A 57,671-nucleotide genomic window follows, 5' to 3' on the forward strand; every position below is an offset into this window, starting at 1 on the left:
TCATTATAAAATTTCTGATTGGCAGTGCGGTACTGCGCCTCATCGACAAGGTCATGCTTTACGATATACTCGCCCCAGAGATAATCGCTATCGACATCAAGTAATGTATGATCTAAATCAAATAATGCCAGTTGTTTTTGTTTTGTTTGTGCTTGATTTGCCTGCATGGTGAGACCTTATCGTTGGTTGCGAAAAAATATGAATCGTTTAATAAAATTGGGTACAGTTATCTACTAAAGCTGAGCGTATCACTTAAACAGCATGTAAACGAAATAAGCCTGTACCTTGTAATCTATCCCTTTAGAATTGCTTAGACTATTTACCTTTAGTCAGGCATCGCTATTTCTGTTAAGCCTGTTTTAAATTTCTGGCAACGCTCAGCATAATGTAGCGCTGACATTTTTAGCATGGCGGCTTGCTCATCTGTTAGCGTTTTGACCACTTTTGCAGGCGCGCCCATCACTAGCGAGTTATCTGGAATAACCTGACCTTCAGTAATCAAGGCTTTCGCCCCTATCAGACAGTTTTTACCAATTTTGACATTGTTAAGTACCACAGCGCCAATACCTATTAGGCTGTTATCACCGACTTCACAGCCATGCAACATAGCCAAATGGCCGATAGTCACGTAATTACCGATTTTCACCTCAATACCTGCATCAGTATGAATCACACTGTTTTCTTGCACATTACTATAGTCACCGATATGGATACGATCGTTGTCACCGCGTATCACTGCACCGAACCAAATATTGGCTTGATGACCTAAATATACATCGCCCATCACTTGCGCTGAATCTGCTACCCAGCCATTGAACGGTGCAGCAAACTCAGGGGTTTTGTCTAAATACTGATAAATCATAACGACTCCTTGTCATCTTCATTATTGTTATAACAACCGATCATAAAAATTGGGTCTAGCGCTTCGCTGTCCATTGTGGCAAAGCCAACTGCGAAAATCCAGCGCTATTAATACACGCTGGATGTTGATTTTGATAAAAGAGAAAGGAGTCAGTGTCTGCTTAGGCTATTTTTATAGAATCAATATCTTTATAAAGACCTCATTATTAGCCATGAAATGACTATTAATCCAGTAAATCGGCTAGCTATAACCGTCTATTTTGTATATAATACGCAAAATCTGTGCCTAAGCGAGCGGACATGATGCAAGTTACCTATTCACTATCTAGTGGGTTTTGTAGTTTTCATCAATAATGTCTTCTCGCTTTTTTGTGGAAAATTTTTGTGTATCGCCCTTTTTTTACTTTTATATGACAACAGTCAAATGCCGTAAATAAAAGGATACGGAGCAATTTTAGTCTAACAAAACACGATGGCACTCACCAATAACAGCGGAGGCAATCCTTGAATTCATCGGCAGAAATACAAGCAATTTTGGCACTAGCAGACGGTACAATCTTTCGCGGTGTCAGTATCGGCAGCCTAGGTCATCGTATTGGTGAAGTGGTATTTAACACAGCAATGACAGGGTATCAAGAAATCCTAACCGACCCGAGTTATGCCCGCCAGCTGGTGACTTTGACTTACCCTCATATCGGTAATACAGGCACCAATAGCGAGGACACAGAATCTGGTAATGGCCACAAAGTATGGGCAGACGGTCTTATCATCCGTGATGCCACCATGGCAACTTCTAACTTCCGTAACTCTGAGTCACTCAGCGACTATTTACAGCGTAATGAGACAGTGGCTATCGCTGAAATTGATACGCGTCAGCTAACACGTCTATTACGTGATAAAGGTGCACAGAACGGCTGTATCATGACTGCCTCAAACGGCGAGACGATCAGTAGCGACGATGAGCAAAAAGCGATTGAGTTAGCAAAAGGCTTTGCAGGTCTAAAGGGTATGGACTTGGCAAAAGAATGCTGCACTACAGAGAACTTTGAGTGGACAGCGGGTACCTGGGATTTATCAGACACCCTACTCAACCGTGATATTCCTGGTAGTCATGATAGTGGTACTGGCGGCTTCTTTAAGCAACTCGGCACTCACATCGATTCTAAATACAACGTCGTCGCTTATGACTTCGGTAGCAAAACCAACATCCTACGCATGCTCGTCGACCGCGGTTGTCACGTGACGGTTGTACCAGCACAGACCCCTATCGCAGACGTGCTAGCAATGAACCCAGATGGCATCTTCTTATCAAACGGCCCTGGCGATCCTGCAGCCTGTGATTACGCAATCGATGCGGTACGTCACATCATTGAGCAAACTGACGTGCCAACGTTTGGCATCTGCTTAGGCCATCAGCTGATTGGTCTGGCTAGCGGTGCAAATACCATCAAAATGAAAACTGGCCATCATGGTGCCAACCATCCAGTACAAGACTTAGCGACTGGTACGGTTATGATCACCAGTCAGAACCATGGCTTTGCGGTTGATGAAGACACGCTACCTGACAACGTTAAATCTACTCATCGCTCACTGTTTGATGGTACTAACCAAGGTATCGAGCTGACCAATAAGCCAGTCTTTAGCTTCCAAGGTCACCCAGAAGCCAGCCCTGGTCCACATGACTGCGCGCCATTGTTTGATAAGTTTGCAGATATGATGGAAGCGTCTAAAGCTGCCCAAGCGTAAACGGTTGATTATAACTACATAATAAGTAAACGCTTGAATCGTCCATAGCGGTTCAAGCGGCACTAAATAAAGCACTGCAAGTATAAAACGCCTTGAGCGTTATCAAAAATAAAGATTACTCAAATTATCACCCAAACGAAGGTAGCTCTAACTATGCCAAAACGTACCGACATAAAAAGCATTCTTATCATTGGCGCAGGCCCTATCGTCATCGGCCAAGCATGTGAGTTTGACTATTCAGGCGCACAGGCGTGTAAAGCACTAAAAGAAGAAGGCTACCGCGTCATCTTGGTCAACTCAAACCCTGCAACCATCATGACCGACCCTGTCATGGCTGATGCGACTTATATCGAGCCAATCACGTGGCAGACGGTTGAGCAAATCATTGCCAAAGAGCGTCCTGATGCGATCTTGCCAACCATGGGCGGACAGACCGCGCTAAACTGTGCATTAGATTTAGACAAGCATGGCGTACTGACTAAATACGACTGCGAGCTAATTGGTGCCACAAAAGACTCAATTGAGATGGCAGAAGATCGCGACTTATTCGACAAGGCGATGAAACGTATTGGCCTTGAGTGCCCACGCGCTGAAACGGCTGAAACGATGGAAGAAGCCTTCGCAACCCAAGAAAAAATGGGCTATCCGTGTATCATTCGTCCTTCATTCACCATGGGCGGTTCAGGCGGCGGTATCGCTTATAACCGCGATGAGTTCATCGAGATTTGTGAGCGTGGTTTTGATCTATCACCAAACCATCAACTGCTTATCGATGAATCACTTATCGGTTGGAAAGAGTACGAGATGGAAGTGGTTCGTGACAAAAACGACAACTGCATCATCATCTGTGCGATTGAAAACTTTGACCCAATGGGCGTACATACAGGCGACTCAATCACTGTCGCGCCAGCGCAGACATTGACGGATAAAGAATACCAAATCATGCGTAACGCATCACTCGCGGTATTGCGTGAGATCGGTGTAGAAACGGGTGGCTCAAACGTACAGTTCGGTATCAATCCTGATACGGGCCGCATGGTTGTCATCGAGATGAACCCACGTGTATCGCGCTCGTCTGCCCTCGCCTCAAAAGCGACTGGTTTCCCGATTGCCAAAATCGCGGCAAAACTGGCGATTGGTTACACGCTAGATGAATTGCAAAATGATATCACGGGTGGCAAAACGCCAGCGAGCTTTGAGCCTGCACTTGATTATGTCGTCACTAAGATACCGCGTTTCAACTTTGAAAAATTCCCACAAGCGGACAACATCCTATCGACGCAGATGAAATCGGTCGGCGAAGTGATGGCGATTGGTCGTAATTTTCAAGAGTCTATGCAAAAAGCACTACGCGGTATGGAAACAGGCGCGGATGGTTTTGATGAGCAAATCGACTTATCAAAAGTCAGTGCTGAGAAGGCTCGTAGCGAGATTATCAATCGCTTAACCATTCCAACCCCTGATCGTATCTACTATATTGCTGATGCGTTCCGCGTTGGTATGAGTGTCGATGAGGTATTTAATTACACCAAGATTGACCCATGGTTCTTGGTACAAATCGAAGACATCGTGAAAACTGAAGACATCGTGAAATCACTTGGCTTTGCCGGTTTGACCGAAAAGAACTTGCGTAGCTTTAAGCGTAAAGGTTTATCAGATTTGCGTTTGGCTAAATTGCTTGGTATCTCACAAAAGCAGCTACGCAAAAAGCGTTGGGATCTAAACGTCTATCCAGTCTATAAGCGTGTCGATACCTGTGCCGCAGAGTTCGCTACTAGCACGGCTTATATGTACTCGACGTACGATAGCGAATGTGAAGCCAATCCAACAGACAAAAAGAAAATCATGGTTATCGGCGGTGGTCCTAACCGTATCGGCCAAGGTATCGAGTTTGATTACTGCTGTGTGCATGCAGCGCTTGCTATGCGTGAAGATGGTTACGAGACCATCATGGTTAACTGTAACCCTGAAACGGTTTCAACCGATTATGACACTTCTGACCGTCTATACTTTGAGCCAATCACATTAGAAGACGTGCTAGAAATCGTCCGTATCGAAAACCCTGATGGCGTGATTGTACAGTTCGGTGGTCAAACGCCATTGAAACTTGCTCGTGCACTAGAGTCAGCAGGCGTTAAAATCATCGGTACTAGCCCAGATGCAATCGACCGTGCCGAAGACCGTGAGCGCTTCCAGCACATGATTCAGCAGCTAAACCTAGTACAGCCATCAAACGCACTAGCAACCAGCTTAGAAGACGGCTTGGTTAAAGCCAAAGACGTAGGCTATCCATTGGTTGTACGTCCATCTTATGTATTAGGTGGCCGCGCGATGGAAATCGTCTACAACGAAGATGAGCTAAGACATTACCTACGTACCGCAGTTCAGGCTTCGAACGAAGCGCCTGTCCTACTAGATCGCTTCTTAGATGATGCTATCGAAGTTGACGTAGACTGTGTATGTGATGGTACTGATGTCGTCATCGGCGGTATCATGCAACATATCGAACAGGCTGGCGTTCACTCAGGTGACTCAGCATGCTCACTACCACCATACTCACTATCTAAAGAGCTATGTGATGTGATGCGCGCACAGACGGTCGCTATGGCAAAAGAGCTAGGCGTTATCGGTCTGATGAATGTACAGTTCGCAGTAAAAGGCGAAACGGTATACATCCTAGAAGTGAACCCACGTGCTGCGCGTACCGTACCGTTCGTCTCTAAGTGTATCGGTACTTCTTTAGCACAGGTTGCTGCTCGCTGTATGGCTGGTACTTCGCTTAAAGATCAAGGCTTTACCACTGAAATCGTTCCAGCATTCTATGCGGTCAAAGAAGCGGTATTCCCATTCGCTAAGTTCCCAGGTGTTGACCCAATCTTGAGTCCTGAGATGAAATCAACGGGCGAAGTTATGGGCGTGGGCAAAACCTTTGGCGAAGCATTTTACAAGGCCATTATCGGTAGTAACGAGCGTCTGCCAGGTCTACCGACTGAAGGCGAGACAAAAACCGTCTTTATCTCAGTTCGTGATAGTGACAAAGCGCAAATCGCTCCGATTGCTCGTCAGCTTGCAGACTTTGGCTTCAAAATCGTCTCAACCACTGGCACGCAAAAAGTACTGAGCGACGCTGGTATCGAAAGTCAGCAAATCAACAAGGTCACTGAAGGTCGTCCGCATATCGTTGATGCCTTGAAAAATGGCAAAATCGACCTTATCATCAATACAACTGAAGGTAAGCAAGCTCAAGAGGATTCGTTCTCTATTCGCCGTAGTGCGCTACAGGGCAAAGTATTCTACGTCACCACGTTAGGTGCCGCTGATGCCGTCTGCAAATCTTACGCGATTGACTTACCGTTTGATGTCTATAAGTTACAAGATTTACATGAGCAAGCAAAGTCTATTGACGTGGCTGAATAATTTCAGTAGATTAAGCATAACCGTTAGGCTTGCCTAAAAGCTCACTCAAGTATCGTTGTTTGCTTTAAATATAGCCAACCATGCTTGAGGAACGATACCTTTACCGTGATAGACCTAAAAAGCATAGTGGCTAAATTGCGACTATGCTTTTTATTACGTAAGCTTAAGTGCGCCTATGCTTGAATTGAGGTGAGATACACTCATAAATGATGGCCAACTTGTTCATTACATCGTCTTAATTATCACTCTTTTATATTTTATATCCATTGCAACAACACTGACACCATCTCATTATGAGGTGGTGTGGTGTTATTGGTTTAAGGAAAAAACATGCAACGTTACCCAATGACTCCGCAAGGACACGCGGCTCTAGAAGCCGAATTAAAACAGCTAAAAAGTGTCGACCGTCCACGCATCACAGCATCGATTGCTGAAGCACGCGAACACGGCGATTTGAAAGAAAATGCTGAATACCATGCTGCCCGCGAGCAACAAGGTTTTTGTGAAGCACGTATTCGTGACATCGAAGCCAAACTTGGTGGCGCTCAAGTCATCGATCCTTCGACTTTGCCAAAAGAAGGCCGTATCGTATTTGGCGTCAGCGTCGTGATCGAAAACATGGACACTGAAGAAGAAAAACAGTACAAAATCGTTGGCGACGATGAAGCTGACTTTAAAGCTGGCAAAATCTCAGTCAACTCGCCAATCGCTCGTGGTTTGATTGGTAAGTTCGAAGGCGACGAAGTACGCATCGAAACGCCAAAAGGCGTGGTTGAATATGAAGTCATGAAAGTTATATACGACTAATAGCGACACTTAATAGCTACACTGCGTTCTAATCTATAAATTTGATGTTCTCAAAGTTAGATAGTTTGAGAAATGACTTTTGGATAATAGTTTTTATGATGATGATTGCGCCTGATTACTTAGTTATGCAATTCCATAGATGAAAGCTGTACTACACATAGATAGCATCTATACCATTTCGGTTACACAATGCTGCTTTTATCCATGATTTGTTTTGGCGCATAATTATTTGAGTTTGAGTGCACAACAGCTTTAGTATTAAGTTTATTCAATAAGAAATAGTTAGGATTGAATAGATTTTATATAAGTTAGCACTGCTGCGCTCTTACTAAAAATAATGATGGTCTGATCGCATACATAGGCTAATATCAGCACTACTACCCTCGTTATTTGGCATATTTTTTGGTGTCATTTAGCGGGGGTTTTGTTTATCTAGGCATTATTTATTGTTGTATTACTTACTATTATTTTTGAGGAGTCTTTTATGATTATGAACGATGGTTTTCAAGCATCAACTGCTAAAACGATTATGGCAAAAAATACAGCTATGTCTGCAATGCTAGCAGGTATCATGTTGGCTACATCATCGGCCAATGCTGCCCCTGAGATTGCTATTAGCTCATCTGCGAGCGGTAGCACCACGGTGGTCGAGCAATACTCTGATGGCAAAACTGCTACGATTACGGCGACGCCAAACGGTATCACTATGCAAGACGGCATGCCTTACGCGGTAACTCAGGTAACCACTGTGCCACGCTACGTCGTGCGTCAGTCTCCTGTTGTCCAAGGTACGACGACCGTTACTAGCGTACCAGTGACTAACTCTATTACCAATAAGGTCACTAAAGTAGATGTGATTACCACGCCTGCCAACAGCGTGACGCAAGTACTACCTGTCGCAACCAACGTCACCCCGCCAGTGATTATGCAGCAGCCAGTGACCAATCAAGTAACGACAACGACGACAACTTTGGATACGTTGCAACTGACCCCTACCTTTAGCACGCCTGGCGTAGTCAATGCCAACACCAAAGTCATGAAAATTCTAAAAAATGCTGATGGTCGTGAAGTTGCCGTTCCTGCCAATCATATTGCCCCTGGCGATGTGATCGAGTATCACACCACTTATACCAACACTACAGCACAGCCGGTTAATGACATCAATGCCATGATCTCATTACCAAGTGGCGTCCAGTTAGTCTCGTTGAATAGTCCTCTGCCGACGCTTGCTACCACTGGCGGAGACAGCTATCAAACCATTCAGCAAGTTGGCAATACGGTGGTTGTCCAAGAAAACTACTCTGGTCTGAAATGGAACTTGGTGAACTTTGATGCCAATGCAGCCAAAACCGTCGTCATACGTGCCAAGGTTCAGTAAAAATAATTCTGAGTTTGAAACTTAAAAACTATTGAATTTAATAAAAGGTCTTATGGACTAAGTATGTAGTCCATAAGACCTTTTTTGTGTCGGTGGCTTGGTTTTGGGTGTGGTAAAGCACTGCTTTAAGCTTAGGATATAAATGCTTGATGCAGTGGCAGAAATAGCTGAGCTTCTAGAGAAGATCATTTTTCTTTATACAGAATAGGCCGATTAATTAGATTATTAAGTTTTGTCATAAAAAAGATAAAACCAAAACCAAAGATTGACGTAGTGAGCACTCTTATCATGTTTTGATCGAACATTAGGTTTTTGGTATCTTCGTAAGTTATTTGCAGATCCTCCTCTGATCCTCTAATGTCTAAGCTGACTAATTGCGGTAAATTATTCGATACGCCTAAAAAATTGGGCTGATAGTACCAACCAACTCTTGCGTACTTGCCAAGCCTAGGTTCAAGGTATGTAGGACCCATACATGACCCAGTATTAATAAAGCCAAATACATTATAGCTACAGCCGTAAAGCGTTATTTGTTTAGGATTTTCGATAGATTGCAAGGCTATACTAAATCCCGTATCAGTAATAATACCTTCACTGTATTGTAGCTCCGACTCCTGCGGAAAACCTCTACCCTGCCATTCCAAAAAATTGAGTGCAATGAAAAAAGATATAAACGAGACATTTAGAAACGTATCGAACTTTTGAGACGCTGATTTTTCTTTAAATTTTTTGAGCATAAAATCCCTCTAAAAGAGCCTTTCTTGGATGTTTGAAAAAATCTATATTCGCACTTAAAAGATAGATATATTAAGCTACAGAGTTTAGCCTTTAAATAAACCTCAAACTACTGTTTACTATATTAGACACGAATCATACGACACTATTTGTCGTGTTGTTTTTGGGATTCTCCTATAAATACAATGACTTAGCGATAATTTTGGTAAAATAGTCTTTCATCAATTAATTGGTAAAACGCGACTTATGGCAAACATCAATTATGAAAGATTACAGGGCAAACTCAATATTTTGGCCGATGCGGCAAAATACGATGTATCCTGCTCGTCCTCGGCTGGTACGCGCAAAAACCAAGGCGGTGGCTTAGGCGATGCCTCTGCAACAGGTATCTGTCACAGCTATACCGAAGATGGTCGCTGCGTCAGCCTGTTAAAGATTCTTTTGACTAATCACTGCATTTACGACTGTGCTTATTGCACCTCGCGCAAGAGCAATGACACGCCGCGCGCTGCTTTTAGTGTCGAAGAAGTCGTCGACTTAACCATGCAGTTTTATCGCCGTAACTATATCGAAGGGTTATTTCTTAGCTCTGGTATCTTTAAAAGTGGCGACTATACAATGGAGCGACTAGTCGAAGTCGCCAAACTCTTGCGTACTCGCGAGCGCTTTAATGGGTATATTCATCTAAAGACCATCCCTGGCGCGTCAAAGGAACTATTGCTCGAAGCAGGACTATATGCAGATCGCTTGAGTGTCAATATTGAAATCCCAACCAAATCAGGACTGGCTTTACTTGCACCAGAAAAATCACACGAGCAACTAAAAGCGCCGATGGAAACAGTAAAAGAAGAAATCATCACTATCCGTGAGAGTCGCAAAACCCACAAAAAAGCGCCTAAGTTCACGCCAGCAGGTCAAACCAGCCAAATGATCGTCGGTGCGAGTAACGAGACTGACTTGCAGGTGATTCAACTATCGAGTCATTTTTACAAAACGTATGATCTCAAGCGGGTCTATTACTCAGGTTATGTACCTATGCTCTCTGACAATCGTTTGCCTGCGATTGGAACGCCTGTACCGATGGTACGGGAGAATCGACTATATCAAGCAGATTGGTTAATGCGCTTTTATGGTTTTGGTGCGCACGAGATTGTGGAGCCAGAGTCGCCATTTTTAGATTTGGACTGCGATCCTAAGCTTGCTTGGGCAATACGCCATCGCGAGCATTTCCCAGTCAATATCCAGACAGCGACTTATGAGATGATTGTGCGTATCCCAGGTATCGGTACAAAAACTGCTAAAAAAATCGTCAAAGCACGTAAGTTCAATCAATTGACGCTATACCATCTAAAAAAGATGGGCGCTGCGGTCAACCGTGCTAAATACTTCATCGCGACCACTGGTAAAAACGAACACCTTGCTCATTTAACGCGCGATAATTTTCGTCAGTATGTATTGGCTCAAACACAGACCAAGTTTAACGATCAACGTACTGGACAGTTGGCTTTATTTTAGAATGGCTCTAGATAGCATGTGTTAAAAAACCTGCTATCTCGCTACTGTATTTATGATAGAAATGTAGGATAAAACATGTCAGCACTTATGCAAAACGACTCTTACGCTATCGGTCAATTGACGCCTAGCATTGTACTGTATGAGCCTAGCTTTGAAGGTTGGCTGAGTGCTGTGTTTTATGTCTATGCCAATCGTCTGCAAAATGATATGTCACTGAAACTAACTGCGCAAGATTGCTATGTGCCATCACTCATCGCTCAGGCGACTAGCGTGGCAACTGATGAGGATAGAGCCGAGCGTGTGTTGGTCAAATTAAATACCCTATTAGGTCGCTCAGGCATGCGAAATATCTTATGGGGTTTTTTATCAGAAAAGGATGATATCGGTACGACATTGTTTCGCGTGGTCAAATACGCCATCGACTACCCTAACCGTCAAATCATGCAGGATTTGGGTAATTTGGACGTGCTTGAACTGGTGCAGACAGTCAAATCGGTTGGCCGTGAGAAACATCGTATGGAGGCGTTTGTACGTTTTGAGCATACAACCGATGATATTTATTTTGCACGTGTAGAGCCTGATTTTAACGTATTGCCACTCATCGGAGAGCACTTTCGTCAGCGCTATCAAGATCAGCACTGGGCAATCTATGATCTGACTCGGGGCTATGGCATCTATTACGATAAAAGTAATAGCACACCATCACGTCCAGCAAAGCTACAAACCATCACTAATCTTGATGATGCGGTACTACGCAACCCTGCTAGCATCCATAGCCCTGATGAACAGCGCTATCAGAAATTTTGGCAAGGTTACTTTACCAACGTCAATATCAAAGAGCGCAAAAACCCTAAGCTGCATAAGCAATATCTCCCGCAGCGTTACTGGAAATACTTGAGTGAAAAACAAGTACTGCCCAATGCTGAGCATCTACAAAAACGACGCTAATAGCTTTTGGTATTTATTAATCCACATCTTACGCTCATATAGTCTAAAAACTACCTATCTGAACTTATCTTTTTATCTTGATGGTTGAGTTTTAATCGCTTTTAACTGACAATAGCAAATTGATATTACTAACCGGTGACCAACGCTATTATGAAAGTTATGCGCTTACTGTCGTCTCTAAAGCATGATGAATCCGAGCGCGGCATTTTTCATCTTGGGCGGGCATTGGTCAAAAATGAGCATACCTCTATCATTGTCTCTAGTGCCGATGAAGACAATGACTTGGTCAGACGTCTCAAACGTGATGGCAATATATACCATCAGCTACATGTGAATAAAAAGTCCTGGCTATCGCTATTGCAAGTCTCTGCCCTACGGCATTTGATAGAAAAGTACGAGCCTGATGTCATTCATGTGCACTCTCGTACCCCTGCATGGATATTGCATTTGGCACTGCGCCGCGCACGTGTAAGACGTTTTCCCAAACTGGTCTCGACCATGTATGGTTTTTATCCTATTAATAAGTACTCTCAGGCTCTACTCAATGTTGATACGATAATCACCGTATCTGATAGTGTCACTCAATACTTAAAAAAAGGACTGCGCATCGAAGACGTAGATCCTAAGGTCATCACGCGTATCTATCGTGGTATCGATACTCGGCGTTACCCTTATCGTCATAATCCGTCGGTCTATTGGTTACGTCATACCTTTGCCGAGTACCCTGAGCTTGAGCACAAAAAATGGCTCGTATTCCCAACGGTCATCGGCAATGAGTACGGGCAAGAGTGGCTGATAGATATCTTGGGTAACCTGCAAGAGCAATTCCCAAATATTCATGTCATTATTATGGATGAAGACTATAAAGACGGCGATGTCGCTCATGAGGATTTTCGCCAACGTACCAACAGCTTAGGCTTAGCTGAACGCATTACCTATGTGGGTAGCAAGCGTAATGATATGCGGGAATGGCTATCGGCGGCCAATATTGTCATGGCACTTGCCAATGAGCCCGAGTCAATCGGTATCAATGCCCTACAAGCCATACATCTAGGTACGCCCGTTATTGGCTGGGATCAAGCCGCCTTTAGCGAGATTTTACAACCGCTCTACCCGCAAGGACTGGTAAAGAAGTACAATGCCAATGCGCTTTGTAAAGCAGTTAGAAACCAGCTAGAAAGTGTGACGCGTCCTGAAATGACCAACAAATTCACCATGCGTGAGATGATTGAAAAAACGCTTGAAGTATATCAAAGCTTACATGATACGGCGCTTGCCGAAGAACAAGCCGAAGCAGATGCTATCGCAGTTCGACGCATCAAACGCAGTCTAAAGAAAGCATCTAAACCCGCCTTAAATGTCGCTGTAAAAAATATCGAACCTGTTGCTAAAAATCCAAAAATAAAGCTAACCAAAGAAAAATCGAAGGCAACGGATAATGTCGATACGACAGAAACAACTGAATACAATCAACAGCTATAAGCTAAGCGTTTTCATTCGATAGGTAATTTTATAATTAAAAAAAGGCTACTTCTAAAATGGAAGTAGCCTTTTTTGTTCAATCATTACTGGGCAATATCAAACCTAACGAAATTTAGCTTAGGTTTAATAAGTCGTCGGTGTATGGGCACTTACGATACGGGTGACGCTATCAGTAGGATTAATAAAAGTATGCGGCTGAATGGTATCAATCACATAGCTATCACCTTGATTTAACAAGTAAGTACTGTCTTCGATACGGATAATAATCTTACCTTCGATGACCGTACCAATCTCCTCGCCTTCGTGAGCGATTTTTTCTTCTGTTGAGCTATTTGGCTGATAGGTCTCTATCAAGAACCCTAAGTTTCTTGTCCTGCTGCAGTTATAGACCTGCTTTAGCGACACTTTGCTATTGGGTTCATTGAGCTCTAATAGATCCTTTGGCGTTACAATCACTCTAGCCTTTGGCTCTTTCCACTCGTCACTAAAAAACGTAGTCAGATCAGAACCTAACACTGTCAAAATCGCCTTTAACGTATTGACCGCTGGACTGACCTTGTTGCGCTCAATCGAGCTGATAGACGTGTTTGTCAACCCTGACAGTTTTGCCAATTTACGTTGCGAGTAACCTTTTGCTAGACGCAGCTGGTTAATCTTTTTGCCAATGTCTTCCTTCAACGACTCATCTGCTTCAGAATCATTCAGTTCATCATCATCGATATCATCTATTTCAATATCAGCTGCATCTTTGTCATCAACACTATCGACATCGTTCTCAATGTTATCACTATCAGTGACAGCAGTTTCTGCCTTACTTTTAGTCGTGCTATTCGGTTTGTGGTTCTCTGGCATGGTGAATAAATTCCGTGAATAGAAATTTGGACAAGCTATCTTGCGCATAATTTAACTCAGGATGCCATTGTACACCAATCATAAATGGATGTTGTAACAAGCTGATAGCCTCTACCAGACCATCAGGCGCTAACGCTTCGACGAATAAACGCTCGCCTACCTTATTGATGGCTTGTTTGTGCAATGAGTTGACGTGCCACTTTTCACCGAATGCTGCCAGCCTTCCTTGAGGTTGAATGATGACGTCATGTATGGGCTGATACTGCACTTCAAGCGGTTGGGTATTGTCTTCTAAATGCTGCTCATAAAACCCATCAATATCACGCCAGTCAGAATATAGCGTGCCACCAAAATGAACATTCATCTCTTGCAAACCTCGGCACACTGCAAATAGCGGAATGTTTTTTTCGTCTGCATAAGCCAATAACTTGAAGCTCAGCTCATCACGACCTAGATCTTGTTTGGCTTCGGTATGCGTCGCGCCATAACGAGTTGGGGCAACATTGCTATAACTACCGGTCAATAAAATGCCATCTGCTATTTCGAGCAGGGCATCGAAGTTTTCGCTGTCAGCAGCTGTATTTGGCAGCAGTATAGGATTGCCACCATAAAAGTTTACTGCATCGATGTATTTTTGATATACCGCCTGTGCTGGCTGTCCGTCAACCATCTTATGACAAGACACAATAGCAATAATAGGTCTGAAATTTTTCATATTATTTTCCCTCGTTATAACAACTAGACCTAGGCTGTCTATGTTGTCTAATCCCTTATTTAGCTAAAATTTAACACAACGCCTCGTAAAATGTAAACTATAAACTTCATTAATATCGATATTTGTACTATAAACCCGCATTTGAGTTATTTTAAGATAATTTTAAATAAAAATTGACAATTATAGTTTTCATCCATATATTAAAAGTCAGCAGCAATGATAACCAACATAGTTTAACTTTTAAACTGAATAAAAATGCCTAAGAGCACAGTCTATAAGTCACTAATATCATTGATAAAAAATTTAGCAGTAGTATAAACACCTCATATTCAACCCGTCATTTATCAAATACTTATTTATTAAGTGTTCGTTATAAATGCCACTAGCAGAGAATTTAGACACCACAGCCAAAACGTAGTAGCAGTAACAAACCCAGTAATTCTACAAATTCATAGGAAGAACAGACATGATGACAACCAATGGAATGGTCAAATCTGCAAACAGCACAGAGTACGTGTATGTTGCCGCAGGAGATATCAATGGCTTACTTCGTGGTAAGCGCATCCCTTTTGATCAAATGGAAAAAGCAGAAAACGGCGCAATCCGATTACCTCTGTCAATCTTAGGTGTCGATATATGGGGCGCTGATGTCATCGAGTCTTCGCAGTGCAATGGTGATATCGATGCCATTGCCCGTCCAACTGGCCGTGCTGCTTATCCGCTTCTCAATACCAGTGCCCCTTCATCGCTACTACCGATTTGGCTATATACCGAAGACAATGAACCTTACTACGGTGATGCCCGCCATGTTTTGGACTACATCAGTAAAAAGTTCAAAGCACTGGGACTGACGCCAGTGATGGCAACCGAACTAGAGTTTTATTTGGTTGACTATACCGAGGGAGAGACACCCAAGCCGCCTATCCGTCCCAAGAGCGGCCTAAGACTAAATAAGACGTCCATCTTAAGTATCAATGACCTATTACAATTTGATGAATTTTTAGATGAAGTCTACGAGCAGTGTGAAAAGCTCGATATCCCTGTTGATGCGGCGCTGGCTGAAAATGGTTGTGGGCAGTTTGAAATCAATTTATTACACGTAGATGACCCATTAAAAGCTGCTGACGACGCGATTTTGTTTAAACAAGTGGTCAAAGCCGTGGCAGCTCGTCGTAAGCTTACCGCGACCTTTATGGCGAAACCGTTTGGCCTACAGTCTGGTAATGGCTTTCATGTGCACTGCAGTTTGTTAGATAAAGATGGCAACAACGTCTTCGATGATGGGTCAGATGAAGGCTCAGATATGTTGCGTCACGCAGTAGCTGGACTGCTAAAGACCATGTCAGATTGCACCTTATTGTTTGCACCGCATGTCAACTCTTACCGCCGCTTTACCCCTGGTACATTGGCCCCAAACAACGTGTCATGGGGTTATGAAAACCGCACTGCAGCTGTACGTATCCCCGGCGGTGACACAAAAGCACGCCGTATCGAGCACCGTGTATCTGGCGCAGATGCCAACCCTTATCTAGTTTGTAGCGCAGTACTAGCAGGTATGCTGTATGGTATCGAAAACAAGCTTGAAGCACCTGAGCCGATTAATAGCATTACTTATGATGCAGCAGAACTAAAAACCTTACCGTTGGATTGGCTCTCAGCCATTCGTCAATTTGAGAGCAGCGATGTGGTTGACTCACTATTCCCAAGCGAGATGATTGAGCTATTGATTGCAGTCAAAAAGCAAGAGGCCAAACGCTTTGCTCAGCAAGTGACCAACCTTGAATACCTCACCTATTTACAGGATGTTTGATATGTCAAATAGTAGCCCAAATAGCAACCAAAGTAGCAATATGGCAACGAACCAAAACCCACCTTCTAATAACACGCGCAATATCCCGCATTACTCAGATAAGGGTCAATACCCTGATAGCTATTATGCAGCCAGTCGCAACCCTAAGCCTGACAGACCAACGCTTAAAAACGATATTCAAGTAGAAATCTGCGTGGTCGGTGGTGGTTACAGCGGCTTATCAACTGCCCTACATCTTATCGAAACAGATCATGAGGTTGTCGTGCTTGAAGGCGCACAGATTGGTTGGGGCGCATCAGGTCGTAACGGCGGTCAAATCGTCAACGGTCTAAATGCCAGCCTGCAAAAAATCAAAAAATCTTATGGTCAACAAAGTGCAGACTTCGTCGGTCAGCTCGTGACTCGCGGTGGCAAAATTATTCGCCGTTTTGTCAGTGACTACGATATCAGTTGCGATCTGAAAGAAAAAAACATCTTTGCAGCATTGAATAACGGACAGCTAAAAGACTTGCAAGAGACACATGCACTGTGGGAAAGCCACGGTATGCACGACCGAGAAATGCTAGACAAAAACGGCATTCAAGAGCATATCAAATCAGATGCTTATGTAGGCGGCGTCATCGACCATTCAGGTGGACATTTTCATCCATTAAACCTTGCACTGGGTGAAGCGGCAGCTATCGAAAAAAATGGCGGCACGATTTATGAAAACACCTTAGTCGTAGATATTGAATACGCTGACGATTCTATCAAAGTTATTACTGAGTTTGGCACGGTGACTTGTAAGCAAGCCGTTCTATGCGGTAACGCTTATCTCAATAAAGTCATTCCTAAGCTGACTGATCGCGTAATGCCAGTATCGACGCAGATTATCGCGACCGAACCATTGGGTGATTTGGCCGATCAATTACTCCCTACTGATGTCTGTGTCGAAGATGTGCGCTACATTCTTGACTACTATCGCCTCTCAGCAGACAAACGCATGTTGTTTGGCGGCGGTACGGTGTATGGCGGTCAAGATCCTGCTGATATCACCGCCAAAATCAGACCCAATATGAATAAGATTTTCCCAGAGCTGCGCGATGTGAAAATCGACTACGCGTGGAGTGGTAACTTTGCCCTGTCTTTCTCTCGTGTACCGCAAATGGGCAAGCTACATGAACGCGTATATTTCGCCCACGGCTATAGTGGTCATGGGGTAACAGGCTCTCATCTGTTCGGGCAAATCTTGGCTGATGCCATCAATGGCAAAACCAAAGAGTTTGACACCTTTGCACAGATTCCTTGGATTCCGTTCCCAGGTGGGAGGGCTCTACGCGTGCCTTACTCGGTCATGGGCTCATGGTGGTATGCACTAAAAGACACCACCGGCCTGTAAATACATGACCAACCGTGCATAAGAGCGGTCGACATAGACAACGCTTTTATCATAAAAACTACTGTTGCCTTGACCTATCACAGTAATGGATTGCTGTGATAGGAAGCTCGATAGAAAGTTGATTCGCTACTGGCTGTCGAGCATCAACCACCGAATAGAGTTTGTTTTAAAAAATGAGGTTCTACAGGGAGCGTAAGTATGAACATGAAACTCAATGATGCTGTCGAAGGGCACTATCATAACAAGCGAGTCTTTCTCACCGTAATAGTAGCCGTCGTCATCTATCTGGCCTTTGCTTGGCTATCCATGAGCCGTGGTCCAGATGAATCTTGGGGTGCTTTATCTTTATTACCCACATTATTAGTATTAGTCACCGCCATTGTCTCTAGGCGACCGTTTGAATCTATGATCGCAGGCTGCGTCGCTGGCCTTGTGATGCTCAACCCCTTTGATCTGGTTTCCCCCTTTGCAGACAATATGTCGATGGTTTTGGGCAACGAGACCATTATCTGGATTGTCCTCGTCTGTGGTCTGATGGGCGGGTTAATTCAACTTCTTGAAATCAGTGGCTGCCTCGATGGTTTTAGTGAATGGCTACAAAAAATCATCAAGTCGCGTCGTCAGTCATTGTTGGCCACTTTTGCTTTGGGTGTTGTGGTCTTTATCGATGATTATTTGAACTGCTTGGCCGTATCCACCTCCGTCAAAAAACTCACTGACGTCTATAACGTCTCCCGTGAAAAGCTCGCCTATATCGTCGATTCAACCGCTGCCCCTATGTGTATTATCGTGCCTATCTCGACTTGGGCCGTTTACTTTGCAGGTCTGCTAGAAGAAAACGGCGTAGCAGCAGATGGCGAAGGCATTGGGCTTTATATCAGCGCTATCCCTTATATGGCCTATGCTTGGTTTGCTTTACTGATTGTATTCTTGGTTGCTTATGGCATATTGGGCGATTGGGGACCGATGAAAAAAGCAGAGAAACGCGCCAAGGCTGGCAACCCTGTTCCTGAAGCATTTGTCGAAGAACAACTGATATCAAACGTCAAAGCCAAGCGTAAGCTGTCGTTCAAAGCCAACATCGCTAACTTTGCTTTTCCAATGATTCTATTGATTGTCTCAACCGTTTACTTTGAAATCGATCTGTTACGCGGGGCGTTATTAACCTGTTTTGTGACTGTCGTTGTCTACTGGATGCAAGGTATCTTGAGCTTTGAGACACAAGTTGAAGCCATTTTTAAAGGCTTTAAAGTCATGCTCTATCCACTCTCGACCGTTATTGGTGGCTTTTTCTTAAAAGCAATCAACGATGAGCTTGGTATGACTATGTATGTGATTGAGGCTATCACGCCTTATATGACCATTATTATCTTCCCTGCGGTTATCTTTGCGGTCATGGCATTCTTGACCTTTGCCACTTCATCAAGCTGGGGCCTATACGTGTTGGCGATGCCTATCGTGTTCCCAATATCGCTCGCCCTTGGCGTGAGCACACCACTTATGATTGGCGCATTGTTATCGGCCTCATCATTCGGTAGTCATGCGTGTTTCTTTAGTGATTCATCATTACTTGCCGCGCAAGGTGCTGGCTGCTCACCCATGCAGCATGCCTTTACCCAGTTCCCGTATGCGATGTTAGGTGCAGGACTGTCCGTCGTGACCTTCTTAGGATTGGGCTATATGATGGCTTAAGCCGATAAAACTTAACCAATATGGACTTAACTATTGTCGCTATACACTAACGAATGATAAGAAATTGTTCGTTAGTAAATACGAATTATCATCTATATATAGTATTACTTATCTATCAATAAAAGGATTGAGATCATGCGAAACGTTACTGTGGCGACCACGCAAATGACATGCGGCTGGGATATCCAGAAAAACATTGCGACCGCGACTGACTTGGTCAAAAAAGCGGCCAACGATGGTGCCAATATTATCTTGCTACAAGAATTGTTTGAGACGCCCTACTTCTGCCAAGTTCATGACTTTGATTATTTTAAACTGGCAACTTCAGTCGAAGACAATGCAGCTATCAATCACTTCAAACAACTAGCGAAAGAGTTAGAAGTGGTACTGCCGATTAGCTTTTATGAAAAATCAGGCAATACATTCTTTAATAGCATCACTGTGATCGATACCGATGGCGAGATACTGGGCACTTATCGCAAAACTCACATACCAGACGGCATTCCTTATGCCGAAAAGTTTTACTTTACCCCTGGTGATACAGGGTTTAAGGTTTGGCAAACCAAATACGCTAAGATTGGTGTCGGTATCTGCTGGGATCAATGGTTCCCTGAATGCGCTCGTAGCATGGCATTGATGGGTGCCGAATTACTGTTTTACCCGACTGCCATTGGTGATGAGCCAACACTTGGTATCGACTCAAAAGGCCATTGGCAGCGCTGTATGCAAGGCCATTCTGCCGCCAACCTGATGCCAGTTATCGCAGCCAATCGCATTGGCACAGAAACCATCAGCCAAAATGGCAATGACAGCACGATGCAGTTTTATGGTAGCTCGTTCATTACCGATGGCCGCGGCGACATCATAAGAGAAGCGTCAGCAGATACTAGCGAAGTGATTAGTACGACCTTTGACTTAGATCAACTGGCTATCGATCGTCAGCAATGGGGTGTGTTCCGTGACCGTCGCCCATCGATGTATGGCACGCTGCTCACTCACGGTTAATTTGATTTCCGTCTCTTTAGTTTACTCTCACTATTTTTATAGTCGCTCGTGTACGATAAGGTGATTTTATGTCTATATTACTGACAGACTCAACCCCGCAGCAAGATGGCTTTTACATGCCAGCAGAGTTTGAGCCAATACAAAAGGTATGGATGGTCTGGCCATACCGTGCTGATAACTGGCGACAACAAGCTATCCCTGCCAAGAGGGCTTATGCTGATGTTGCACTGGCAATTAACAATTTTTGTGACGTTGGCGTACTGGTCAATCCTGACGATTATCAGCAGTGCCGCGATGGCTTACCTGATGATATCGACGTTATCTCTATGCCGAGCAACGATGCGTGGGCGCGTGATACTGTGCCGACATTCTTAATCAATGACGCAGGCGAGCTACGCGCTTGTGATTGGACATTCAATGCGTGGGGCGGAGACTATGATGGCCTCTACTCGCCATGGGATGACGATGATAAACTCGCAGAACGCTTGTGTGAGCAGCTAGATATTCCGCGTTATCGAACGGATGACTTTGTCATGGAAGGCGGCGCGTTTCATGTCGATGGTGAAGGCACGGTTTTGACCACGCGCATGTGCCTGCTAAGCCCAGGACGCAATCCACATCTGAACGAGCAGCAAATCGAGGACAAGCTAAAAGCCTATCTCAATGTTCAAAAAGTGCTCTGGATTGATGATGGTATCGATCCTGATGAGACTACAGGTCACATCGACGATATCGCCTGCTTTGCGCGCCCTGATGAAGTGGTTTGCTTATTCACGGATGATCCTGAAAACCCGTTCTATGAAGCAACGCAAAAAGCCTATAAACAGCTCTCAAATATGACTGACGCAAAAGGCAGACGACTAACAGTCCATAAGCTGTGCTGTACTCAGCAGCCAGTGACCTTGCCCGACGATTATGACATTGTACAGTCTCATGATGCCAAACCTCGCCTAACGGGTGATGTTTGTATCGCCTCCTATGCCAACTTTTTGATTTGTAATGACGCGGTCATCGTACCGCAATATGATGATATAAATGATGCACTCGCCATCGAGCAGCTTGAAAAAATCTTTCCGCAGCATCAAGTAGTGGGAGTACGCACAAAAGAGATTGTCTATGGCGGCGGTAATATTCATTGTATTACCCAGCAACAACCTGTAACCAAAGCGTCACTCTAAAACACGCCGCTTGGTATAGAGTGAACCATAATAAATCGCACTTATTAGCAACTGAAAGTATAAGCATAAACCCAAAAATGGATTTTAAACCCAAAAACACGCTAAAAATAAGGAAAAAGTATGAGCGATTATCAAATCAACAATCCAGCCACTGGCGAACTAGAAGCCACTTACCCTACCGCCACTGAACAAGATATCCAACAAGTCATTGAGCAAGCAGATACCGCTTATCAAGACTGGCGTAAAGTGCCATTAAATGAGCGCAGTGCATTACTGCATAAAATCGCTGATATCTATCTTGAGCGTCAAGACGAGCTATCACGTATCGTTGCAAATGAGATGGGCAAACCTGTTGCCCAAGCAAAAGGCGAAATTGGTCTGGTGGCTGATATATATCGCTACTATGCAGATAACGCTGAGCAGCTACTGGCAACCAGTACCATTGAAGTTGATTCAGGATCAGCATCGGTAGAAAAACACCCTGTAGGCGCGCTATTAGGTATCATGCCGTGGAACTATCCACATTACCAAGTCGCCCGTTTTGTCGCGCCAAACTTTATGGCGGGTAATACAATTATTCTAAAACACGCACCGCAGTGTCCAAACACCGCAGAAGTCATCGTCGATATCTTCAAAGATGCAGGCGTACCTGAAGGCGTTTATAACAATATCTTTGCAACCAATGATCAATCAGCGACCATTATCAATGACACACGCGTACAAGGTGTCTCGCTAACAGGTTCTGAACGCGCTGGACAAGCCGTGGCAAAAGAAGCTGGCGGCGCACTCAAAAAAGTCGTTTTAGAATTGGGTGGTTCAGATGCCTTTATCGTCGCAGCCGATGCCGATATCGAACAAGCGATACAAGGCGCTATCTCTGGTCGTTTTGGTAATACTGGACAAGCCTGTAACGCAGCCAAGCGTTTGATCGTCATTGAATCAGTCTATGACAAATTCGTCGAAGGCTTTACCAATGCGGTCAGCAACATGACTTTGGCCGACCCGCTTAAAGAAGATACGTTTATTGGCCCAATGTCATCAAAAGCCGCTGCGGTCAACTTGCAAGCGCAGTTAGACAGTGCTATCCAAGCAGGTGCGACAGTATTAGTAGAAGGCGGCATGGACAAAGACAAGCCTGGTGCTTGGTTTAAGCCTGCGGTACTGACAGATGTAACTGAATCCATGGATGTATATCGTGAAGAGCTGTTTGGTCCTGTAGCAGTCGTCTATAAAGCAAATGATATCGACCATGCTATCAAGATTGCCAACGATGTGCCTTTCGGTCTTGGTGCCTCTATCCAAACGCAAGATGCTGCCCTAGCTGCTGACATTGCTGACAAATTGGAAGTGGGCATGGTCACGATCAACGCACCTTCTGGTACGGAAGCAAACACACCATTTGGCGGCGTTAAACGTTCAGGATTTGGTCGCGAGCTTGGCACTCTTGGTATCACTGAATTCTTAAACTATAAGCTGATCCGTGATAAGTCTTAATAGATTAAAATCTTAGTTAAATAAAAAAAGCCTAACGTTTGACGTTAGGCTTTTTTATGAAAGGTAATTTAAGTAAGTCTACTTTTTATATGGATTTTCTTTTAACCATTGCTGGTTAGCCGTTTTTAGCTCATGCAGCTCGTGATCCATAATATCTTTACTCTTACCAGGATTCTTCATCGTAGCATAACCGTACAATACCCCACCAAGTACGATCCAGCCAAGGAAAATCCACCACTCAATAGCGACAAGTGCTGATGGCATACCTGGTAGATATAGTGCCAACATACCGAGACTTAAGATAATGGTGATAATGCCAACCAATTTACCTGCTGGTACTCTAAACGGACGTACCATATCAGGCTCACGGTAGCGCAGCACTAAGAATGAAAGAGCCACACAAGTATAAGCAATAACAATACCGAACCCGCCAGCATCTACAATCCATACCAGCATTTTGCGACCAAATAATGGCGCAAGTGTCGCGAGACCACCGATTAATAAAATCGCATTGACGGGCGTATTATATTTCGGATGCAGTTTGCACAAAAACTGCGGCAACATGTGCGTTTTGCCCATAGCATATAGCAGACGACTACCACCGATAAGAAACGCATTCCAGCTCGATAAAATACCTAGCACGCCGCCAATAACCAGTAACGTACCAGCCCATTTACCATTCCAAGCATTGGTCATCGCATCAGCCGTTGCCAATGTTGAGTCTTGCGCCTGTAATAGCGGTAAAGTCTTGCCCACACTCCAGGCGACTGCTACATACCACAGTACAGCGATAATAATAGAGACGATCAAAAACTTACCGATGTTCGGACGAGATAGATTGATTTCTTCTGCCGCTTGGGGAATGACATCGAAGCCAACGAACAAGAACGGTACCATTACCATCACCGTCATGATGCCACCCATACCGCCAATAAAGTTAGGCGCTTGTACGGTATTAGAAGTTTCAGGACTGAACAGTAACGCCCCTACGAACAGTAATATACCAACTAGAAAGATACCGACGACTGCTGTTTTTTGGAACCACGCGCTGACTTCCATACCGCGTATGTTCAGCCAAGTAACAATCACTGAACCGAGCATCCCGACGCCTACCCAAGTGGCGTAAACATCCCAGCCAGCAACATTCCAAAGATACCCTTGGCTATAATTGGGAATAATGTATTCGACGACGGTGGGCAGCGCCACGGCCTCGAACGCGACGACTGAGAAGTAACCGAACAAAATACTCCATGAGCAAATAAAGGAGACATTGACCCCTAGTGCTCGGTGAGTATAAGTATGCTCACCGCCAGTAATTGGCATAGAGGCTGCAAGTTCAGCATATGTCACACCAATCAATACAACTACCAGACCGCCTATCAAAAAGGCGCTAATTGCGCCCCATATACCTGCCGAGATGATCCAACTACCTGCCAGTACAACCCAGCCCCAACCGACCATTGCACCGAATGCCAGTGCAATGATATCGAACACCCCTAGCGACTTTTTTAATTCAGACATAACCTACTCCTTGTCTGTGTTTCATCCGTGTGAGCCTGTTACAGCTACACTATTTTTGTTTCATGGGATCATACCCATCATGTTTGTTGTGTCTGTCGCGTCGCCGCAAAGTTTAGCTTTGCCGTCGGTATAGTATTCAAACAGCAAATACAAAAACGGCGTCTTGACTTGCAAGGCGCCGTTAAAAAACTCACTCAAAGCGAGCGTCATAAGGGCAACCTTGCCGTTATCTTTCATACAATCTTTTAACCAATATAGGTACTTGAACTAGCTGTACTTGGTTAAAAGCGCTCCATCGCTAAAGTAAATAACACTCAGTATTGCTTATGCCGTTAGAATACCTTTGATAATATCAAGGCCTTCTTGTAGCACTTCATCTTCAACCGTCAGTGGCACCATCACACGAATGGCATTGCCATACATACCACAAGACGCTAGTAGCAAACCTTGCTCAAATGATTTTGCTTTTAGATTGGCTGCGGCGGCTGCATCAGGTTTGCCTTCGCTATCAATCAATTCAAACGCTAGCATAGCGCCCTTATGACGGATATGACCGATACTGCTAAGGTTCAAGCCTTTTAAGAATGAAGCAATGGTATCGCCAATCTCGATACTACGCTCAAGTAAGTTTTCTTCTTCGATCACTTCCATAACAGCAAGCGCCGCCACACAAGCAAGTGGGTTACCAGAGTAAGTACCGCCCAAGCCGCCTACTTGCGGCGCATCCATGATGTCAGCACGACCGATGACCGCAGAGATAGGATAACCACCCGCCAAACTCTTCGCAGCAGTCATTAGATCAGGCTCAACGCCTAGCTGTTCAGTGGCGAACAACGTACCGGTTCTGGCGAAACCACACTGTACTTCGTCAAAAATAAGCACGATGCCATGCTCATCACAAATCTCGCGCAAGGCTTTGGCAAATGACGGCGTTACTTGATGGAAACCACCCTCACCTTGGACTGGCTCGATAATCATTGCCGCCACTTCACTAGGATCGATGTCTGCTTGGAAGATCATGTCAAGGCTGTGCAGTGCTTGCGCTTCTGTTACGTTCAGCTCTTCTGCAGGGAACAATGCATGGAATACAGGTCCTGGCATCGGGCCAAAGTTCTTTTTGTATGGCAATACTTTGCCAGTTAGGCTCATACACATCATGGTACGACCATGCCAGCCACCAACAAAAGAAATCACGCCTGGACGACGGGTTTTAGCACGAGCAATCTTGATGCAGTTTTCAACCGCTTCTGCGCCAGTGGTCAAAAAGAATGCTTTGGTATCGCCACTGATAGGCGCTTTTTCACACAGCTTTTCAGCCAGATCCACGTAGCATTCGTAGTTAATCATTTGCGCTGCAGTGTGCGTAAATTTGTCTAGCTGCTCATGGACACGTTGGGTAATTTTTGGATGGCTATGACCCGTGTTCAATACTGAGATACCACCGACAAAGTCGATATAGCGCTTGCCTTCGATGTCCCAGATTTCTGAGTTCTTTGCTTTTTCTGCAAAGATAGGAAAGGCAACCCCAAGTCCTGTTGGTAAAACAGCTTTGCGGCGCTCAAGTAATGATTGATTGGTAGTCGTCATGGGAATGTCCTTTTCTTTGTTCGTAACATAAGTGCCATCTAGAGATTGGCGGTTTATTTGATGTCTGTCTTTGTACTCAGTAGATATCAAATGGTGTTTATTTGACCCAAAACACCATAGATATCTAAAAATTTACGCTAGTTTTTTCTTTTTTAATTGCTACTTTCCTAACCATTAAGCCAACTCATTAGGTTATGGCTATTAGGTGATATCAGAGCACCAGTATTTGGTTGTGATATAGTCTTCGATACCGTATTTTGAACCTTCACGGCCAAAGCCAGATTGCTTCACGCCGCCAAATGGGGCAACTTCTGTAGAAATTAGACCAGTATTATGACCGATAATGCCGTACTCCAACCCTTCAGTAACACGCCATGAGCGTGCATAGTCGCTACTATAGAAGTAAGCGGCCAAGCCATAGATAGTATCGTTAGCAGCACGGATAACTTCTGCTTCGTCTTTGAAAGTAAAAATGGTTGCAATTGGTCCAAAAATTTCTTCAGAGGCGATGTCCATATCACTGCTAATATCGGTGATAACCGTTGGGTTATAAGTCAGTTCTGAAGCATCATTGATACTACCGCCAGTGACCAGCTTTGCGCCTTTATCTAGCGCGTCTTTTAGCAAGGCTTGGACTTTATCTAACGCTTTTTTGTTGATAAGAGGACCAATATCGACGCCCTCTTCTAGGCCGTTACCTACTTTTAATTCAGCGACTTTTTTGACAAATACGTCTAAGAATTTATCTTTGATGCTGTCTTGCACGTATACGCGGTTGGCACAGACACAGGTCTGACCAGCATTACGATATTTAGAAGCGATTAAACCAGCAGCGGCTTTCTCTAGATCGGCATCATCAAAGACGATAAATGGCGCATTGCCACCCAACTCTAACGATAGCTTCTTAATAGTTGGCGCGCATTGTGCCATCAGCGTACGGCCTACTTCTGTAGAGCCTGTAAATGATAGTTTATGGATGCGTGCATCACCCGTTAGGATGTCGCCGATGACAGAAGACTTACCGGTTACGACCTGAATGACGCCAGCAGGAATACCCGCTTGCTCTGCCAATACACCTAGTGCCAATGCAGAGTAAGGTGTCTCGGTAGCAGGTTTGACGATAATCGTACAGCCTGCTGCTAGTGCAGGAGCAACTTTGCGCGTGATCATCGCAGCTGGGAAGTTCCAAGGCGTGATAGCAGCACAAACACCGACTGGCTGCTTAAGAACGACATGACGTAGCTGTGTGCTATTAGCAGGAATCACATCACCATAGACGCGCTTGCCTTCTTCGGCAAACCAACGGATAAAGCTGTTGGCATAACCCACTTCACCACGTGACTCAGTCAGCGGCTTACCTTGCTCAGCAGTCATAATGATGGCCAAATCTTCTTTATTGGCATCGATTAGATCAGCCCATTTTTGCAATAACTCTGCACGCTCTTTGGCTGTTTTTGCTGCCCAGTCTGCTTGGACATCATGAGCATAAGCAACGGCTTCGTTGACATCTTCTGTGGTGAGGCTTGGTACAGTACCAATGAGATCGCCATTAAAAGGATTGTTGACATCAAGTACAGCTTCATCACTAGCAGCATGCCAGCCGTCTTTGATGAAGCAAGATTGTTTGAGTAAATCTGGATTTGATAACTGCAGCGCGTGTGACATGTTGACGCTCCTTGTCATATAGGGTGTATTTATAATAATGGATACAATGGTAAGTCGTAAATAATTATTGATAATTCATTATTTGTTCAATATACTGAACACGTATTCTATATACGAGACGTCATTATAAGAACGATATGACGCGATTTGCAACCCTTAATCTCATTATTTTAAAAATTATCTTGTACTTCTTTCTTTTATTTCACTTTATAGGTTATTTATGAGCTCGACTGCCGTGCCTGCGCTAGACAAAACGTTTCAGATTTTGGACTTGATTACCGATAGCTCACAGCCTCTGACAGCGGCTCATATCGCAAAAGAGCTTGGGCTACCGCGTAGCTCCACTCACAATATTTTGCAGAGTCTATTGACCAAACATGTCATTTACAAAGACCCTGAAAGCCGTTTTTATTTGGGTTCATATTTGATGTACTGGGCAGGCAAGTACGAGCAGCAGCAAGGCGTGGTGCAGTTGTTTAAAGATTTGATTGTGCAGTATCCGGTACTTCTTCAGCACACGGTTACCTTATCAAAACTGGACTTGGGCGAAGTGGTATTTTTGGCTTGTCATGAGTCCCCTGCACCGCTTGGCTTTACTTTTCGAGCAGGCGTTCGCGTACCTGCCGTATTTTCTGCGACAGGCAAAGCCATGCTATCCACGTTGTCGATGGACAGCATCAAATCATTGTATAAAGATACGTTTCCAATGCCGATGACCCAGCATGGGGTCAAGAATTTTACCGATTTGGCAACTGAGCTTGCGGCGATACAGGAGAGTCGCGTGTCTCTCGATGATGGACAATTGCGTGATGGAATGTACTGCTTGGGCACTTATATTCGTAATGCGTCAGGCAATGCGGTCGCTGGTATGGCAGTGAGTTTTTTACAAGGAGAGTATGAGTCTAAACGGGCTGAGGTCAGTGCAGTATTGATTGAATTGGCGGAGCAAATTGAGCAGCATTTAGGCTTTACGGCAAATTGATAGGAATCTATAAAAAATAGGTCGCAGTGTTTACTCCTACACTCTGCGACCTATTTTATTACTTTCAATTTTATTTAAATATTACTGCCACTATTGCTGTTCTCGTCCATCAGTCCTAATAGGAATGCTTGCAGGTTGTCATTGAGCTTTTGAATATAATAGCCACCTTCAACCAAGACAATCAATGGCTTGTTTAGCTCTTTCATCTTTTGCGCCAATACTTTAAACCCTTCCGTACTGACGGCGCATCTCGCTTCTGGGTCGTTTTCATAAACATCAAACCCCAAGACATGAACGATAACATCAGGGTCAAATAGGGTCATTGTCTCGATAGACTTATCAATATACTCAAAAAATCCCACTTCATCGGTACCATGTGGCATCGGGAAATTGATGTTGTAACCTTCGCCCTCGCCTATGCCTTTTTCAAACGCGTGCCCTGCTACTGCTGGGTAGAAGTTAACGGGGTCGCCATGTACTGAAGTATAAAGCACGTCTTTACGGTCATAGAATATTTCTTGAATACCCTGTCCATGGTGCATATCCGTATCGATAATGGCAATTTTTGCATATTTCTGGCGTAGATGTTCAGCGATGATGGCAGCGTTATTCAGATAACAAAATCCACCCGCGGCGCTTTTGCGAGCATGATGACCAGGCGGCCGTGAAAAGCAAAGCTGTATATGACTGTCAGCACGCTCGGTGTCTGTTGCCTTATCATTTAGCAGTGCTTCGGCTGCGTTAAGTGCTGTTTGCGCCGACCAATAGATAGATGTCCAAGAATGCTCGCTGATGGGCGCACTGTCATCCGCTTGATACTTAGCTGCTTTTGCCATGATGCCAATACCCGGATTGTCATACGGCATAAAAATTCCTGTCTGCACCTGTGCGCCCAAATCTTCCTCAACCGCCATCCACTCATCATAGCCATGTTTGAGAAACTCAACATAACCAAAGTCATGAACCGCCAATATTGGTGCGATGCCAACATCGGTAGCAGTAGTGACTTCTAGACCCAAAGCCACTGGTGCTTTCAACAGCTCAACCATACGCTCTGGTATTTCTAACGGTTCGTGCATTTTCCCATAAGAAAAATAAGGTAACGGTCTATGCAGACTTAGATTTTCATGGCTGTATATTTTCATGCTCAACATTCCTTGTTTGACACTACTTGGTTTTACATTATTGATTGGGATACTGCTTTATTTAACATTGTTTTTTTTAAGAAGTTCCATTTTCTAGCTTGTGTGTTTAGTCTCTATCGCTGTAAATATACGGCTGCCGACGCTACTTTAAACAATTCCATCGGCTTTTAGCTTTGCGATCATCTCGCTGTCATAGCCCAGTTTAGCAAGTGTGCTATCAGTATGCTCGCTCAACTGCGGTGGCGGCGTGCGATAGCTGACTGGTGATGCGGATAACTTGATAGGGTTACCAAGTGCGCGTACTGGACTGCCTTGCTCGGTGAAATTAACAATCATATTCCTTGCTTGCGCTTGCGGCATGGCCAGGGCTTCAGCCACGTTATGAATCGCACCGCATGGAATACCTGCTTGGTCTAAAACCTCTAGCCAATAGGCGCGTGGCTGATTAGTAAAATGCTTAGTCAGCTCACCGCACAGCAGTTCGCGATTGGCAACGCGTTGTGGATTGGTCGCAAAGCGCTCATCGGTATGCCAATCAACTGCTAGCACCTCACACAGTTTGGCAAACTGACTGTCATTACCACAGGCTAAAATAAAGTGCTGCTCGCCCTCGCCCGCAAATACTTGATACGGCACGATATTAGGATGCTGATTGCCCAACCTTGGCGGTATCTTATCGGATGCCAAATGATTCATGCCGACATTGGCTAGCATGGCAAGCGCACTATCAAGCAACGCCACATCAACGTGTTGACCAACACCAGTATTTTGACGCGCCAATAGTGCCGCCTGAATACCAATCGTTAGCTGCAAACCTGCAAATAAATCGACCACTGCCACGCCGACCTTATGCGGTTCGCCATCGCTTGGACCTGTGATACTCATCAGACCTGACAATCCTTGGATAATATAATCATAACCAGGGCGCGCGGCATCTGGACCTGTCTGCCCAAACCCTGTCAATGACGCATAAATCAGCCGCGGATTGGACTGTTTTAGACTGTCATAATCCAAGCCGTATTTTTTCAGACCACCAACTTTGAAGTTTTCGACCAAGATATCACTCTCAGCGATTAGCTGTTTAATGATGGTTTGCCCTGTCGGCATAGTGATATCTACCGTCAGCGATTTTTTATTGCGGTTAATGGTAGCGTAATAAGCAGAGGTATCATCGCTGAATGTTGGCGGTGCCCAATGACGCGTCTCATCACCGATATGAGGACGCTCAACCTTGATGACTTCGGCACCCAGATCAGCAAGTACTTGTGTGCAAGAAGGGCCAGCCAGCACTCTCGATAAATCGAGCACCTTGATACCATACAATGCGCCCTTTGCCAAGTCATTGCTGTTACTATCGACAGTCATAATAATCCCTTATTGTGTGGCGTATTTTTTGACTTTTTAATCATAAAATTGTTATTCATGATTTAGCTATTTAACCGTTACATCATGAAGAACAACTGAAAAACGTACGCTACTGTTAATGCTCTTTTAATAAAAAGCTAAGCAGTAACGTACGCCATAAAATACAGTTGTACCAAAAACTATTAGCTAAAAACGTTTAAAAGAACGCTTGAATGCCTGTCTGTGCACGGCCTAGGATAAGCGCATGAATATCATGTGTACCCTCGTAAGTATTGACGGCTTCCAAGTTCATCACGTGACGGATAATATGGAACTCATCAGAGATACCGTTACCGCCATGCATGTCACGAGCGATGCGAGCGATATCAAGCGCCTTGCCGCAGTTATTACGCTTAATAAGTGAGATCATTTCAGGTGCTGCATTGTCTTCATCCATCAAACGACCCACGCGTAGCGCCGCTTGTAGACCTAAGGTGATTTCTGTCTGCATATTGGCAAGCTTTAGCTGTACCAACTGCGTTGCCGCTAGCGGACGACCAAACTGCTTACGATCGAGCGTGTACTGACGAGCCGCTTTCCAGCAGAATTCAGCCGCTCCCATCGAACCCCAAGCGATACCATAACGGGCTTTGTTCAAGCAGCCAAAGGGCCCTTTTAGACCACGGATATCTGGGAAAGCATTGGCTTCAGGAACGAACACTTTGTCCATGACAATCTCACCAGTGACTGATGCACGTAATGAGAACTTGCCCTCGATTTTCGGCGCAGATAAGCCTTTCATACCTTTGTCTAAAATAAAACCACGAATCTCGCCAGCATCGTCTTTTGCCCACACGACAAACACGTCAGCGATAGGACTGTTGGTAATCCACATTTTATTACCCGTCAGCTCATAACCACCCTCCACAGCGCGTGCACGAGTCGACATCGACGAAGGATCTGATCCTGAATCTGGCTCAGTCAGACCGAAGCAGCCGACATACTCACCTGTGGCAAGCTTTGGCAAATACTTTTCTCTTTGCTCTTCTGTACCATACGCCCAAATAGGATGCATAACCAAGCTTGACTGCACGCTCATCGCTGAACGGTAGCCCGAATCAACGGCTTCCACTTCCTTGGCAATCAGACCGTAAGCAACACTCGATAAGCCAGCACAGCCATAACCTTCAATCGTGACACCAAGTAAGCCCATCTCACCCATTTGACGCATGATATTACGATCGAAATTCTCGTTGCGATTAGCCTCGATAATGCCAGGCATCAGCTCTTTTTGAAAAAACTGACGGGCGCTGTCGGTGACCATGCGTTCTTCTTCAGTGAGCTGGTCACGTAATAAGAAAGGATCTTCCCAATCAAAGCGTGGGCTAGTAGATGTTGCCATGTGGATCTCCTTGGTATCAGTCATCCTGACTGACGAATAGTGATTGATACATCATTTAGTCTAACAAGTCATTGACTTCGTTATTCCGCTGTGTGAAACTTAGTTTCATAATTTAAAACCATTTAACCAAACTTTCGCTGCCCTGTAAACCTTTATCAAAAAAATATGAGTATAAAATGACGAAACCCTTATCAACAGCTACTCCGCTACTCGAACGTATACATGGAATTATGAGCCAGAGCAAGGAAGATAACGACCGACAGTTCGTCACAGCACTGGGTCGTGGACTGATCATACTGGCGGCTTTTGAGCATAATGAGCGGCTCACCCATCAACAGCTATGTCAAATGACCGAACTACCAAAAGCAACCATTACTCGCCTTATCCATACTTTGACCACGCTTGGTTTTTTACGAACGAGTGATTATGGTCAGTATCAATTGGGCAGTAGTGCGGTACGTCTCAGTGCGACTGCGTGGAGTCGTCATGACATGGTGGCAGCGGCTGAGCCACTATTACGTCAGTTCGCCAGTGAGAATGAAGTATCTGTAAATTTGGCAACCGAAGTCGAGGGAGAAATGCGCTATCACGCCTGCTGCCGTAGTCCTGCTCGCCTATCAGTCAACTTACAGGTTGGCTCCGCCGTACCTGTGGCACGCACTGCCATTGGACGTGCCTTTTATGCGGCAAGCTCGCAAGCGAGACAGGCTGTCGTTATTAGCAATCTCCAAGAGAATTTACCTGTTGAAGAATATAACGATGCGCAAACCGCCCTAGCCAGCGCGGCAGAGCATTATGAAAAGTATGGCTATACCGTCTCTGATGGGGAGTTTTCTACTGATATTTTGGCAGTCGCGGTTGGGGTATATGATGTCGCAACAGGACAATACGCGTATTCGCTGAATGCCAGTGTACCAAGCGCTAATTGGGAAGCGGACGATTATGCGGAAATGATAGTGCCGAAATTGCAAACGTTGGCGGAGCGGATTGGTGGTGGGGTTTAAAACAGTAATATGGTGAAGATATAAGCCTTCCAGCCAGTCATAATTTTTCTATTGATATAAACTAAAGAGCTGGTTAATTGGCTGGCTCTTTAGCGTCCAGTACCCACACCGCATCATGCCCGACGAAATACGTATGATGGTCCGCAACTTCTATGTTATAGACATGGTCTTCATAAGGATTGGGGCAGACATCGTTATAGCGTCGCATCTGCTCGTGAATACTATCTTCTGATAATCCTGTTGCATCACCATATTTATCAATAGTATATAGCGCTATTTCATGAGACTTTTTATTGGTAATCTTATTTTCTCTTACTATCCTACCTTCATACATTAACGGAGCGTTTACAAACTCAATATAACGCTCTAAAGAATGAGCGGACGGAGTCATATCTTGAACTAAGCGGACATTCAATGTTTTATAAAGATCAGAGTCTATAATAAAGGGTGCCTTTTCATTGATGAGCAACTTGGCATCAGAAGTTTGCAGATTGACAGTTTTGATTTCTTCTTTGAACGCTTCTTCTGTATCCGCTAAACTGACATACTGATAGCCATTATCCGTAAATTTCACAAATTGAACCAGACCGTCCGTTTCCCATAAGTCATGTTCCTCAATACTCTGAGTATACGCTGTACCTTCAGGGAAGTTCGGTAAGGTGCGTACAGGGATAAATGAATAATCGTCTAAGGCAATCGTATCACCATGAGCAGACGTTAGATATCCAGCTAGTAAACGCTCCGCCGATAACCATTCACCCTCTAAATCTTCAGGCTGGCGAGTTACCCAAAATGGGTGGTTGCTGGTACATAAGATATAGTTTCTACCTTTTTCACCTTGTTTGGCTACCGTCTCATTAAAGTATTCAACTTTAAAGATTCTTTCCTTTTTCGGGGATGTAAACGTACTTATGACAGGCTTATATTCTATGTCACCGCTACCATCTTCAGGCTTGGAGAGTACAGGCTTTGATAAAATTAAGTCACCTACTTTAATATCTTGAATCGGTACTAACCCTTTATCCGTATGAATGAGCGCTCCCGCGACAAATCCTTTGTTATTCATTAATTTTCCTTTTATTTTTTATTATCGATTTGGCTGATTGTTCAAACTGGCGTCATGCACCCATAGTCCTGCTCAACCAATGAAGTAGGTATGGTTGTCTGCCACCTCAAAATTATAGACAGTTGCCTGATATAAAATATGTTCACCTTGCGCGTTGGTCAATTGATTGAACATACGCATGGTGCCTCCATTATCTTCAATATGTTGACCCAAATAGCCTTTCTCCTGATAAAAGCTAATGTCATCAACATATCCCATACCCTTATATTCTACTTCGCTGTAGTCGAGCATATGCGCTTCGGCATCTTGTACATAATCATCGTAGTAGTCTTCATGATAGTGCTCTTGATACCAGTAATAATTTGGATTGAATTCTAAATTATCATTAGCGACTTGATAGGTAGGTTGTACACGCTCAACGGTATACATTACGCCATCAGTATTCACAGCAATTTCATACTGCTGTAGTTCATCCACACGTTTAAAGTGAAGCTGGTCATAGAACTCAATGTCCGCCTGTGGGTTTTCCATGGCACCAACGATCCAAACAGGGTGATTGGGCGTCGCTAGAAAACTACTAAAGCGGCTAGCTGCTTGAATTTTTTCATCGACAAGCAGATAGTTGTGAATATCAAAATTTTCATCATCTGGTTTTAATCTATAAGGCGAAGTATTATTTTTCTCTAAACGCACGATCCACATCTCTTTGTCTTTATGCACAAAGGTCTTGAGCACTGGCTTATACTCTATGTCACCGCTACCATCTTCAGGCTTGGAGAGTACAGGCTTTGATAAAACTAAGTCGCCCACTTTGATATCTTGAATTGGCACTAAACCTTTGTCTGTAAGAATCAAAGTCCCTGCCACAAATCCTGTGTTGTTCATGTCTTATCCTTTTTAATATTATCGTTTTAACCCATCAAACCTCAGCCCAAACTTTAGCAGATACTTACGCAGTCGGTCGCTGTCGTTATTGCTTTTTAGCTGATTTCTGGAGTTGGCATACAGGTAGCGCCCTGCTGCCGCTTGGTTTTTATGGTTGATACAAACCTCAATCACATATGCCAATTGCACCGCATCAAATGGATCAATAGTTGTCAGCATGTCTTCATCTAGATATTTTATTAAAATATTATGGCTACCCTGCTCGATGGTTTTGCTGTTTAAAGTAACATATGGGCTATTTTTAATCACTTTATTGCATATACTGTCATTACTTATTTGTGCAATCGAACTAATGCCGCTCCTAATGAAAGTGATTTTGGCAAGCTGTTACCCATTGATACCGACGTAATGACGTCATGCGTGTATGATGTACGCGACAAATGTAAGCATCTTATCTATATCAATCATTACTATTGAGCCTCGCTATGCCTGAATCTCGTACCAATCTAAACCCTGAACCCAAAACCAGCTCGCCGTATTTTATCGGATTATTACTTCGCTATAGCACGTTTAGCGCGGCGATTTTAATTCTGTTAGCGGGCTTATTATTGGTAAGTTGGTGGCTGATTGTGATCGGTGGTTTGGCTGTGGCACTTGGTATCTATGATTTGATTCAGTCTAAGCACGCCATATTGAGCAACTACCCTATCGCTGGACATATTCGCTATGTATTAGAGGATTTTCGCCCTGAGATTCGCCAGTACCTGCTTGAGGACGATAAAGAACAAGTACCGTTTTCACGCCAGCAGCGCGCGCTAGTCTATCAACGTGCTAAGAATGTCAGTGATACCAATGCCTTTGGTACGTTGGACAATTTATATACTCATGGTAAAGAATGGTTTTTGCAATCTACCATCAGTGCACCACTAGAGAACAAAGACTTTCGAATTATGGTCGGCGGTGAGCGTTGTCAGCAACCACACGATATGTCGGTATTCAATATCTCCGCGATGAGCTTTGGTAGTCTGTCAGCTAATGCCATCATGGCGCTCAATCAAGGCGCAAAATTGGGCAGATTTACTCATGACACGGGCGAAGGCGCTATCAGTCCTTATCATCGCAAGTTCGGTGGTGACTTGATTTGGGAGTTGGGTACGGGTTATTTTGGTTGCCGTGATAATGATGGTAACTTTGATCCACAGTCTTTTTCTGAAAAAGCCGTCGATCCCCAAGTTAAAATGATTGAAATCAAGCTTTCACAAGGTGCCAAGCCTGGTAAAGGTGGTGTCCTACCCTCTAGCAAGATCACGCAAGAGATTGCGGACACACGTCAAGTGCCTACGGGTCAAGACTGTATCTCGCCCTCTTCGCATAGCGCATTTAGCACCCCGCGCGAGCTGGTCGCCTTTTGGCAGCAGCTACGTGATTTATCAGGCGGCAAGCCAGTTGGCTTTAAGCTATGTATTGGTCAACCATGGCAGTTTATGGCGATTGTCAAAGCGATGATAGAGGCGGATAACTATCCTGATTTTATCGTTATTGATGGTGCAGAAGGCGGCACAGGTGCAGCGCCTGTCGAGTTTATGGACAATGTCGGCATGCCAATGGTTGAAGGGTTTTTGCTCGTACATAATACCTTAGTCGGTGCAGGTATTCGTGACAAAATTAAGCTTGGTGTTAGTGGAAAAATCGTATCAGGCTTTGATATCGCTCGCATGATTGCGCTAGGTGCCGATTGGTGCAACTCAGCACGTGGCTTTATGTTTGCAGTCGGCTGTATTCAGTCACGCTCTTGTCATACCAACACTTGCCCGACGGGTGTGGCAACCCAAGATCCATATCGTCAAAAGGCGCTCGACGTCCCTAGTAAGGCTGAGCGTGTTGCAAGTTTCCACAAAAACACGCTAAAATCGCTTGCCAGTATCGTAGGCGCGGTCGGTTTACAGCATCCTAGCCAATTACAGCCGTACCATATCGCACACCGTCTAGATGATGGACAAATTAAACTGTTATCCAAGTTTTTCTATTTTGCCGATAAAGGCGCACTGCTAGATCATAGCGCTCGTGCCGACGTATTCAACCAAATGTGGGTCATGGCAAACCCTGATAGCTTCTTAGCCAATAATGACGCACTCATTGCTTATAACAAAGACTCACGCGATAAAGGCAAAGAAACTGGTGCGCCAACAGAACACAGCGCTGGATATAATTCTGAGCATTTGACCAATCTCACCGATGGTGGACGATTAATTGGTAATGTGAATAATACAATCCGCGACTTCCCGCCTACTCGCGACTGAATCAGCGCCTAAATCGTTGTATTTAAAAAGTAGTAATGAATGTGTAATTAAGCAGTAGATAGCAACCAAACTTAAATAATTAGTACATTAAAAGATGCGTGATTGATGCCAAGTTCTATTTTTACCTTACCCCTATCAACGATAGTGCTCGCGCTAGGCCTGAGTGCCTGCCAGCAATCAAATACTGACACGGCTAGCAGCGATACAGACAGCTGGTCATGTCAGACTGAAGACACACCTTTTACTTATAGCGTTTGCCGTGTCGATGCTACCGCGTTAGCGAGCGAGCGTTATTCATTACAACTGTTTTGGCAATCCTCTGATAACAACGAGCCTCTGCTAACCTTTGATGCGTTATTGGCCACATTACCGAACAATGAGAGTCTCAACTTTGCGATGAATGCAGGCATGTATAATGAAAACTATGCACCGATTGGCTATACCGTCATCGAAGGCAAAGAACTCAAATCGCTAAATACAAAAGAAGGTGGCGGTAATTTTCATCTATTACCTAATGGGGTTATGTGGTGGGACAAAGCTGGCAACGTGCAAATCACTGAGAGTAATGCGTTAAATGAGCAGATAAGCAATGGTGATGTGCAGCCTTGGTATGCGACGCAATCGGGTCCTATGCTAGTCATCAATGACGAGATACACCCACAGTTCAACCCTGATAGCAGCTCAATCAAACTGCGTAATGGTGCAGGCGTTTGCCGTGACGGCAGTATACAATTCATTAATAGCAACAAGCCTGTTACCTTCTATCAGTTTGGAGAACTATTCAAGGATGAGCTAGGTTGTCCAAATGCACTATTTTTTGATGGTGGTATTGCCTCAGCGTTGTATGCACCTAGTATCGATAAGCAAGACAAAAAAGAGATGGGTGTGATGATTGGATTGGTTGAAAATAAAGAGTAATACGCATCTATATTTCAATGTTAATATCTAACTCCTATTGCTTCTTATATTGCGTTCAATAAAAAGCACTTGAAATGACGTTGTCATTCAAGTGCTTTTTTTGTTATTGGTAATAATTAATGGCTAACAATCGCTAAAAACTAACCACCCAAGCTCATCTTAGGGCCAAACGGTTCGTAGTGGACACTATCGACCCCATGATCTAATGCTACTAACCCATCAATCATGCTTTCCATAAACGGCATCGAGCCGCATACATAGATATCAGCAGGCTTAGGCAAGGTAGCAAGCCATGTCTCATCTAATAACTGCCCAGACTCAAAGTAAAATATATGCTTTTCTACACTCTCAGCCTGTTCGAGTAATTTATTAACTTGATCAGAAAAAGCATGATGAGCGATATTTTGACATGCATAAACCCAAATAATAGGTCGTTTAGGATTGGCTAATACTTGCGCCTCTAGCATAGACAGTACAGGCGTCACCCCGACTCCTGCACTCATCAATACCAATGGAATATCATTTTGCTGTACCAAATCTTGATTGAGCGCGAAGTCACCAGCTGGTGCCGATAATAAAACCGTGTCACCGACTTCTAGTTGATCATGCATATAGTTAGAAACCAACCCATGATGCTCATTACGGTTATCACGTCGAACAGCAAACCGAATGCCTGCATCAGTACTGGCAGAGTATAAAGAATAATGACGTAAGGCTATATGGTCGCTGTCTTTTGGGTCTGTTTTCACCGTGATGTATTGACCAGCGGTTAAGTTCAATTTACTCAGGTCAATATCTTGATTACTATCTTCATTATCGTTCACTAGCACTACTGTAAAGGCTGCGATATCTGTAGCGACCACTTCCTTTTTAACTACCTTAAACGGTGCAAACCCCTGCCACATTGCTTCTTCATACATACCATGTTCAATCTGGATAAATACTGAGGCAATTTCATCATAGGCTTCTGTCCAAGCGTCAATAATGTCATCAGTAGCCGCCTCACCTAATACTTCTTTTATCGCCCCAATTAGATGCTTACCAACGATAGGATAATGCTCAGGCAATATCTGTAACGCTCTATGCTTATGGCTAATCTGGGTCACTTGTGGCAATAGCGTAGCCAGTTTGTCCAAGTGCTTGGCAGCGGCTAATACTGTCGTTGCTAGCGCCGTCTGCTGTCTTCCCAATTTTTGATTGGTTTCATTAAAAATATCTAACAGCTCAGGATGCTGATTAAACATATTTTTATAAAACACAGTGGTAATCGCAACGCCATGCTCTTCAAGTACAGGAACAGTTGCGGTGACGATTTCTAACGTTTTTGGTGAGGCCATGTTGTTTCTCTTAGTCATTAACTTCATTGATAAATTGAGATGTTAAACATAATCCGTCTAAACTAGCAATAATGAGTAGACCTTTTTACAGTAGTCATCAAAATTTTTAACCGCCCAATTCAGAATATTTATAACATTCATTTTAAATGAATTTTATCACACTTTACTAAGCATACTAATATACAATCAATATCGAGCTTATTTGCATCGATAAAAAAACAGCCGCTATGTTGTCATAACGGCTGTTGTTATAATGATTTACTCTGTGTTAACAGGCTTTATTTATTCATCAATCGGGCTGAATATCAAAATTACCGTGCCATATATTGAGTCATTTCTTCAACACCATGTAGCGTCATCGGATACATTTTATTTTCAAACAGCTTTTTAATCTCAACGATGGTTTGCGTATATTGCCAATATGACGGGTTTTCAGGATTGAGCCAAGTTACTTTATCAAAATGCTCCAGTACGCGCTTCAACCATACGATGCCCGCTTCATTATTCATATACTCTACGCTACCACCGACTGTCATCAGCTCATAAGGTGACATCGATGCATCACCAACGAAGATGACACGATACTCTCGGCCATATTTATTGAGTAGCTCAAACGTTGGCATCGGTGCACTATGGCGACGATTGTTGTCCTTCCACACATAGTCATACAGGCAGTTATGAAAATAAAAGAACTCTAAGGTTTTAAATTCATTTTTTGCCGCAGAAAACAGTTTTTCGAGCGCTTCGACATGGATATCCATACTGCCGCCCACATCAAACAACATCAGCACTTTGACACGGTTTCGGCGCTCTGCCTGCATATGTATATCAAGCACCCCCTTTTTTGCCGTACGCTTAATCGTCTCATGAATATCGAGCTCATCAGCACTACCGGTCCGTGCAAACTGACGCAGATTGCGTAGCGCCATTTGAATTTGGCGAGTACCGAGCTGATTGTCGTCATCGAGATTGCGATATTTACGCTGCTCCCAGACTTTTGCGGCGCTACGTTTTCGAGACTCACCACCGACACGTACGCCTTCTGGATGATCGCCATAGGCACCAAATGGCGAAGTACCGCCCGTGCCTACCCATTTACTACCACCTTGATGACGCTCTTTTTGCTCTTTTAACCGTTCTTCTAACGCCTTCATCAGCTCTTCAAGCGAGCCGTACTTTTTCAGTAGGCGTCTTTGCTCTTCGGTCAGATTCTTTGGATCGAGCTTTAAATCTAGCCACTCTTTGGGCACGTCCGTTAGCTTGGCTAATAGCTCATCCATATCGAGACTATCGACACCTTCAAAATAATCTGCCATTGCCCGATCGAACTTATCAAAATGGCGCTCATCTTTGACCATGCACAGTCGAATCAGCCGATACATATCTTCGCGGCTAGCAAAAGTAGTCAGTGCTGGATCTTCAGGATGCGACTGCATCATCAGCCCTTTATCTAACGCGGCATTGAGATCGAGCAGCTCGCGCGTACTAACTGGCACGCCGTAAGTACGCAAGGTATAGAATAGTTTGATAAACATAAGAGTCGTATCACTTATTGGCTGATATTATTATCTGGTGATATTGCTGATATCATTAATTGGTACAGGTTGAGCGCTTGCGTTGACTTTTACATCAGACATTCGATATTGGATATAAAAGGTTAAAGCCAATGCAAGCGGCAAACATTAACGACGCATCATATTGGCAAAACGCTGTAATAAACTCACGTCTGCTTCGTTTTTCAATAACGCACCATATAACGGTGGGATAGATTTCTCGCCTCGCAGATTTTCTTCTAGCTCGTCCTGAGCCATATCATCAGCAAGTAACAAAGTTAACCAATCGACCAATTCAGACGTTGATGGCGGCTTTTTAAGACCTTGAATACCACGCAGTTTATAGAAGATATCCAATGCATCATTGACCAGTTTTTCTTGAATATCTGGAAAATGTACTTCGATGATTTGGCGCATGGTTTCTTCTTCTGGGAAGTCAATATAATGAAAGAAACAACGACGTAAAAACGCATCTGGCAGCTCTTTTTCATTGTTTGAGGTAATAATAACTACTGGACGCTGCGCCGCTGTAATAGTTTCGCCCGTCTCATAAACATAAAAAGACATCTTATCAAGCTCATGTAGCAAATCATTTGGGAACTCGATATCGGCTTTATCGATCTCATCAATCAGCAGTACGCTACGCTCTGTACTGGTAAAAGCATCCCACAGCTTGCCCGGCTTGATATAGTTGGCAATGTCATAAACCTTGTCATCACCCAACTGTGAATCCCGCAGGCGTGATACTGCATCATACTCGTACAGTCCTTGCTCAGCCTTAGTCGTCGATTTGACGTGCCAAGTAATCAGTGGCATGCCCAAACTTTCAGCAACTTCTTCGGCAAGCAATGTCTTACCTGTGCCAGGCTCGCCTTTGATCAGCAATGGCTTTTGTAAGGTCATAGCGGCATTTACGGCCAGTTGCAAATCATCGGTAGCAATATAACTACTCGTACCAGTAAAGTTTTGCTTAGTATTGTCAGCTGTGGTCATAATCAGATCTCGATTGTTGTTATAGATGAGTTGTTATAAATGGATAAGTCTAAAACATAAATGAATAATAACGAATAAATTAGATTAGCACAGCCTGATGCATTGCCAAAATACTCATGCGTTCGCATTTATTAACAATTGTTATGTGCAGTTCATAGTGAGCTATTATTTATATGCCTAATAAACAGTCGAGCACAAAAAAAGACACGCAATGGTGTCTTTTTATTCAGGTATCAAATAACTTTTAAGACAGTAATTTTGTCTCAACGCCTAGCCTATTTTTATTACTTGTCAGATGTATCGTTAGCCGTTTTTTTAGCCAATGTACTGTCTTTTTTTAAGTTTACATTGGTGTCAGGCTGTTCAGTTACGGTAGCGCCTTCTGGCAAATAACTGCCTGTGGTCATTTGTAACGTTGCCTGTGTATCTTCTGCGCTGCGGCTACGGGCTTTGTCCAAGCTTGATGCAAATGCGCTGCGTATCAGTTGCCATACAAAACCAACAAACAACCCTGCGACCAGTATCACCAATATCGGCAACATATTAGCAACCGCGCCTGCGTAATCTTTCATCATCACAGCATAGACGACGCTAATGCTGGCTGGTGCAAGCTCGCTCGGATCGCCAAGTGCAGTACCTGGTGCTAATAATACTGCAAACAGAACCATCCAGCTCATACCGCCCAATGGTTTTGGCAGTACACGAGCAACGAGTATCCATAGCACTAGTACCAAAACAGCACCGCCCAGATAAGCATACATCGGCAAATCAGCGGGTGGGACATCCTTTACCATTTGGCCCCACCAAATGGCAATCTCACCGAGAATGTCACTGATAGACTCTAGCGGTAAGCTATGTAAGATATTTTTTAACCAGTCCATGCGTGTTTATTTACCTGCGTTTATCGCCGGTGACACAATCTGTGTCTAGCGGTATATGTGCGTTCTGTAGAATCAGAATGAGGCCAACTACATAACAAACTTATGCATTATATAGGCTTATATGTACATTGCGTAGGGTGTCAGTTTATCACGACTCTCTACTCAAATGCATGTGAGCAAGTGTGTCGTAGGTTTTTATCAACGCTATTTTCAAGGTAGCGTATTGATATTTCCTACCACACTCACTTGCTGACAATCCCATTAATTATAGATGCTGTCCTGCGCTTCACGAGCGCGCAGCTCTGCTTGGCGGCGCATCACGTCTTGCGGCGGCAACTGCACAAAGTAGCCTTGAGACTGTAATTTTGCCAATACTTCCTCTTTATCGACACGAGCGAGCTTATCCTTAGTCGCCAAATCCAAATGCATGACAAACTTGCTACGACCTAAACCTGCACGGAAATCTTTTGGTAATACGCCAAGCCAGTCTTTGATCTCATCAGTATCGTCAGGATAATCAGGACGCGCAATGTAGATATACATGTCGTCGTGTTTGGGAAATTTATAAATATCGCAATGCATAAAAACTACCTATCAGAAACTATGGGCGTAGGTTAGCATATTTCAGGCAAATACCAGTAGTCGCTTTGCGTTTTGCTATGGTAATTTTTGTCAAAACACACAGACAAAACGCTGATATGAGCGATAAAAATATCATTGTAAAACATAACCTATTTGACAGACTTCCCTATCAAAACATTATTTTTGCCAAATTTATTTATTTTAATGGCTTTGATGACTTGTAAAAGCGCTTTGAACCTTTCATAATAAAAGCGTTTTTCAGGAGAGAGTTTATCAGCATCGTTTTTGTATTAAACCCTATTGGTTATACAACTATCGCAATTGCTAGATAACCACCGAAGGCGCATCCACCCTGCCAATCGCTCAGGTAAAAGGACTGAAAAACGCATGTCACTGTTGTTTGATAGTGTTTAGTAGTATGACGCTCATAGCGCACTACTTTTTTATCAAACATAAGGCATAACAAATCTGGAGAGTGGTAAGAACGGACGACGTCTTACCCACCGAAGGGGAGAAAATACGCTATCATCGATGATAGGGCTCATACAACTGCCCAAAAATGATGGTTCGTGTTGAAAATCTCAGGTCACAGGACAGATAGGGCTTTAGCTCAAACTGACGTATAGCGTCTGTTTGGCTTACGTCTTCATCTTTGCTTTCTGTGTCACCCTTTGATGTGATATTTGCGCCTTGCAATATTGCTTCTCGCTACTTTTACGTTGCGCATCACTCCCTACTCTGCCGAGTACGACTGATGTACACATAAGGATTTGTTATGACTGATACCCATTCTCAAGACTCTAGCAGCACCCAAGCCCCTCAGCGCACCCCTTTTTACCAATCTCATATTGATAGTGAGGGCAAACTGGTCGATTTTTCTGGTTGGGAATTGCCAATTCATTACGGTTCACAAATCGAAGAGCACGAAGCGGTACGCACAGATGCAGGTATGTTTGATGTCTCACATATGGTTGTGACTGATATCAAAGGCGCTGATACCAAAGCATGGCTACAAAAACTGCTCGCAAACGATATCAACAAACTCACTACCGCTGGTAAAGCGCTGTACTCTGGCATGCTCAATGAGCAAGGCGGCGTTATCGATGATTTGATCGTCTACCTGATGAATGCAGAAGAAACTGAGTACCGCATCGTCTCTAACGCAGCCACTCGTGACAAGGATTTAGCACAGTTTAATAAAGTCGCCGAAGGTTTCGATATTACGATTACCGAGCGACCTGAGCTTGCTATGCTTGCCGTGCAAGGTCCAAATGCTATTGCAAAAATGGCTCAGGCCAAACCAAGCTGGACAGATACCTTAGCAGCACTAAAACCTTTCGTTGGTGCTGATTTGACCGATATCGAAGGCACTGATTGGTTTGTGGCTCGTACTGGCTATACTGGTGAAGATGGCGTTGAAGTCATTATGCATGCCGATGATGCCCCTGCTTTCTTTGAGCAATTAAAAGCAAATGGCATCAAACCTGCCGGTCTTGGCGCACGTGATACTTTGCGTATGGAAGCGGGCATGAACCTTTATGGCCATGACATGGACGAAACCATCAGCCCTTACGAGTGCAACATGGGCTGGACGCTTGCACTAAAAGACGACCGCGCCTTTGTCGGCCGTGAAGCATTGGTCAGCAAACGTAAGCAGTCAAAAGAAGACAACACTGCTATGAAGCAAGTGGGTTTGCTATTGACCACGCGTGGCGTATTGCGTGAAGGCATGACAGTGACTATTAATCAAGGCACTGATAACGAGCAAACTGGCATTATCACCAGCGGTACATTCTCCCCTAGCCTAAAAAATTCAATCGCGATTGCCCGTGTACCTGCCAGCTTATCAGAAGATGACAGTGTACAAGTCGATCTACGCGGCAAAGGTAAATTCGTCGATGTACGCGTACTAAAGCTACCTTTTGTCCGTAACGGCAAGCAACAGTTTGACTCTTAGGTCTTATAAATTCTATCATTAGAGCGCGTTGTCATTTTGCGCGCAATTATAAAAATGGCAACACGCCTAGCCTCCATTATTTTTGTTAATTAACCTCTATCACTTAGGAGAGAGACCATGAGCAACATCCCAGCAGAGCTAAAATATATTGCTAGTCACGAGTGGCTACGCCTAGAAGACGACGGTACGATCACTGTTGGTATCACTGACCATGCTCAAGATCTATTGGGTGATGTGGTATTCGTTGAGCTACCAGATGTGGGCGATATCATCGCTGTTGATGACGAAATCTCAGTTGTTGAATCAGTAAAAGCGGCTTCTGACGTTTATGCGCCTATTTCAGGTGAAGTGATCGCTATCAATGAAGCACTAGAAGATGATCCTGAAATCATCAACTCTGACCCATACGGCGAAGGTTGGTTCTTCAGAATGAAGCCTGACAACATCGCTGACTACGAAGCACTAATGACTGCTGACGAGTACGAAAGCGACTTATAAGCTAAGCACGCAAGCTAAGCATGCTCTCACAAGACATTAGCACTTGTAAGACTTTAGCTCGTACAAAGCACTAGCCCCGACTAAACATAGATACTGGCAACAGCTGGTATCTATACTCTCTATTTAAACTGTTTGAACAACCTTTCTCATTAAAAGTATTGGCTCATTGACCATGCTTATTATTTGAAAGCAGCTTTATATGTAGATCTCCAACAATCATTATCCTCCGATGTTATTGCTACCAAGCGTTATCTCATTGACTCGTATTGATCACCTATTCGAATCCCAATGAATACGTGCTATCAATAACGACGCAAACTGATAACCCAATTCTCAGCATGGATCCTAATATGAATGCCAACACCGATAATAAAGACCCCATTGCCACACCAAACCATACGCCGCAGCTACAAGCGTTTCGCGATATCGTAGAGTCACGCCGTTCCGTGCGCCGTTTTACTGACACACCTATCCCTGACGACGTATTGGCAGACTGTCTGCGTTTGGCCATGCTAGCACCAAACTCTAGCAACCTACAGCCGTGGGAATTTTATGTTATCGATGATGCTGACAATCGCAAACGCGCCGTCAAAAACTGTATGAATCAAAACGCGGCAAAAACATCGGCGCGCTTAATCGCTATCGTTGCTCGCACCGACATCTGGCATGAGCATGCTCAGCAAATATTGCGCGAATATCCTGATCAGCCAGTGCCAAAGAAAGTGAAAGACTACTACAACAAAGTCGTCACAATGGACTTTTTGCGCGGCCCAGCCAACGTGGTTTCGGCTGCAAAATGGGGCGCAACGCAAGTGGTCAGACGCGTAAAAGGCCCAATCAAATCGCCTTATTATACCTTTGAAGACACCAAAAACTGGGCAACCAATAACACCGCGCTTGCCGCCGAAAACCTGATGCTAGCATTACGCGCTCATGGTTTTGATAGCTGTCCTATGGGCGGCTTTGATGAGCCTGCCATGAAAGCGTTGCTCAATCTTAGCGACGACCATCATATCGTTATGATGCTTGGCGCAGGCGAGCGCGCTGACAGTGGCGTTTACAACACCCAGTTCCGCTTTGATCAAAAACAGTTTGTGCATTACGTATAACGTACCGCTCACATTATTCCCTTAATTGCTATTTTGTTTATTACTCCCTTAACCAAGGATTGTCATGACTATCTCTCAAAACCCATCGTTTGATACCTTTCAAGGATTGTTCAACGAAGCTGAATTTGTCTATCGCCACTTAGGTTCGAACGAAACCAAGCAAGCTGACCTACTCAGCGCTGTTGGTTATAAAGATATGCAAAGCTTTATCAATGACACTGTGCCTGAGCCAGTACGTCTGCACAAAGAGCTGGATTTGCCAGTGGCGATGAGTGAGCATGCGGCACTTGCCAAACTACGCACGATGGCAGATGACATCACTGTTAACAAAAGCTATATCGGTCAAGGCTACTCTCCGGTTCGTATGCCTGCCGTCATTCAGCGCAACGTCCTTGAAAATCCAGGCTGGTACACCGCCTATACCCCTTATCAAGCTGAAATCGCTCAAGGTCGTCTAGAAGCATTGCTGAACTTCCAACAAGTATGTATTGATCTAACAGGTCTTGAGCTGGCTGGTGCGTCATTGCTTGATGAAGCAACAGCAGCGGCAGAAGCGATGGCGATGTCAAAGCGTGTGAGCAAAAGCAAATCAACGCAGTATTTCGTCGACGAGCGTGTCTATCCGCAAACGCTAGATGTTATCAATACTCGTGCTAAATACTTTGGTTGGGAAGTGGTCGTTGGTGATTTTGAAACGGCTAAATCTGGTGACTACTTCGGTGCGCTATTCCAGTATGTCGGTGCTGAAGGTGACGTTAAAGACTTAACAGACGTCATCGCGGCCGTAAAAGAAAACAAAACTTACGTCAGTGTTGTCAGTGACATCATGAGCTTGGTGTTATTGAAATCACCAGCCGATATGGGTGCTGACGTAGCGCTAGGTAGTACGCAGCGCTTTGGTATACCAATGGGCTTTGGTGGTCCGCATGCCGCTTATTTTGCGTTTTCTGATAAAGCCAAGCGTTCAGCACCTGGTCGTATCATTGGCGTATCAAAAGATGCACAAGGCAATACTGCATTACGTATGGCTCTACAAACGCGTGAGCAGCATATCCGCCGCGAAAAAGCCAACTCAAACATCTGCACCTCACAAGTATTACTAGCTAACCTCGCTGGTATGTACGCGGTATACCATGGTCCAGGCGGCGTGAAGCGTATTGCCACTCGTATTCATGCGTTTGCCACTGCGTTTGCTGATGCTATCACAGAATCTAATGACAGCAGCTTGAGCGTGGTACATGATCAATTCTTCGATACAGTCGTCGTTGATTGTGGTTCAGAGAAGCTTGCTACTCAAATCTTTAAAAATGCAGACAACGTTGGCTATAACTTATGGCGTCTAAGCGACACCAAATTAAGCGTTGCCTTTAGTGAAACCAGCGATCAGCAAGATTTCAACACGTTGACTCAGCTATTCGTCAACAAGTCACACGATCTACCTGAAACCGCTCGCGTTTCTCTTGATAGTGCACACTTGCGTACCGATGCTATTTTATCGCATCCAGTATTTAACTCGCATCACACCGAACATGAAATGCTACGCTATCTGAAGTCGCTTGAAGACAAAGATCTAGCGATGAACCGCAGCATGATTTCACTGGGTAGCTGTACCATGAAGCTAAACGCCACCAGTGAGATGCTACCGATTACTTGGCCTGAGTTTGCCAACGTGCATCCTTTTGCACCACGTGATCAAGTTACTGGCTATATCGCGATGATCGATAGCTTGCAAGATCAATTAAAAGCCATTACTGGTTTTGATGATGTCTCTATGCAGCCAAACTCTGGTGCCTCTGGTGAATATGCTGGTCTGCTCGCGATTCGCCGTTATCATGAGTCATTGGGCGAGACCAATCGTGATGTGTGCTTGATTCCTCAGTCAGCGCACGGTACCAACCCTGCTACCGCCATGATGATGGGTATGAAAGTCGTCGTGGTCAAAACCGATGAAAACGGCAACGTTGATATCGATGATTTAACCGCCAAGTGTGAAGAGCATAGCGAGCGTTTGGGCGCTTTAATGATCACGTACCCATCGACTCATGGCGTGTTTGAAGAAGGCATCCGTCATATCTGTGATTTGACCCACAAGCATGGTGGTCAGGTCTATATGGACGGCGCGAACATGAATGCTCAGGTAGGCATGATGCAGCCTGCAGACGTTGGTGCTGATGTACTACACATGAACCTGCACAAAACCTTCTGTATCCCGCATGGTGGCGGTGGTCCAGGCATGGGCCCTATCGGTATGAAAGCGCATTTGGCAACGTTTATGGCCAACCATACCTTGAGCCCTGTACACAATGCACAAAAAGACTGCTCAGCAGTATCAGCAGCACCTTATGGTTCAGCGAGCATCTTGCCTATCTCATGGATGTACATTGCTATGATGGGCCGTGATGGTCTATTAAAAGCCACTGAATTGGCATTGTTGAACGCAAACTATGTGGCAGCCGAATTAAAAGGTCACTACCCTGTCCTATATGCTGGCAAAAACGGCCGTGTGGCTCACGAATGTATCATCGATATTCGTCCCTTAAAAGAAGAGACTGGCATCACAGAAAGCGATATCGCTAAGCGCTTGATGGATTATGGTTTCCATTCGCCAACAATGAGCTTCCCAGTCGCTGGCACGCTTATGATTGAGCCAACAGAGTCTGAGTCAAAAGAAGAGTTGGATCGCTTTATCAGTGCGCTAAAATCTATCAAAGCTGAAGCCATGAAAGCCAAAGCTGGTGAAGATAACTGGACGCTAGAAGACAACCCATTAGTCAATGCACCGCATACCGCAGCTATGATTACTAATGAAGCGTGGACGCATCCATATAGCCGTGAGACTGCTGCATTCCCACTACCATACATCCGTGCAAACAAGTTCTGGCCAAGTGTTGCGCGCGTCGATGATGCGTATGGTGATAAGAACCTAATGTGCTCTTGCCCAAGTATCGAAAACTATATGTAATTATCATTTTTGATAACAGCTCGTTTATTGTCAAAAAACCGCCAAGTCAGCGACTGATTTGGCGGTTTTGTTTTATGCATGCATTGTTAAATTTTTACACTATTAATGAGACTTAACCGCCCAACCAACCTTTATTCAGCCCGCATTCTATCCAGTTTATTTTTACTTTGATATTTGGGTTAGGGTAGAAAAATGCTCCGCCGCCAAGATAAAGCTCATCGCCAATCTTATAAGGCTTTCCTTCAAATAGTAATACTTCCTGAGCGTCATCCCATGAAAAAGACGTATCCGCTAATACTAGCAGAAGACTATTATCTTTTGTCGGCACCTCGTCACTATCCCTAGTCAAAGCAAGGCAGTTATTGATAACTGTCAAATATCCCGCTGTCATCGCTGTAAATCGACCATTATATTTAGTTGGTGACCAAGTAGCAATTTGCAGAGGTGTCTTAGCTGGCATAGGTTCGTTTACTACTATCATTTCTGCCATCTCTATCTGAACAATTGGTAGTTTCTCCGCTCTATAAGTGGTACAACCTGACAGCGAAAAAATAGCTAACATTGAAATTAATAAACTTAGATAATTTGACAACCCTTACCCCTAAAGCGCTAATATAAGCAGACTACTTATTCGCTTGTTATAATAAACAAGCGTTGATAAAAGTTGTAATATTATTCACTTGGACACCGTTATGCAACAAAAAGAAATGGAACAAAAAGCGCCTAAACGAAAAAACCTTGTAATTTTGATACATGGCTTGCATCAAACAACTTGGATGATGCGTCCATTAGCGAAGCGTTTACAAGCGCAAGGCTTTGCCACCCATCAATACAGCTATCGCAGCATGCGCGACAGTATTAAAACTAACAGCCTGCGATTACATGAATGGCTGAGTGCCAACCACAACCCCGATCAACCGATAGATTTGGTCGGTCATAGTTTGGGTGGATTGATTATTCGTGATTTTTTAGCCAATTATCCCAAATGGCAAATTGGACGCTGCGTCACACTTGGCACGCCGCATGTGGGGAGTGTTTGCGCCGATTATGTGTGGCGTCTGAGTCCTTTGATTGTAGGACGATCTTATATCGATGCCCTCGATGGTACAGCGACGTCCTGTCCTGAACATATCCATCTAGGCGTGATTGCAGGCGATAAACCGCGCGGCTTAGGACAGCCTTTTTTGCAATATCATAATCGCAAACTGAATAAAGAAGGCGAATCAGCAGTGGCAGAAAACTGTGCTCATGATGGCACTGTCTACGTCAGCGAAACACGACTGGAATGCGCCAACGACCATATCGTCCTTCCCGTTACCCATACAGGCATGCTGGTCAATAAAGAAGTGGCTCGGCAAGTGATTTTGTTTTTGGAAAACGGTGAGTTTGAACACTAGGGCATATTTTTTAATACCTAAAATGCCCTAGATGACAGCGAATAATGGAATAGATATGACTGAGCAAAAGTATAAGTAAGATTGTCAAAACGCCCATTTATCGATAGAGAAAAAATTGATACTACTATTGATTGATTTAAAAAAATTGATTTAAAAAACAAGCAATGTGAAATTAGACATCAATTTTTTGAGTTGGCTGTATTTGCTATCTAATACCCATCCCTTGCTGCAATTCAGTTTTATGCTTGCTGATCACAGGAATCAACGTCTGGACGACCCAGTCATTGCGCCAGCCTTTTAACCCTTGTGGTAATTCGCTGAGATCTTTATCAAGAGCAATGACTTCATATAGCTGTCCTAGCCATTTTTTGCGCATTAAAACGCTGCTAGGCACGCCGATAGCCTTAGCATGATCATCAATCGCTTGCTGCACTGCTTTTGACAGGATTTTGTTTTTTGAACGATATGGCGGCACTAGACAAGCTGGATGCTCGGCAGGTGGTAGGCTTTTGGCTTCTCTTATTATCTTAAGCAGCTCTTCACCATATAAGCGCAGCATGCTACGTTGCATCGTCGTTTTATGCGACAGCTCACGCATGCTGTTTGGTTTTTCAGTGACGATCTCACGTACCGCTTGCTTTTTGATGATAAACGTACGCGGTTGGTTGGTCGCACGTGCCAGCTCTTCTCGCCACGTAGCAATTCCTTTGAGTATCGCCATTTGCTGTGAGTTATAGCGATAATCAGCCATTGTCAGATACATCGCTTCATCTTCAACGTGCTGCAAGTCATACAAATCACTGGCATAGAGCTGGCAGTCAGCCCAGACATAATCATACAACCCTTGTGCCTTAAGCGCATGTTCGATACTGAGATATAGCGCTGGCAAATAACGCACATCATCGATGGCATACTGCTCTTGTTCGTCTGTCAACGGGCGCTGGAGCCAATCAGACTGACTGTGCTCTTTATCGATATGCATATCTAGCTGATCCGCTAATGCCTGCTGATAGCCCATTTGCAATTGACCGGTTAAATAAGACAACGCAATTTGCGTATCAAAAATATTGGTCAATGGCGGACAACCAGATAGCAGATAAAAAATGCCTAAATCTTCACCGCAAGCATGCCAGATAGCCACATCGACTTTGCGTAGCGCTTCCCACAGCTCAGACAGTTGCAATTCTGGCGCATCCAGTAAATATACGTGATCACCCGTATTTAACTGTACAAGTGCCAGACGGGGATAGTAGGTGTCGCGCTTGATAAACTCAGTATCCAGTGCGACGCGGCCACAAGTTGCCAAGGCATTGATGACCTCAGCCAATTGGTGCTGCTCACGCACCCAAGTGACATCGACAGCATCAGCGATATCCAACAGTGCATCGATATCAATTGCATCAACATCCAGTGCAACGTCATTTGATTCCGAAGGTGTCGCCACTGATGTCATCTCAGTATTAGCTGCTTTTTGTGATGAGTTGTCAGTAATCTCGGAAGTATTTGATTTGACTGAAGCGTTCGAAACGTTGTTGGACACGGGCAGATACCTGCATAAATAGGAGAAAATAAAACGCGATACTGCGTCTTAATAAAATTAGAAAAGAGAACAATAATAAAGCAATTATAACAATTTCATAGAATGAAAGGGGCAAGACTTTGACGCAATCAAAACCTTACAAAAAAGAGCGGTTTTGCATGGCTTGACCCAGCGTCATACTATCTAGATACTCAAGCTCGCCGCCCATCGGCACCCCTTGTGCCAAACGTGTGACTTTATTGACATGACGACTCACGGCCTCGCTAATAAAATGTGCGGTGGTCTGGCCTTCAACCGTCGTACCTGTCGCCAGTATAATCTCTTCAACAGGCTCTTGTTTGACTCGCCATACCAGCTGATCAATATTTAAGTCATCCGCACTGATTCCATCAATCGGGGATAAATGTCCACCAAGCACAAAATAGCGACCACGATACCCTGCCGTTTGCTCGATTGCCATCACATCTGCCGCTGTCTCTACCACACACAGCAGCCCATCATCACGTCTAGGGTCTTGGCATAGAGGACACACCGCTTCATCACTAAAGCTATGACAGCGCTGACATTCAACAATATCGCGCATGGCTTCATCTAGTGCTTGGGCAAGCGCCATACCTTGCGGACGTTTTTTACTAAGCAAATGTAGCGCCATTCGTTGAGCACTTTTTTGACCGACGCCTGGCAATATACGCAGCTGTTTGACCAGCTGATCAAATTTGGCTGTAAGCAAAGTAGCTTCCTTTAGTTGACTGAATTTAACTTAATTTAAAAAACCGTAGCTATAAAAATGGGGTCGTATCGTGTCGATAACAACCCCATTTTTGTCTTCAGTATGAAGTATTTAATGCTTAAAACATGCCTTGCATACCTGGTGGTAGACCCATACCTGAGGTCGCGCCAGCCATGGTTTCTTCATATAGCTCATCCGCTTGACGCACCGCATCATTGATAGCCGCAGCGATAAGATCTTCGATCATATCTGGCTCATCTTCTAGCAAGCTTGGATCGATGGTCAAACGCTTGACCACATGGCGACCAGTCATGGTGACTTTAACCAGACCACTGCCCGCTTCTGCTTGCACTTCTTTATTCGCAAGCTCTTTCTTGGCGTTTTCAACGTTTGCTTCTACTTTCTTTTGCATCGTTTGTGCTTGTTGCATCAATGCTTGAATATTCATAGTTGCCTCTTTGTCTTGTAATAATAAATGGGATAATTTAAAGTTTAAAATAAAATACTGACGGCATTATACCGCTATCTTTACAAACTGTCTAAACCACGCGCCAAATCTTTGATGATATCTTCGACATCTTCCAAACCGACTGATAGACGAATCAGACCGTCTTTAACGCCAGCTTCGGCACGAGCCTCAGGGGTGAGACGGAAATGCGTGGTCGTCGCAGGATGGGTAATCGTGGTTTTAGCATCGCCCAAGTTATTGGTGATGGAGACCATTTGAGTCGAGTCAATCACATGCCAAGCCGCTTCTTTGGTATCACGACTGTCAGATGCTTTGACTTCAAAACCCATGATAGCACCGTAACCGTCTTCCATATGATGTTGGCGGGTGGCGAGCTCATGTGCAGGATGGTCACTTAGGCCGGAGAAATGCACCGTACTAACATTAGGGTGATTGACCAAAAATTCTGCGACTTGATTGGCATTGTTACAATGCGCTTGCATTCGGAGTTTCAGCGTTTCAAGCCCCTTAGTAAACACCCATGCATTAAACGGGCTCATGCTGATACCGCCTGAGCGTACCACTGTAAACGCTTCTTGCATCAGTTTGTCACTACCAACCAACGCCCCGCCAAGTACACGACCCTGACCATCCAAATATTTGGTCGCAGAGTGAATAACGACATCGGCACCCAAATCTAGCGGGCGCTGCAATGCTGGTGTGGCAAAGCAATTATCAACGACCAATAGTATGTCATTGGCTTTACATAGCTGGCTCAAATAACCGATATCGCAAATCTGCGCCAATGGATTACTTGGGCTTTCGCAATAGATCACTTTGGTATTTGGTTGAACGGCATTGGCCCATGCCTCATTGTCAAAGCAATCAACATAACTAACTTCAACGCCAAACTTGGCCATATAGTTGTTAAACAGACCGATAGACGAGCCAAATAACTGATTGGCAGCGAGCAGATGGTCGCCCGCTTTTAGGTATGCCAAGCACATGGTCAAAATAGCGCCCATGCCTGATGCAGTTGCAACCGCACGCTCGCCGTTCTCTAGCGCGGCGAGACGACGCTCAAAAGTACGGACGCTTGGGTTGGTATGACGAGAGTAAACGTTTCCTGTCTTTGTACCGTCAAAATGTGCCGCGGCATCAGCGGCTGATTGGTAGACATACGAGCTGGTGGTAAAGATCGGTTCTGAATGCTCGCCCTCATCGGTACGATGCTGACCTGCGCGCACGGCGATGGTTTGCATACCATAATCAAGCCCTAAATCTAAGGCATCATTGCGCCAGTTTGGATCTAATCCATCGTTTAAATGCGTTTGTTTGTGACTCTCATCTTTTGTTTGCGACTGACTCATAGACGTTCCGTTGCTGTGTTTTGGTTGATATAAAAGGACTGCTTATTTTTTTGATTATTAAGCAAATTCATCAGCGTTATCATAACATGCCGACTTATTCCACACATCTGGTTTCAGATAACTTCTAATTATTAATTTTGCCTATTAAAATAACTGGATGTTCAATATGACAGCCATTATGCAGACTTAACCGACAATAAATCACGATAAAATCAATCGTCAAACCTGACAAAAATAACGTATTTATAATAGGCAGATATGCTAACAGCTGCTAAGCTTAGCGACGATTTGAATTTTGGCGTTGGTGATATTTTTATAGACCGTCCAATCAATGCTATCATCCTTAAAAATAGATGAACAATTTCAGCAAATTACTTATCCATGCATTTTATTTATCAGTATATTTAGGCTCATCAAGGTAAATTCGTTATGTCGATGTTCAGTATAGAACCAAGCAGCTTATCGTTGAGTCTAACACTTGGGCTGACTTTAGGTCTGAGCGCTTGCCAGAGCCTACCCAAACAGCCTCACCTGCCTGAGAGCCAAGCGCTATCAGCGCGAGTCAATGCTTTATACCAACAAGAAGACAGCCCAAAGATTGAGCAAAATACAGCGACTACAACCAACAATACTGATCTAGTGGCCGCTGTTAGTGCGCAGAATGAAATTCATCCTGATTTGTCAGGCTATCATCCGATCGTCACTGGGGCAAATGCGTTTGCCGCCCGTAGTATGTTAACAGGTATGGCCACGCGCAATATCGATGCGCAGTATTATATTTGGCATAATGATCAGGCTGGCCAACTGCTATTAAAAGACTTGTGGGAAGCGGCTGAGCGCGGTGTGATCGTGCGTTTGTTGTTGGATGATTTTAATAACAGTGCAAAGTTTGATCAGCACCTATTACGTTTTGCCAGTCATCCTAATATCGCGGTGCGTATTATCAATCCTTTGATGCATCGTAAGTTTCCGACGTTGAACTATGTGACTGGTCTGCCGCGTATCAATCGCCGCATGCACAATAAGAGCATGACCTTTGATAAGCAGATTACCATCATCGGTGGGCGTAATATCGGCAACGAATACCTTAGTAATGATCAAAGTAGCCAATTTGCAGATTTGGATGTCTTACTTATCGGTAAAGTCGTCGCAGATATTGATAACAGTTTTTATGACTATTGGTCATCGCCTTTATCATTTGATATCGAGACCCTAGCGAAATTTGATAATGACGTTACGCCTGATTTTTTAAAGGCCTTAGATAAGCTCGGTCTGGATGAAGAAAACAACGAAGGCAGCAGCTTGACGGTTTATAAGGCTGCGATCAAAGACTCTACGATTGATAGTGACTTGATTAATAAGCGTGTGCCTTTCCGTTGGACCGACATGCAATTCTTAAGTGATAATGTTGGCAAACTAAGCAAAACGGTTCCTGCCGATACCAACTTGGTTCATCAGTTGCGTAACTTGCTTGGTAGCCCA

At 44.2% G+C, this 57,671-nt stretch carries 48 protein-coding genes and 2 riboswitches (2 of these 50 cut by a window edge); of the genes, 23 read left to right on the forward strand and 25 right to left on the reverse strand.

Features of this window, described 5'->3' with window-relative positions; genetic code table 11:
* Both ACS8FA_RS23815 and ACS8FA_RS23820 read right to left on the reverse strand, forming a co-directional pair.
* A protein-coding gene (locus ACS8FA_RS23815) for an HAD family hydrolase (RefSeq protein ID WP_394123709.1) crosses the window boundary here: on the reverse strand, positions 1–167 show its 5' end (the start). It extends 535 nt beyond the left edge of the window; 167 of the gene's 702 nt are visible here — the first part of the coding sequence; its start codon is at positions 165–167; its stop codon lies beyond the left edge, outside the window.
* 158 nt (positions 168–325) lie between these two features.
* Positions 326–862, reverse strand: a complete 537-nt coding sequence (locus tag ACS8FA_RS23820) for a gamma carbonic anhydrase family protein (RefSeq protein WP_102091164.1) — start codon at positions 860–862, stop codon at positions 326–328.
* A 503-nt stretch (positions 863–1,365) separates the two neighbouring features.
* Here ACS8FA_RS23820 and carA point away from each other — a divergent pair.
* The 4 genes from carA to ACS8FA_RS23840 all read left to right on the forward strand — a co-directional run bounded on the left by carA (position 1,366) and on the right by ACS8FA_RS23840 (position 8,209).
* Positions 1,366–2,607: a glutamine-hydrolyzing carbamoyl-phosphate synthase small subunit gene (gene carA / locus ACS8FA_RS23825; protein ID WP_424510758.1), complete on the forward strand. Its 1,242-nt coding sequence runs from the start codon at positions 1,366–1,368 to the stop codon at positions 2,605–2,607.
* A 153-nt stretch (positions 2,608–2,760) separates the two neighbouring features.
* Entirely contained in the window at positions 2,761–6,024 is a 3,264-nt protein-coding gene (gene carB, locus ACS8FA_RS23830; protein ID WP_439264890.1) for a carbamoyl-phosphate synthase large subunit, read from the forward strand.
* 330 nt (positions 6,025–6,354) lie between these two features.
* On the forward strand, positions 6,355–6,831 hold the full coding sequence (gene greA, locus ACS8FA_RS23835; protein ID WP_057760725.1) for a transcription elongation factor GreA: 477 nt from the start codon (positions 6,355–6,357) through the stop codon (positions 6,829–6,831).
* 484 nt (positions 6,832–7,315) lie between these two features.
* Positions 7,316–8,209 (forward strand): hypothetical protein, encoded by an 894-nt coding sequence (locus tag ACS8FA_RS23840; RefSeq protein ID WP_439264888.1) that lies wholly within the window; start codon positions 7,316–7,318, stop codon positions 8,207–8,209.
* Between the two features lie 185 nt (positions 8,210–8,394).
* Here ACS8FA_RS23840 and ACS8FA_RS23845 read toward each other — a convergent pair whose 3' ends face one another.
* Positions 8,395–8,946: a hypothetical protein gene (locus ACS8FA_RS23845; protein WP_439264886.1), complete on the reverse strand. Its 552-nt coding sequence runs from the start codon at positions 8,944–8,946 to the stop codon at positions 8,395–8,397.
* Between the two features lie 244 nt (positions 8,947–9,190).
* Between ACS8FA_RS23845 and ACS8FA_RS23850 the strand changes: the two genes are divergently transcribed.
* From ACS8FA_RS23850 to ACS8FA_RS23860, 3 genes are all read left to right on the forward strand, one after another.
* Positions 9,191–10,459, forward strand: a complete 1,269-nt coding sequence (locus ACS8FA_RS23850; protein ID WP_439264884.1) for a putative DNA modification/repair radical SAM protein — start codon at positions 9,191–9,193, stop codon at positions 10,457–10,459.
* Positions 10,460–10,534: 75 nt separating this feature from the next.
* Positions 10,535–11,407, forward strand: coding sequence for a TIGR03915 family putative DNA repair protein (locus ACS8FA_RS23855; RefSeq protein ID WP_439264883.1), 873 nt, complete (start codon positions 10,535–10,537; stop codon positions 11,405–11,407).
* 150 nt (positions 11,408–11,557) lie between these two features.
* Complete coding sequence (locus tag ACS8FA_RS23860) at positions 11,558–12,889, forward strand: glycosyltransferase family 4 protein (RefSeq protein WP_439264881.1); 1,332 nt, start codon at positions 11,558–11,560, stop codon at positions 12,887–12,889.
* 123 nt (positions 12,890–13,012) lie between these two features.
* Here ACS8FA_RS23860 and relB read toward each other — a convergent pair whose 3' ends face one another.
* The gene (gene relB, locus ACS8FA_RS23865; protein WP_238052360.1) at positions 13,013–13,741 is read right to left on the reverse strand and encodes a type II toxin-antitoxin system RelB family anti-toxin; all 729 of its coding nucleotides are present in this window, start codon (positions 13,739–13,741) and stop codon (positions 13,013–13,015) included.
* Positions 13,716–14,456, reverse strand: a complete 741-nt coding sequence (locus ACS8FA_RS23870) for a gamma-glutamyl-gamma-aminobutyrate hydrolase family protein (RefSeq protein ID WP_439264879.1) — start codon at positions 14,454–14,456, stop codon at positions 13,716–13,718. The genes relB and ACS8FA_RS23870 overlap by 26 nt, the downstream gene beginning before the upstream one ends.
* Positions 14,457–14,922: 466 nt before the next feature.
* Between ACS8FA_RS23870 and ACS8FA_RS23875 the strand changes: the two genes are divergently transcribed.
* The 6 genes from ACS8FA_RS23875 to ACS8FA_RS23900 all read left to right on the forward strand — a co-directional run bounded on the left by ACS8FA_RS23875 (position 14,923) and on the right by ACS8FA_RS23900 (position 23,013).
* A complete protein-coding gene (locus ACS8FA_RS23875; RefSeq protein WP_201547777.1) occupies positions 14,923–16,266 on the forward strand; it encodes a glutamine synthetase family protein in 1,344 nt (447 codons plus the stop codon).
* A gap of 1 nt (position 16,267) precedes the next feature.
* On the forward strand, positions 16,268–17,644 hold the full coding sequence (locus ACS8FA_RS23880) for an NAD(P)/FAD-dependent oxidoreductase (protein ID WP_427611536.1): 1,377 nt from the start codon (positions 16,268–16,270) through the stop codon (positions 17,642–17,644).
* Positions 17,645–17,842: 198 nt separating this feature from the next.
* Positions 17,843–19,336, forward strand: a complete 1,494-nt coding sequence (locus ACS8FA_RS23885; protein WP_101205679.1) for a Na+/H+ antiporter NhaC family protein — start codon at positions 17,843–17,845, stop codon at positions 19,334–19,336.
* A gap of 135 nt (positions 19,337–19,471) precedes the next feature.
* Complete coding sequence (aguB, locus tag ACS8FA_RS23890) at positions 19,472–20,341, forward strand: N-carbamoylputrescine amidase (protein ID WP_439264876.1); 870 nt, start codon at positions 19,472–19,474, stop codon at positions 20,339–20,341.
* A 68-nt stretch (positions 20,342–20,409) separates the two neighbouring features.
* Positions 20,410–21,519: an agmatine deiminase gene (aguA, locus tag ACS8FA_RS23895; protein WP_439264874.1), complete on the forward strand. Its 1,110-nt coding sequence runs from the start codon at positions 20,410–20,412 to the stop codon at positions 21,517–21,519.
* Between the two features lie 120 nt (positions 21,520–21,639).
* Complete coding sequence (locus tag ACS8FA_RS23900) at positions 21,640–23,013, forward strand: NAD-dependent succinate-semialdehyde dehydrogenase (protein ID WP_201570048.1); 1,374 nt, start codon at positions 21,640–21,642, stop codon at positions 23,011–23,013.
* A 78-nt stretch (positions 23,014–23,091) separates the two neighbouring features.
* Here the strand turns inward: ACS8FA_RS23900 and ACS8FA_RS23905 are convergent, their stop codons facing one another.
* From ACS8FA_RS23905 to ACS8FA_RS23920, 4 genes are all read right to left on the reverse strand, one after another.
* Positions 23,092–24,534: an APC family permease gene (locus ACS8FA_RS23905; RefSeq protein ID WP_201570046.1), complete on the reverse strand. Its 1,443-nt coding sequence runs from the start codon at positions 24,532–24,534 to the stop codon at positions 23,092–23,094.
* 60 nt (positions 24,535–24,594) lie between these two features.
* The gene (locus ACS8FA_RS23910) at positions 24,595–24,744 is read right to left on the reverse strand and encodes a hypothetical protein (protein ID WP_439264871.1); all 150 of its coding nucleotides are present in this window, start codon (positions 24,742–24,744) and stop codon (positions 24,595–24,597) included.
* A 114-nt stretch (positions 24,745–24,858) separates the two neighbouring features.
* Positions 24,859–26,121, reverse strand: coding sequence for a 4-aminobutyrate--2-oxoglutarate transaminase (gene gabT / locus ACS8FA_RS23915; protein ID WP_201570042.1), 1,263 nt, complete (start codon positions 26,119–26,121; stop codon positions 24,859–24,861).
* 201 nt (positions 26,122–26,322) lie between these two features.
* Positions 26,323–27,786, reverse strand: a complete 1,464-nt coding sequence (locus tag ACS8FA_RS23920; RefSeq protein ID WP_439264869.1) for an NAD-dependent succinate-semialdehyde dehydrogenase — start codon at positions 27,784–27,786, stop codon at positions 26,323–26,325.
* A 220-nt stretch (positions 27,787–28,006) separates the two neighbouring features.
* Here ACS8FA_RS23920 and ACS8FA_RS23925 point away from each other — a divergent pair, with 220 nt between their 5' ends.
* Positions 28,007–28,768 (forward strand): IclR family transcriptional regulator, encoded by a 762-nt coding sequence (locus ACS8FA_RS23925; protein ID WP_439264867.1) that lies wholly within the window; start codon positions 28,007–28,009, stop codon positions 28,766–28,768.
* A 74-nt stretch (positions 28,769–28,842) separates the two neighbouring features.
* Here ACS8FA_RS23925 and ACS8FA_RS23930 read toward each other — a convergent pair whose 3' ends face one another.
* The 3 genes from ACS8FA_RS23930 to ACS8FA_RS23940 form a co-directional block, all read right to left on the reverse strand.
* Positions 28,843–29,913, reverse strand: coding sequence for a histone deacetylase family protein (locus ACS8FA_RS23930; protein WP_439264865.1), 1,071 nt, complete (start codon positions 29,911–29,913; stop codon positions 28,843–28,845).
* Positions 29,914–30,060: 147 nt separating this feature from the next.
* Entirely contained in the window at positions 30,061–31,278 is a 1,218-nt protein-coding gene (locus ACS8FA_RS23935) for a CaiB/BaiF CoA transferase family protein (protein ID WP_439264863.1), read from the reverse strand.
* 196 nt (positions 31,279–31,474) lie between these two features.
* Entirely contained in the window at positions 31,475–32,659 is a 1,185-nt protein-coding gene (locus ACS8FA_RS23940) for an acyl-CoA dehydrogenase (protein ID WP_101205689.1), read from the reverse strand.
* A gap of 176 nt (positions 32,660–32,835) precedes the next feature.
* Here ACS8FA_RS23940 and ACS8FA_RS23945 point away from each other — a divergent pair, with 176 nt between their 5' ends.
* The gene (locus ACS8FA_RS23945; protein WP_439264861.1) at positions 32,836–33,663 is read left to right on the forward strand and encodes an IclR family transcriptional regulator; all 828 of its coding nucleotides are present in this window, start codon (positions 32,836–32,838) and stop codon (positions 33,661–33,663) included.
* A gap of 73 nt (positions 33,664–33,736) precedes the next feature.
* Here the strand turns inward: ACS8FA_RS23945 and ACS8FA_RS23950 are convergent, their stop codons facing one another.
* The 3 genes from ACS8FA_RS23950 to ACS8FA_RS23960 form a co-directional block, all read right to left on the reverse strand.
* Positions 33,737–34,729: a hypothetical protein gene (locus ACS8FA_RS23950; protein ID WP_439264859.1), complete on the reverse strand. Its 993-nt coding sequence runs from the start codon at positions 34,727–34,729 to the stop codon at positions 33,737–33,739.
* 72 nt (positions 34,730–34,801) lie between these two features.
* Positions 34,802–35,614: a Hint domain-containing protein gene (locus tag ACS8FA_RS23955; protein ID WP_439264857.1), complete on the reverse strand. Its 813-nt coding sequence runs from the start codon at positions 35,612–35,614 to the stop codon at positions 34,802–34,804.
* 18 nt (positions 35,615–35,632) lie between these two features.
* Positions 35,633–35,923: a hypothetical protein gene (locus tag ACS8FA_RS23960; RefSeq protein WP_520933815.1), complete on the reverse strand. Its 291-nt coding sequence runs from the start codon at positions 35,921–35,923 to the stop codon at positions 35,633–35,635.
* A gap of 176 nt (positions 35,924–36,099) precedes the next feature.
* Here ACS8FA_RS23960 and ACS8FA_RS23965 point away from each other — a divergent pair, with 176 nt between their 5' ends.
* Both ACS8FA_RS23965 and ACS8FA_RS23970 read left to right on the forward strand, forming a co-directional pair.
* Positions 36,100–37,914, forward strand: coding sequence for an FMN-binding glutamate synthase family protein (locus ACS8FA_RS23965; RefSeq protein ID WP_439264855.1), 1,815 nt, complete (start codon positions 36,100–36,102; stop codon positions 37,912–37,914).
* Between the two features lie 105 nt (positions 37,915–38,019).
* The gene (locus ACS8FA_RS23970; RefSeq protein WP_439264853.1) at positions 38,020–38,832 is read left to right on the forward strand and encodes a phosphodiester glycosidase family protein; all 813 of its coding nucleotides are present in this window, start codon (positions 38,020–38,022) and stop codon (positions 38,830–38,832) included.
* Positions 38,833–38,972: 140 nt separating this feature from the next.
* On the opposite strand, the gene ACS8FA_RS23975 is transcribed toward ACS8FA_RS23970, so the two are convergent.
* From ACS8FA_RS23975 to ACS8FA_RS23995, 5 genes are all read right to left on the reverse strand, one after another.
* Positions 38,973–40,169, reverse strand: a complete 1,197-nt coding sequence (locus tag ACS8FA_RS23975) for a globin domain-containing protein (RefSeq protein WP_439264851.1) — start codon at positions 40,167–40,169, stop codon at positions 38,973–38,975.
* Positions 40,170–40,480: 311 nt separating this feature from the next.
* A complete protein-coding gene (locus tag ACS8FA_RS23980; protein WP_101205694.1) occupies positions 40,481–41,704 on the reverse strand; it encodes a vWA domain-containing protein in 1,224 nt (407 codons plus the stop codon).
* A gap of 147 nt (positions 41,705–41,851) precedes the next feature.
* On the reverse strand, positions 41,852–42,715 hold the full coding sequence (locus ACS8FA_RS23985; protein ID WP_057760758.1) for an AAA family ATPase: 864 nt from the start codon (positions 42,713–42,715) through the stop codon (positions 41,852–41,854).
* 284 nt (positions 42,716–42,999) lie between these two features.
* Positions 43,000–43,596 (reverse strand): hypothetical protein, encoded by a 597-nt coding sequence (locus ACS8FA_RS23990; RefSeq protein WP_439264848.1) that lies wholly within the window; start codon positions 43,594–43,596, stop codon positions 43,000–43,002.
* A 261-nt stretch (positions 43,597–43,857) separates the two neighbouring features.
* Positions 43,858–44,178: a YcgL domain-containing protein gene (locus ACS8FA_RS23995; protein WP_439264847.1), complete on the reverse strand. Its 321-nt coding sequence runs from the start codon at positions 44,176–44,178 to the stop codon at positions 43,858–43,860.
* 249 nt (positions 44,179–44,427) lie between these two features.
* A riboswitch (glycine riboswitch) is annotated at positions 44,428–44,567 on the forward strand.
* A gap of 69 nt (positions 44,568–44,636) precedes the next feature.
* A riboswitch (glycine riboswitch) is annotated at positions 44,637–44,785 on the forward strand.
* Between the two features lie 168 nt (positions 44,786–44,953).
* On the opposite strand from ACS8FA_RS23995, the gene gcvT reads away from it, so the two are divergent.
* The 4 genes from gcvT (at position 44,954) to gcvP (ending at position 50,704) form a co-directional block, all read left to right on the forward strand.
* Complete coding sequence (gene gcvT, locus ACS8FA_RS24000) at positions 44,954–46,135, forward strand: glycine cleavage system aminomethyltransferase GcvT (RefSeq protein WP_439264846.1); 1,182 nt, start codon at positions 44,954–44,956, stop codon at positions 46,133–46,135.
* 117 nt (positions 46,136–46,252) lie between these two features.
* Positions 46,253–46,633, forward strand: coding sequence for a glycine cleavage system protein GcvH (gcvH, locus tag ACS8FA_RS24005; protein WP_057760766.1), 381 nt, complete (start codon positions 46,253–46,255; stop codon positions 46,631–46,633).
* A 350-nt stretch (positions 46,634–46,983) separates the two neighbouring features.
* Positions 46,984–47,742: a nitroreductase family protein gene (locus ACS8FA_RS24010; protein WP_439264844.1), complete on the forward strand. Its 759-nt coding sequence runs from the start codon at positions 46,984–46,986 to the stop codon at positions 47,740–47,742.
* 64 nt (positions 47,743–47,806) lie between these two features.
* On the forward strand, positions 47,807–50,704 hold the full coding sequence (gcvP, locus tag ACS8FA_RS24015; protein ID WP_439264842.1) for an aminomethyl-transferring glycine dehydrogenase: 2,898 nt from the start codon (positions 47,807–47,809) through the stop codon (positions 50,702–50,704).
* Between the two features lie 112 nt (positions 50,705–50,816).
* Here the strand turns inward: gcvP and ACS8FA_RS24020 are convergent, their stop codons facing one another.
* On the reverse strand, positions 50,817–51,296 hold the full coding sequence (locus ACS8FA_RS24020; protein WP_439264840.1) for a hypothetical protein: 480 nt from the start codon (positions 51,294–51,296) through the stop codon (positions 50,817–50,819).
* A gap of 100 nt (positions 51,297–51,396) precedes the next feature.
* On the opposite strand from ACS8FA_RS24020, the gene ACS8FA_RS24025 reads away from it, so the two are divergent.
* Positions 51,397–52,101: an esterase/lipase family protein gene (locus ACS8FA_RS24025; protein ID WP_439264838.1), complete on the forward strand. Its 705-nt coding sequence runs from the start codon at positions 51,397–51,399 to the stop codon at positions 52,099–52,101.
* Between the two features lie 205 nt (positions 52,102–52,306).
* Here ACS8FA_RS24025 and ACS8FA_RS24030 read toward each other — a convergent pair whose 3' ends face one another.
* The 4 genes from ACS8FA_RS24030 to ACS8FA_RS24045 form a co-directional block, all read right to left on the reverse strand.
* Positions 52,307–53,641, reverse strand: coding sequence for a ribonuclease D (locus tag ACS8FA_RS24030; RefSeq protein WP_439264836.1), 1,335 nt, complete (start codon positions 53,639–53,641; stop codon positions 52,307–52,309).
* Positions 53,642–53,777: 136 nt separating this feature from the next.
* Entirely contained in the window at positions 53,778–54,371 is a 594-nt protein-coding gene (gene recR, locus ACS8FA_RS24035; protein ID WP_186474225.1) for a recombination mediator RecR, read from the reverse strand.
* A 118-nt stretch (positions 54,372–54,489) separates the two neighbouring features.
* Entirely contained in the window at positions 54,490–54,819 is a 330-nt protein-coding gene (locus ACS8FA_RS24040; protein WP_025651278.1) for a YbaB/EbfC family nucleoid-associated protein, read from the reverse strand.
* A gap of 80 nt (positions 54,820–54,899) precedes the next feature.
* A complete protein-coding gene (locus ACS8FA_RS24045) occupies positions 54,900–56,189 on the reverse strand; it encodes an O-succinylhomoserine sulfhydrylase (RefSeq protein WP_439264833.1) in 1,290 nt (429 codons plus the stop codon).
* A 429-nt stretch (positions 56,190–56,618) separates the two neighbouring features.
* Here ACS8FA_RS24045 and ACS8FA_RS24050 point away from each other — a divergent pair, with 429 nt between their 5' ends.
* Positions 56,619–57,671, forward strand: partial view of a phospholipase D family protein gene (locus ACS8FA_RS24050; protein WP_439264831.1) — the 5' portion only. 591 nt of this gene lie beyond the right edge of the window; only the first 1,053 of its 1,644 coding nucleotides appear in the window; it begins with the start codon at positions 56,619–56,621; its stop codon lies off the right edge, out of view.

The organism is Psychrobacter sp. 1Y1 (assembly GCF_051847395.2).
GTDB lineage: Bacteria > Pseudomonadota > Gammaproteobacteria > Pseudomonadales > Moraxellaceae > Psychrobacter.

Coding starts and splice junctions, on each gene's coding strand:
- ACS8FA_RS23820 (WP_102091164.1), bottom strand. CDS start 862: ATGATTTATCAGTATTTAGACAAAACCCCTGAGTTTGCTGCACCGTTC.
- carB (WP_439264890.1), top strand. CDS start 2,761: ATGCCAAAACGTACCGACATAAAAAGCATTCTTATCATTGGCGCAGGC.
- greA (WP_057760725.1), top strand. CDS start 6,355: ATGCAACGTTACCCAATGACTCCGCAAGGACACGCGGCTCTAGAAGCC.
- ACS8FA_RS23840 (WP_439264888.1), top strand. CDS start 7,316: ATGATTATGAACGATGGTTTTCAAGCATCAACTGCTAAAACGATTATG.
- ACS8FA_RS23845 (WP_439264886.1), bottom strand. CDS start 8,946: ATGCTCAAAAAATTTAAAGAAAAATCAGCGTCTCAAAAGTTCGATACG.
- ACS8FA_RS23850 (WP_439264884.1), top strand. CDS start 9,191: ATGGCAAACATCAATTATGAAAGATTACAGGGCAAACTCAATATTTTG.
- ACS8FA_RS23855 (WP_439264883.1), top strand. CDS start 10,535: ATGTCAGCACTTATGCAAAACGACTCTTACGCTATCGGTCAATTGACG.
- ACS8FA_RS23860 (WP_439264881.1), top strand. CDS start 11,558: ATGAAAGTTATGCGCTTACTGTCGTCTCTAAAGCATGATGAATCCGAG.
- relB (WP_238052360.1), bottom strand. CDS start 13,741: ATGCCAGAGAACCACAAACCGAATAGCACGACTAAAAGTAAGGCAGAA.
- ACS8FA_RS23870 (WP_439264879.1), bottom strand. CDS start 14,456: ATGAAAAATTTCAGACCTATTATTGCTATTGTGTCTTGTCATAAGATG.
- ACS8FA_RS23875 (WP_201547777.1), top strand. CDS start 14,923: ATGATGACAACCAATGGAATGGTCAAATCTGCAAACAGCACAGAGTAC.
- ACS8FA_RS23880 (WP_427611536.1), top strand. CDS start 16,268: ATGTCAAATAGTAGCCCAAATAGCAACCAAAGTAGCAATATGGCAACG.
- ACS8FA_RS23885 (WP_101205679.1), top strand. CDS start 17,843: ATGAACATGAAACTCAATGATGCTGTCGAAGGGCACTATCATAACAAG.
- aguB (WP_439264876.1), top strand. CDS start 19,472: ATGCGAAACGTTACTGTGGCGACCACGCAAATGACATGCGGCTGGGAT.
- aguA (WP_439264874.1), top strand. CDS start 20,410: ATGTCTATATTACTGACAGACTCAACCCCGCAGCAAGATGGCTTTTAC.
- ACS8FA_RS23900 (WP_201570048.1), top strand. CDS start 21,640: ATGAGCGATTATCAAATCAACAATCCAGCCACTGGCGAACTAGAAGCC.
- ACS8FA_RS23905 (WP_201570046.1), bottom strand. CDS start 24,534: ATGTCTGAATTAAAAAAGTCGCTAGGGGTGTTCGATATCATTGCACTG.
- ACS8FA_RS23910 (WP_439264871.1), bottom strand. CDS start 24,744: ATGACGCTCGCTTTGAGTGAGTTTTTTAACGGCGCCTTGCAAGTCAAG.
- gabT (WP_201570042.1), bottom strand. CDS start 26,121: ATGACGACTACCAATCAATCATTACTTGAGCGCCGCAAAGCTGTTTTA.
- ACS8FA_RS23920 (WP_439264869.1), bottom strand. CDS start 27,786: ATGTCACACGCGCTGCAGTTATCAAATCCAGATTTACTCAAACAATCT.
- ACS8FA_RS23925 (WP_439264867.1), top strand. CDS start 28,007: ATGAGCTCGACTGCCGTGCCTGCGCTAGACAAAACGTTTCAGATTTTG.
- ACS8FA_RS23930 (WP_439264865.1), bottom strand. CDS start 29,913: ATGAAAATATACAGCCATGAAAATCTAAGTCTGCATAGACCGTTACCT.
- ACS8FA_RS23935 (WP_439264863.1), bottom strand. CDS start 31,278: ATGACTGTCGATAGTAACAGCAATGACTTGGCAAAGGGCGCATTGTAT.
- ACS8FA_RS23940 (WP_101205689.1), bottom strand. CDS start 32,659: ATGGCAACATCTACTAGCCCACGCTTTGATTGGGAAGATCCTTTCTTA.
- ACS8FA_RS23945 (WP_439264861.1), top strand. CDS start 32,836: ATGACGAAACCCTTATCAACAGCTACTCCGCTACTCGAACGTATACAT.
- ACS8FA_RS23950 (WP_439264859.1), bottom strand. CDS start 34,729: ATGAATAACAAAGGATTTGTCGCGGGAGCGCTCATTCATACGGATAAA.
- ACS8FA_RS23955 (WP_439264857.1), bottom strand. CDS start 35,614: ATGAACAACACAGGATTTGTGGCAGGGACTTTGATTCTTACAGACAAA.
- ACS8FA_RS23965 (WP_439264855.1), top strand. CDS start 36,100: ATGCCTGAATCTCGTACCAATCTAAACCCTGAACCCAAAACCAGCTCG.
- ACS8FA_RS23970 (WP_439264853.1), top strand. CDS start 38,020: ATGCCAAGTTCTATTTTTACCTTACCCCTATCAACGATAGTGCTCGCG.
- ACS8FA_RS23975 (WP_439264851.1), bottom strand. CDS start 40,169: ATGGCCTCACCAAAAACGTTAGAAATCGTCACCGCAACTGTTCCTGTA.
- ACS8FA_RS23980 (WP_101205694.1), bottom strand. CDS start 41,704: ATGTTTATCAAACTATTCTATACCTTGCGTACTTACGGCGTGCCAGTT.
- ACS8FA_RS23985 (WP_057760758.1), bottom strand. CDS start 42,715: ATGACCACAGCTGACAATACTAAGCAAAACTTTACTGGTACGAGTAGT.
- ACS8FA_RS23990 (WP_439264848.1), bottom strand. CDS start 43,596: ATGGACTGGTTAAAAAATATCTTACATAGCTTACCGCTAGAGTCTATC.
- ACS8FA_RS23995 (WP_439264847.1), bottom strand. CDS start 44,178: ATGCATTGCGATATTTATAAATTTCCCAAACACGACGACATGTATATC.
- gcvT (WP_439264846.1), top strand. CDS start 44,954: ATGACTGATACCCATTCTCAAGACTCTAGCAGCACCCAAGCCCCTCAG.
- gcvH (WP_057760766.1), top strand. CDS start 46,253: ATGAGCAACATCCCAGCAGAGCTAAAATATATTGCTAGTCACGAGTGG.
- ACS8FA_RS24010 (WP_439264844.1), top strand. CDS start 46,984: ATGAATGCCAACACCGATAATAAAGACCCCATTGCCACACCAAACCAT.
- gcvP (WP_439264842.1), top strand. CDS start 47,807: ATGACTATCTCTCAAAACCCATCGTTTGATACCTTTCAAGGATTGTTC.
- ACS8FA_RS24025 (WP_439264838.1), top strand. CDS start 51,397: ATGCAACAAAAAGAAATGGAACAAAAAGCGCCTAAACGAAAAAACCTT.
- ACS8FA_RS24040 (WP_025651278.1), bottom strand. CDS start 54,819: ATGAATATTCAAGCATTGATGCAACAAGCACAAACGATGCAAAAGAAA.
- ACS8FA_RS24045 (WP_439264833.1), bottom strand. CDS start 56,189: ATGAGTCAGTCGCAAACAAAAGATGAGAGTCACAAACAAACGCATTTA.